The organism is Paenibacillus albicereus, from assembly GCF_012676905.1.
Taxonomy (GTDB): domain Bacteria; phylum Bacillota; class Bacilli; order Paenibacillales; family Paenibacillaceae; genus Paenibacillus_O; species Paenibacillus_O albicereus.
Genome location: NZ_CP051428.1, coordinates 5,079,491 through 5,136,746 on the forward strand (window position 1 = coordinate 5,079,491; position 57,256 = coordinate 5,136,746).

Annotated in this window: 45 protein-coding genes and 2 pseudogenes (1 of these 47 only partly in view); 24 read left to right on the plus strand and 23 right to left on the minus strand. The window is 64.6% G+C overall.

All coding sequences use genetic code 11. The annotated features are described in order from the left end of the window. Window positions 1–684 precede the first annotated feature (684 nt). Together HGI30_RS22590 and HGI30_RS22595 are read right to left on the minus strand one after the other, a co-directional pair. The gene (locus HGI30_RS22590) at window positions 685–1,377 is read right to left on the minus strand and encodes a response regulator (protein ID WP_168909563.1); all 693 of its coding nucleotides are present in this window, start codon (window positions 1,375–1,377) and stop codon (window positions 685–687) included. Beyond that, entirely contained in the window at window positions 1,374–2,960 is a 1,587-nt protein-coding gene (locus HGI30_RS22595) for an ATP-binding protein (protein WP_168909564.1), read from the minus strand. The genes HGI30_RS22590 and HGI30_RS22595 overlap by 4 nt, the downstream gene beginning before the upstream one ends. Window positions 2,961–3,142: 182 nt before the next feature. Here HGI30_RS22595 and HGI30_RS22600 point away from each other — a divergent pair, with 182 nt between their 5' ends. The 7 genes and pseudogenes from HGI30_RS22600 to HGI30_RS22630 all read left to right on the plus strand — a co-directional run bounded on the left by HGI30_RS22600 (window position 3,143) and on the right by HGI30_RS22630 (window position 10,606). Next, entirely contained in the window at window positions 3,143–4,168 is a 1,026-nt protein-coding gene (locus tag HGI30_RS22600) for a tripartite tricarboxylate transporter substrate binding protein (protein ID WP_168909565.1), read from the plus strand. A 53-nt stretch (window positions 4,169–4,221) separates the two neighbouring features. After that, window positions 4,222–4,692, plus strand: a complete 471-nt coding sequence (locus tag HGI30_RS22605) for a tripartite tricarboxylate transporter TctB family protein (protein WP_168909566.1) — start codon at window positions 4,222–4,224, stop codon at window positions 4,690–4,692. A gap of 15 nt (window positions 4,693–4,707) precedes the next feature. After that, complete coding sequence (locus tag HGI30_RS22610) at window positions 4,708–6,234, plus strand: tripartite tricarboxylate transporter permease (RefSeq protein WP_168909567.1); 1,527 nt, start codon at window positions 4,708–4,710, stop codon at window positions 6,232–6,234. A 61-nt stretch (window positions 6,235–6,295) separates the two neighbouring features. Further along, entirely contained in the window at window positions 6,296–7,702 is a 1,407-nt protein-coding gene (locus HGI30_RS22615; RefSeq protein WP_168909568.1) for an NAD-dependent malic enzyme, read from the plus strand. 9 nt (window positions 7,703–7,711) lie between these two features. Then, window positions 7,712–8,638: an AEC family transporter gene (locus tag HGI30_RS22620; RefSeq protein ID WP_168909569.1), complete on the plus strand. Its 927-nt coding sequence runs from the start codon at window positions 7,712–7,714 to the stop codon at window positions 8,636–8,638. A 53-nt stretch (window positions 8,639–8,691) separates the two neighbouring features. After that, window positions 8,692–8,934: an HPr family phosphocarrier protein gene (locus tag HGI30_RS22625; protein WP_168909570.1), complete on the plus strand. Its 243-nt coding sequence runs from the start codon at window positions 8,692–8,694 to the stop codon at window positions 8,932–8,934. A gap of 423 nt (window positions 8,935–9,357) precedes the next feature. Continuing rightward, a pseudogene (locus tag HGI30_RS22630) lies at window positions 9,358–10,606 on the plus strand (MFS transporter). 207 nt (window positions 10,607–10,813) lie between these two features. Here the strand turns inward: HGI30_RS22630 and HGI30_RS22635 are convergent. The 4 genes from HGI30_RS22635 to HGI30_RS22650 form a co-directional block, all read right to left on the minus strand. Continuing rightward, entirely contained in the window at window positions 10,814–11,716 is a 903-nt protein-coding gene (locus HGI30_RS22635) for a GIY-YIG nuclease family protein (protein WP_168909571.1), read from the minus strand. Between the two features lie 93 nt (window positions 11,717–11,809). Continuing rightward, window positions 11,810–12,799, minus strand: coding sequence for a Gfo/Idh/MocA family protein (locus HGI30_RS22640; RefSeq protein ID WP_235680258.1), 990 nt, complete (start codon window positions 12,797–12,799; stop codon window positions 11,810–11,812). A gap of 316 nt (window positions 12,800–13,115) precedes the next feature. Further along, window positions 13,116–13,604 carry a pyridoxamine 5'-phosphate oxidase family protein gene (locus HGI30_RS22645; RefSeq protein WP_168909572.1) on the minus strand — a complete coding sequence of 163 codons (489 nt, stop codon included), beginning with the start codon at window positions 13,602–13,604 and terminating at the stop codon, window positions 13,116–13,118. A 125-nt stretch (window positions 13,605–13,729) separates the two neighbouring features. Beyond that, window positions 13,730–15,532, minus strand: a complete 1,803-nt coding sequence (locus tag HGI30_RS22650) for a stalk domain-containing protein (RefSeq protein WP_168909573.1) — start codon at window positions 15,530–15,532, stop codon at window positions 13,730–13,732. Between the two features lie 203 nt (window positions 15,533–15,735). On the opposite strand from HGI30_RS22650, the gene HGI30_RS22655 reads away from it, so the two are divergent. After that, window positions 15,736–16,125, plus strand: a complete 390-nt coding sequence (locus tag HGI30_RS22655) for a BlaI/MecI/CopY family transcriptional regulator (protein ID WP_168909574.1) — start codon at window positions 15,736–15,738, stop codon at window positions 16,123–16,125. Continuing rightward, window positions 16,122–18,443: a M56 family metallopeptidase gene (locus HGI30_RS22660; protein ID WP_168909575.1), complete on the plus strand. Its 2,322-nt coding sequence runs from the start codon at window positions 16,122–16,124 to the stop codon at window positions 18,441–18,443. Before HGI30_RS22655 ends, HGI30_RS22660 begins: the two co-directional genes overlap by 4 nt. 58 nt (window positions 18,444–18,501) lie before the next feature. Here HGI30_RS22660 and HGI30_RS22665 read toward each other — a convergent pair whose 3' ends face one another. Both HGI30_RS22665 and HGI30_RS22670 read right to left on the minus strand, forming a co-directional pair. Next, window positions 18,502–19,638 (minus strand): SGNH/GDSL hydrolase family protein, encoded by a 1,137-nt coding sequence (locus tag HGI30_RS22665; protein ID WP_206109976.1) that lies wholly within the window; start codon window positions 19,636–19,638, stop codon window positions 18,502–18,504. Between the two features lie 140 nt (window positions 19,639–19,778). After that, on the minus strand, window positions 19,779–21,035 hold the full coding sequence (locus HGI30_RS22670; protein WP_168909576.1) for a helix-turn-helix domain-containing protein: 1,257 nt from the start codon (window positions 21,033–21,035) through the stop codon (window positions 19,779–19,781). A gap of 146 nt (window positions 21,036–21,181) precedes the next feature. On the opposite strand from HGI30_RS22670, the gene HGI30_RS22675 reads away from it, so the two are divergent. After that, on the plus strand, window positions 21,182–21,937 hold the full coding sequence (locus tag HGI30_RS22675) for an SDR family NAD(P)-dependent oxidoreductase (protein ID WP_168909577.1): 756 nt from the start codon (window positions 21,182–21,184) through the stop codon (window positions 21,935–21,937). 1,066 nt (window positions 21,938–23,003) lie between these two features. On the opposite strand, the gene HGI30_RS22680 is transcribed toward HGI30_RS22675, so the two are convergent. Both HGI30_RS22680 and HGI30_RS22685 read right to left on the minus strand, forming a co-directional pair. Continuing rightward, window positions 23,004–23,864: an NAD-dependent epimerase/dehydratase family protein gene (locus tag HGI30_RS22680; protein ID WP_168909578.1), complete on the minus strand. Its 861-nt coding sequence runs from the start codon at window positions 23,862–23,864 to the stop codon at window positions 23,004–23,006. A 221-nt stretch (window positions 23,865–24,085) separates the two neighbouring features. Beyond that, complete coding sequence (locus HGI30_RS22685) at window positions 24,086–24,976, minus strand: DMT family transporter (RefSeq protein WP_168909579.1); 891 nt, start codon at window positions 24,974–24,976, stop codon at window positions 24,086–24,088. 189 nt (window positions 24,977–25,165) lie between these two features. On the opposite strand from HGI30_RS22685, the gene HGI30_RS22690 reads away from it, so the two are divergent. The 8 genes from HGI30_RS22690 (at window position 25,166) to HGI30_RS22725 (ending at window position 31,779) form a co-directional block, all read left to right on the plus strand. Further along, window positions 25,166–25,765: a TetR/AcrR family transcriptional regulator gene (locus HGI30_RS22690; RefSeq protein ID WP_168909580.1), complete on the plus strand. Its 600-nt coding sequence runs from the start codon at window positions 25,166–25,168 to the stop codon at window positions 25,763–25,765. A gap of 75 nt (window positions 25,766–25,840) precedes the next feature. Beyond that, window positions 25,841–27,061, plus strand: coding sequence for an MFS transporter (locus HGI30_RS22695; RefSeq protein WP_168909581.1), 1,221 nt, complete (start codon window positions 25,841–25,843; stop codon window positions 27,059–27,061). Window positions 27,062–27,172: 111 nt separating this feature from the next. Beyond that, window positions 27,173–28,153: a nucleoside hydrolase gene (locus HGI30_RS22700; RefSeq protein ID WP_168909582.1), complete on the plus strand. Its 981-nt coding sequence runs from the start codon at window positions 27,173–27,175 to the stop codon at window positions 28,151–28,153. Between the two features lie 61 nt (window positions 28,154–28,214). Further along, the gene (locus tag HGI30_RS23495) at window positions 28,215–28,346 is read left to right on the plus strand and encodes a hypothetical protein (RefSeq protein WP_268957820.1); all 132 of its coding nucleotides are present in this window, start codon (window positions 28,215–28,217) and stop codon (window positions 28,344–28,346) included. 34 nt (window positions 28,347–28,380) lie between these two features. Next, window positions 28,381–29,076: a response regulator transcription factor gene (locus HGI30_RS22710; protein WP_168909583.1), complete on the plus strand. Its 696-nt coding sequence runs from the start codon at window positions 28,381–28,383 to the stop codon at window positions 29,074–29,076. 92 nt (window positions 29,077–29,168) lie between these two features. After that, on the plus strand, window positions 29,169–30,092 hold the full coding sequence (locus tag HGI30_RS22715) for an ATP-binding cassette domain-containing protein (RefSeq protein ID WP_168909584.1): 924 nt from the start codon (window positions 29,169–29,171) through the stop codon (window positions 30,090–30,092). Beyond that, entirely contained in the window at window positions 30,085–30,855 is a 771-nt protein-coding gene (locus HGI30_RS22720; protein WP_168909585.1) for an ABC transporter permease, read from the plus strand. The genes HGI30_RS22715 and HGI30_RS22720 overlap by 8 nt, the downstream gene beginning before the upstream one ends. 24 nt (window positions 30,856–30,879) lie before the next feature. Next, window positions 30,880–31,779, plus strand: coding sequence for a sensor histidine kinase (locus HGI30_RS22725; protein WP_168909586.1), 900 nt, complete (start codon window positions 30,880–30,882; stop codon window positions 31,777–31,779). A 90-nt stretch (window positions 31,780–31,869) separates the two neighbouring features. Here the strand turns inward: HGI30_RS22725 and HGI30_RS22730 are convergent, their stop codons facing one another. Continuing rightward, the gene (locus HGI30_RS22730) at window positions 31,870–33,075 is read right to left on the minus strand and encodes a phosphoenolpyruvate hydrolase family protein (protein ID WP_168909587.1); all 1,206 of its coding nucleotides are present in this window, start codon (window positions 33,073–33,075) and stop codon (window positions 31,870–31,872) included. Window positions 33,076–33,235: 160 nt separating this feature from the next. Next, the gene (locus tag HGI30_RS22735) at window positions 33,236–34,069 is read right to left on the minus strand and encodes a phosphoenolpyruvate hydrolase family protein (RefSeq protein WP_168909588.1); all 834 of its coding nucleotides are present in this window, start codon (window positions 34,067–34,069) and stop codon (window positions 33,236–33,238) included. A 265-nt stretch (window positions 34,070–34,334) separates the two neighbouring features. On the opposite strand from HGI30_RS22735, the gene HGI30_RS22740 reads away from it, so the two are divergent. Together HGI30_RS22740 and HGI30_RS22745 are read left to right on the plus strand one after the other, a co-directional pair. Continuing rightward, window positions 34,335–35,558, plus strand: a complete 1,224-nt coding sequence (locus HGI30_RS22740; protein WP_168909589.1) for a Tm-1-like ATP-binding domain-containing protein — start codon at window positions 34,335–34,337, stop codon at window positions 35,556–35,558. A gap of 23 nt (window positions 35,559–35,581) precedes the next feature. Next, the gene (locus HGI30_RS22745) at window positions 35,582–35,995 is read left to right on the plus strand and encodes a cupin domain-containing protein (protein ID WP_168909590.1); all 414 of its coding nucleotides are present in this window, start codon (window positions 35,582–35,584) and stop codon (window positions 35,993–35,995) included. A gap of 87 nt (window positions 35,996–36,082) precedes the next feature. Here the strand turns inward: HGI30_RS22745 and HGI30_RS23080 are convergent, their stop codons facing one another. Further along, window positions 36,083–37,546, minus strand: coding sequence for a collagen-like domain-containing protein (locus HGI30_RS23080; protein ID WP_206109977.1), 1,464 nt, complete (start codon window positions 37,544–37,546; stop codon window positions 36,083–36,085). A gap of 30 nt (window positions 37,547–37,576) precedes the next feature. Next, window positions 37,577–40,027: an invasin domain 3-containing protein gene (locus tag HGI30_RS22755; protein WP_168909591.1), complete on the minus strand. Its 2,451-nt coding sequence runs from the start codon at window positions 40,025–40,027 to the stop codon at window positions 37,577–37,579. Window positions 40,028–40,397: 370 nt separating this feature from the next. Here HGI30_RS22755 and HGI30_RS22760 point away from each other — a divergent pair, with 370 nt between their 5' ends. Further along, complete coding sequence (locus HGI30_RS22760) at window positions 40,398–41,759, plus strand: DUF1214 domain-containing protein (protein ID WP_235680259.1); 1,362 nt, start codon at window positions 40,398–40,400, stop codon at window positions 41,757–41,759. A 66-nt stretch (window positions 41,760–41,825) separates the two neighbouring features. On the opposite strand, the gene HGI30_RS22765 is transcribed toward HGI30_RS22760, so the two are convergent. From HGI30_RS22765 to HGI30_RS22775, 3 genes and pseudogenes are all read right to left on the minus strand, one after another. Continuing rightward, window positions 41,826–42,182 (minus strand): nucleotide excision repair endonuclease, encoded by a 357-nt coding sequence (locus HGI30_RS22765; RefSeq protein WP_168909593.1) that lies wholly within the window; start codon window positions 42,180–42,182, stop codon window positions 41,826–41,828. A gap of 330 nt (window positions 42,183–42,512) precedes the next feature. Further along, window positions 42,513–42,842, minus strand: coding sequence for a hypothetical protein (locus HGI30_RS22770; protein WP_168909594.1), 330 nt, complete (start codon window positions 42,840–42,842; stop codon window positions 42,513–42,515). A 131-nt stretch (window positions 42,843–42,973) separates the two neighbouring features. Further along, window positions 42,974–43,600 (minus strand): annotated as a pseudogene (locus HGI30_RS22775) (protein adenylyltransferase SelO family protein); the annotation flags it as partial. Window positions 43,601–43,957: 357 nt separating this feature from the next. Here HGI30_RS22775 and HGI30_RS22780 point away from each other — a divergent pair. Continuing rightward, a complete protein-coding gene (locus tag HGI30_RS22780) occupies window positions 43,958–44,815 on the plus strand; it encodes a class II fructose-bisphosphate aldolase (RefSeq protein WP_168909596.1) in 858 nt (285 codons plus the stop codon). 97 nt (window positions 44,816–44,912) lie between these two features. Here HGI30_RS22780 and HGI30_RS22785 read toward each other — a convergent pair whose 3' ends face one another. Beyond that, window positions 44,913–45,143 carry a hypothetical protein gene (locus tag HGI30_RS22785; RefSeq protein WP_168909597.1) on the minus strand — a complete coding sequence of 77 codons (231 nt, stop codon included), beginning with the start codon at window positions 45,141–45,143 and terminating at the stop codon, window positions 44,913–44,915. A gap of 336 nt (window positions 45,144–45,479) precedes the next feature. Here HGI30_RS22785 and HGI30_RS22790 point away from each other — a divergent pair, with 336 nt between their 5' ends. Next, on the plus strand, window positions 45,480–50,402 hold the full coding sequence (locus HGI30_RS22790; protein ID WP_168909598.1) for a DUF7507 domain-containing protein: 4,923 nt from the start codon (window positions 45,480–45,482) through the stop codon (window positions 50,400–50,402). Window positions 50,403–50,973: 571 nt separating this feature from the next. Here the strand turns inward: HGI30_RS22790 and HGI30_RS22795 are convergent. Next, window positions 50,974–51,141 (minus strand): CxxH/CxxC protein, encoded by a 168-nt coding sequence (locus tag HGI30_RS22795; protein WP_084136798.1) that lies wholly within the window; start codon window positions 51,139–51,141, stop codon window positions 50,974–50,976. Between the two features lie 101 nt (window positions 51,142–51,242). After that, on the minus strand, window positions 51,243–52,577 hold the full coding sequence (locus tag HGI30_RS22800; protein ID WP_168909599.1) for a S1C family serine protease: 1,335 nt from the start codon (window positions 52,575–52,577) through the stop codon (window positions 51,243–51,245). 265 nt (window positions 52,578–52,842) lie between these two features. Here HGI30_RS22800 and HGI30_RS22805 point away from each other — a divergent pair, with 265 nt between their 5' ends. Next, window positions 52,843–53,094, plus strand: a complete 252-nt coding sequence (locus HGI30_RS22805) for a hypothetical protein (protein WP_101807392.1) — start codon at window positions 52,843–52,845, stop codon at window positions 53,092–53,094. Here the strand turns inward: HGI30_RS22805 and HGI30_RS22810 are convergent. The 3 genes from HGI30_RS22810 to HGI30_RS22820 form a co-directional block, all read right to left on the minus strand. Further along, window positions 53,057–53,869, minus strand: a complete 813-nt coding sequence (locus HGI30_RS22810; RefSeq protein WP_168909600.1) for an MBL fold metallo-hydrolase — start codon at window positions 53,867–53,869, stop codon at window positions 53,057–53,059. The genes HGI30_RS22805 and HGI30_RS22810 overlap by 38 nt on opposite strands. Before the next feature lie 1,065 nt (window positions 53,870–54,934). Then, window positions 54,935–55,810 carry a two-component system regulatory protein YycI gene (yycI, locus tag HGI30_RS22815; RefSeq protein WP_168909601.1) on the minus strand — a complete coding sequence of 292 codons (876 nt, stop codon included), beginning with the start codon at window positions 55,808–55,810 and terminating at the stop codon, window positions 54,935–54,937. Next, a protein-coding gene (locus HGI30_RS22820; RefSeq protein WP_168909602.1) for a YycH family regulatory protein crosses the window boundary here: on the minus strand, window positions 55,797–57,256 show its 3' portion. The gene runs 61 nt beyond the window's last position; only the last 1,460 of its 1,521 coding nucleotides appear in the window; the start codon falls outside the window, past its right edge; the stop codon is at window positions 55,797–55,799. Before HGI30_RS22820 ends, yycI begins: the two co-directional genes overlap by 14 nt.

The window sequence follows — 57,256 nt, forward strand, 5'->3', positions numbered from 1 at the left end:
CGGGACAGCCCTCTTTGCTGCGCGGTTTTTGCGTGGGCAGAGGTTTGCCTTTGGCGCTTGGAGCGCTCGCTACGCGCGAATTTCCCGTGCGTAGTCAGCCTTTTTCGGCGCGGGCCTTAGGTTCGTCGACCCGTGACTGCATGAGCGGGTCCGGACTGCCTTCAGGCGTCGTGCCGGCCCTCCAATCGCGCGATGAGCGGGTCCGGACTGCCTTCGGGCATCGCGCCCACCCAGCAATCGCGCGATGAGCGGGTCGGGACTGCCTTCGGGCGTCGTGCCGACCCAGCAATCACGCGATGAGCGAGTCCGGACTGCCTTCAGTCATCGCGCCGACCCAGCAATCGCGCGATGAGCGAGTTCGGACTGCCTTCAGGCGTCGTGCCCACCCCGCAATCGCGCGATGAGCGGGTCCGGACTGCCTTCAGGCGTCGTGCCGACCCAGCAAGCGCGCGATGAGCGGGTCGGGACTGCCTTCGGGTACCGAGCCGACCCAGCAATCGCGCGATGAGCGGGTCGGGACTGCCTTCGGGTACCGAGCCGACCCAGCAATCGTGCGATGAGCGGGTCCGGACTGCCTTCGGCCTTCCCAGCGCCGCCGGGTTCGGACAGCGGACGAACCCGGCGGCATGGCTTCGCGGACGGCAGGCCCTCGCCCTCCCGTCCGCGAAGCCATGCCGCCGCGGGCTACGCCTTGCGCCGGTACACCCGCTCCGGGCGGCCGACGCTGCCGTAGGCCAGATCGGCCTGCAAGCGGCCCGCGCTGACGAGGTACTCGAGATAGCGGCGCGCCGTCGAGCGGCTGATGCCGAGCCGCGCGCTGAGGAGCGGAGCGGTCAGCGGCCCCTCCTCCTCGGCGAGCAGCCCGCTCACCTTGTCGAGCGTGAGCTGGTCGATGCCCTTTGGATACGCCGATTGCCGGCCCCGCTCCGCGACCGGCTCGCGCAGCCGCAGCAGCGCGTCGATCTCGGGCTGGCCGAGCGCTCCGGCCGCCTCGAGGGTCGCCATCCGCTCGCGGTAGGAGCGGAAGCCGAGCAGCGCCTCCTGCAGCCGATCGAAAATGACCGGCTTGAGCAGATAATCGTAGACGCCGCCCTCGATCGCCTCGCGCACCCGGTGCAGCTCCTTGGCCGCCGTCACCATGATGACGCCGGCGCGAGGATGCTCGGCGCGGATGCGGCGCAGCAGCTCCAGCCCGTCCACATGCGGCAGGAACAGATCGAGCAGCACGAGATCCGGCTGCAGGATGTCGAGCAGCTCCAGCGCCTGGCGGCCGTCGGTCGCGACGCCGGCCGCCTCGAAGCCTTCCACCTTGCCGACGAACCGGCGGTGGATCTCGGCGTTGCGCACGTCGTCCTCGACGATGAGCACTTGAATCATGGCGAATCGCTCCTTTTCTTAGGAATGGCGACGGTGAAGCGCGTGCCCCCGTCCTCGCCCGGCTGGAACTCGAGCCAGCCGCCGAGCTGGCGGACGGAGCCATGGACGAGCGCCAGGCCGTAGCCTCTTCTTTCCTTGCTTTTGGTCGAATAGCCGACCTCGAAGATGCGCTCGGCCGCCTCCTCCGGAATGCCGCAGCCGTTGTCCTCCACCTCCAGCACGAGGTCCGGTCCGAGATCGGTCAGCAGCACGGCGACCTTCCCCTCTCCGTCGTGGCTGACCGCCTCCAGCGCATTGTCGATCAGATTGCCGAGGATCGTCACGAGCTGCGAACGGTCCAGCTCCGGCGGCACGTCGCGGAACGTGCTGTCCCCGTCCACCTCCAGCTCCACCCGCAGCTCCTGGGCGCGGTTGATCTTGCCGAGCAGCAGCCCGCCGATGACGGGATCGGGAATTTCCTTGAGGATCGTGCCGATGCGGCTGTTGTGGCTGTCCGACTCCCGGGCGATGAACGCCACCGCCTCGCGGTGCTGGTCCAGCTGGAGAAGCCCCGAGATCGTATGCAGCTTGTTGGAAAACTCATGCGTCTGCGCCCGCAGGCCGTCGGCGTACTGCTGCATCTGCGACAGCTGCTGCGTGAGCAGGTACAGCTCCGACTGGTCGCGGAAGCTCGACACGGCGCCGACGACGCGGCCGCCGGCATCCTTGACGGGCACGCGGCTGACGATGACCGCGCGCGTGCCGACGATCGCTTCCTCGCCGTATGCGGCAGCCTCGGCCTCGCCCGCGCGCGGGAAGGCGGCATCGGGCAGCACTCCCCGCGCCGGGCGGCCCAGCAGCTGCGAGCGGTCCTCGAGGCCCAGCATGTGCATCGCCTGCTGGTTGAGCAGCGTGACCTCGCCCCGGTTGTTGACGGCGACGATGCCCTCGCGCACCGACTCCAGCACCGCCTCCTGCTCGCGGTACAGCCGTCCGATGTCCTCCGGCTCGAGGCCGTGGATGGCTCGCTTCACATGCCGCGCGATAAGCGCGGCGCCGAGCGCGCTCAAGGCGAGCGCGGCCAGGGCGAGCGCGGCGATCGGCAGCAGGAAGCTGCGGGACTCGCGCTCGATGTCCTCCAGCAGGATGCCGACCGAGACGACGCCGATGATGCTTCCGTCCCCGCCGTATACGGGCGTCTTGCCGCGCAGCGACTGGCCGAGCGTGCCTGTCGCCTCCGAGACGATCGACTGGCCGGCGAACACCGGTCCGTTGTCGCCGCCGACCATCGGCAGGCCGATCAGCTCCGGATTGGGATGGGCATAGCGGATGCCTTGGGCGTTGCCGACGACGATGAATTCGGCATCGGTGCGCCGGCGGATCTCCTCGATCATCGGCTGGAGGATGGCGGGCGGATCGTCCTCGGCGAAAGCATTCCGGACATCGGGAATCGCCGCGACCATCTGGGCCAGGTTGAGCGCTTTGGAGCCCTCCTGGCTCTTGTACGTATCGAGCAGCATATCCCGGAAGGCGAGCGACAGCAGCAGCAGGATGATGGAGGTCAGCGCGCAGAGGAGGAGCGTCAGCTTCGTTTGCAGGCGCATCGGTTGTCCGCCCTTTCCGTGACGTTTATGAGCAAAATGGCTGAAATGCGGCAAATGCAAGGTATGCGCGCAATGTAGCCGCCTCGCGGACGTTCATGATACAGTCACAATTGTAAACGCTATCATAAAAGGTCCGGTGCTTGATCGGAACACTCGTACTATACCATAAGGGGGAAGCTTCAATGAAGTTCAATTCCTGGAAGTGGAAACCAATCGTCGCCGCTCTGGCGGCCGTAACGGCGATGTCCGCGCTGTCCGCATGCGGCGAAGGAGGAAACTCCGGCGGCTCGGGCTCGTATCCGTCCAAGCCGATCGTCGTCGTCGCTCCGTCCGGAGCCGGCGGCGGCTGGGACAAGACCGCCCGCGCGCTGACAAAGGTGCTCGGCGAGGCCAAGCTCGTCGACAAGACGATGACCGTCGAGAACAAGCCCGGCGGCGGCGGCGCCGTGTTCATGGCCGAATACGCGACGCAGGACAAGAAAAATCCGTATCGCCTGTTCGTCAGCTCGCCGCCGATCCTCATCAACAACCTCAAGAAGGAAGGCAACAGCCCTTACGGCTACAAGGACACGACCCCGCTCGCCCAGCTGACCAAGGACTACGGCGCGATCGTCGTGCGGGCCGACTCCAGGCACGCCGACATCCAGTCGCTGATGGCCGAGCTGAAAGCAGACCCGTCCAAAGTGACGGTCGCCGGCGGCTCCGCGCCAGGCTCGATGGACCATCTGATCACGGTGCTGCCCGCCTACAAGGCCGGCATCGATCCGAAGGCGGTCAAGTACGTCTCCTACGACGGCGGCGGCGAGGCGATCGCGGCCCTGCTCGGCGGCAACGCCGACGCGATCGGCACCGACATCTCCAGCGCGTCGGAGTATCTCAAGGCCGGCAAGGTGCGCGTGCTCGGCATCACCTCGCCAGAGCGGCTCGCGGGCGACTTCAAGGACGTGCCGACGCTCAAGGAATCCGGCATCGACGCCGAGTTCACGATCTGGCGCGGGGTGTTCGGACCGAAAGAAATGACGGACGACCAGAAAGCGTACTGGGCGGAGAAGCTGAAGGCGCTCAGCGACTCGGACGCTTGGAAGAAAGAGCTCGCGGCCAACGCCTGGGAGCCGGAGTTCAAAGGAGCGGATGACTTCGCCTCCTTCCTCGGCGAGCAGGAGAAGATGATCCAAGAGCTGCTGACTGCTCTCGGCATGGCGAAGTAACCGTTCGGATTTCCGATTCAAAAGACGATTCCATTTTTGCGAGGTGAGGCATCATGAACCGCATCTTCGACCGGTACGCCGGCGTCGCGTTCCTGCTGGTCGGCGCGGCCTTCGTCTGGGAGAGCCGCAAGATCGGCGAGAGCTCCTACGGCAGCAACGTCGGTCCGGACATCTTTCCGATGGGGCTCGGCATCCTGCTCATCCTGCTGAGCTCGCGACTTCTCTACGAGACGTTCCGCGGACGGGCAAAGGACGACGCCCAGGAAGGCAAGGAGAAGCTGGATTACAAGCGCTTCGCCATCATCGTCGGAGCCGCCATCCTCTATGCGTATTTTCTCGAGGACATCGGGTATGTATTCGGCACCTTCCTCTTCCTGCTGCTCGGCTTCCAGGTCATCGAGCGGGGCCGTTGGCTCGTCTCGCTGCTCGTATCCGCGCTGTTCTCAGTCGGCGTCTATTATGTATTCGTTCAAGTCCTGGAGGGCACCCTGCCCGGCTTCCCCTCCTGGATGAATCTCGGGTAGAAGGAGGCTGTCCCCATGGAAACGCTGCAATTCCTTGCCGACGGCTTCGCTTCGGCCCTGCAATGGCAGAACCTGCTGTTCGCCTTCGTCGGCGTGCTCATCGGCACGGCCGTCGGCGTCCTGCCGGGCATCGGCCCGATGAGCGGCGTCGCGCTGCTCATCCCGGTGACGGCGACGCTGACGAGCGGACAGGATCCGGCGTCCGCCGCGACGAGCGCGATCATCCTGCTCGCCGGCGTTTATTACGGCGCCATGTACGGCGGCTCGACGACGTCGATCCTGCTCAACACGCCCGGAGAGTCCTCGTCCGTCGTGACGACGCTCGACGGCTACCAGATGGCCCGCCAGGGCAGAGCAGGCGCGGCGCTGTCGATCGCGGCGATCGGCTCGTTCGTCGCCGGCATCGTCTCGCTCGTCGCGCTCGTGCTGCTGGCGCAGCCGCTGTCCGAGGTGGCGATCCGGTTCGGTCCGGCGGAGTATTTCTCGCTCATGCTGCTCGGTCTCGCCGCGGTCAGCGGCCTGGCCGGCAAGTCGATGACCAAGGCGCTCCTCATGACCGTATTCGGCCTGCTGCTCGCGACGATCGGCATGGACAACGTCTCCGGCGTCGCGCGCTTCACCTATGACGTTCCGGTGCTGTACTCCGGACTGGAGTTCCTCACCGTCGCGGTCGGGCTGTTCGCCCTCGGCGAGGTGTTCAAGACGATCCTCCACCGCGACTACGGCGGAGGCGACGTGGCCAAGGTCGGGCGCGTGACGCCGACGCGGCAGGACCTGAAGCAAAGCGCCGCCCCGATCGCGCGCGGCTCGCTGCTCGGCTTCTTCATCGGCGTGCTTCCAGGCGCCGGAGCGACGCTCGCCTCCTTTTTCAGCTATATCATGGAAAAGAAGCTCAGCCGCAGCCCGGAACGGTTCGGCAAGGGCGCCATCGAAGGCGTCGCCGGCCCGGAATCGGCCAACAACGCCGCCTCCGGCGGCGCGATGATTCCGCTGCTCACGCTCGGCATCCCCGGCTCGGGCACGACCGCGATCCTCATGGGCGCGCTCATCATGTACAACGTGCAGCCGGGCCCGCTCCTGTTCGAGGACAATCCGGGCGTCGCCTGGGGTCTGATCGCGAGCATGTTCATCGGCAACCTGATGCTGCTCGTGCTCAACATGCCGCTCGTCAAAGTATTCGCCAAGATCATCGAGACGCCGCCGAAGTACCTGCTGCCGATCATCGTCGCCATCTCGGTGTTCGGCGTCTATGCGGTGCAGTACACGACGTTCGACCTGCTGCTGCTCATCGGCTGCGGCATCGCCGGCTACTTCCTGGCGCAGAACGACTATCCGCTCGCTCCGCTCGTGCTCGGCCTCGTGCTCGGCCCGATGATCGAGAACAACATGCGGCGCGCGCTGACGGCGTCGAACGGCGACTTCAGCATCTTCCTGACGAAGCCGATCTCGCTCGCCTTCCTCGTCGTCGCCGCCCTGTGGCTGCTCGTGCCGCTGCTGCTCAAGATGCGCGGCAAGAAAGTGCTCATCAACGAAGAAGCGTAAAGAAGGGGAGCGGCGACGCTCCCTTTCCTCATCCCCGTTCTACTGGAAAGGAAGATCCGCCATGGCATCCAGCTCGACGATCATCATCCGCCTGGAAATCCGCAAGTCCGCCATCTCCTTCGGCGAGGTGGCGGTGACGATCGGCGCCTGCGGCGGCGACATCGTCGCCACCGACGTCATCCGCTCGTCGCCGGAGACGGCGGTCCGCGACATCACCGTCCAGGTGCCGGACACGCGCCGGGAGGCGCTGGTGTCTCATCTGTCCTCGCTCCAGGGACTCAAGGTGGTCAACGTCTCCGACCGCACGTTCCTCGTCCATCTCGGCGGCAAGATCGAGGTGACGCCGCGCATGCCGGTCAAGAACCGGGAGGAGCTGTCCCATGTGTACACGCCGGGCGTCGCCAAGGTGTGCCGGGCGATCCACGAGGACGAGTCCAAGGCGTTCTCCCTGACGATCAAGCGCAATACGGTCGCCATCGTCAGCGACGGCACCGCCGTGCTCGGTCTCGGCGACATCGGCCCGTACGGCGCGATGCCGGTCATGGAGGGCAAGGCGATGCTGTTCAAGCAGTTCGCCGGCGTGGACGGGTTCCCGATCTGCCTCGCGACGACCGACACCGAGGACATCATCCGCACGATCAAGAACATCGCGCCGGGCTTCGGCGGCATCAACCTGGAGGACATCAGCTCGCCGCGCTGCTTCGAGATCGAGGAGCGGCTCAAGGAGGAGCTCGACATCCCCGTGTTCCACGACGACCAGCACGGCACCGCCGTCGTCATGCTCGCCGGCATGCTCAACTCGCTCAAGATCGTCGGCAAGCGGCGCGAGGACGTCAAGCTGGTCATCGTCGGCATCGGCGCAGCCGGCGTCGCCTGCGCCAAGATGCTGATCGCCGCAGGCTTCCGCAACGTCATCTGCGTCGATCGGCATGGCGCCATCGCCGCCGGCGAGGCTTACGCCAATCCGATGTGGAGCTGGCTCGCCGAGCACAGCAACCCGCATGGCGAGCGCGGCGGGCTGGACGAGGTCATCGCCGGAGCCGACATCTTCCTCGGCGTATCGGGGCCGGGCGTACTCAAGACGGAGCATCTGCAGCGGATGGCGAAAGACCCGATCGTGTTCGCCATGGCCAACCCGGAGCCGGAGATCGATCCCGAGGCGGCCGAGCCGTACGTGCGTGTCATGGCGACCGGACGGAGCGACTACCCGAACCAGATCAACAACGTGCTCTGCTTCCCCGGCATCTTCCGCGGGGCGCTGGAGTGCCGGGCGCGCTCCATCAACGAGCCGATGAAGCTGGCTGCGGCCGAAGCGATCGCAAGCTCCGTCAGCGAGGACGAGCTCAGCGAATCCTACATCATCCCGAGCGTATTCAACGAAGAAGTCGTGCAGCGCGTCCGCACGGCCGTCATCCAGGCGGCGATCGACACCGGCGTCGCCCGCCGCATCCCGCGCGACTTCCGCTGACGGACGGTCATGGGCGTCTTCCTGCTCATCCTGCTCCAAGTGATTTTTCCGGTGTTCGCGCTGCTGGGACTGGGCGCGCTGCTCCACCGGCGGCTGCGCTTCGACCCGCGCACGCTGTCGCGGCTGACGGGCAGCGTGCTGCTGCCGGCGCTCGTGTTCGCCAATCTGTACGAGGCGCGGTTCGAAGCCGCGCTCGTGCTGCAGGTCGCGCTGTTCCTGCTGCTGCAGAACGGCCTGCTGATGATTGCCGTGGAAGCGGCAGCGCGCTGGCTGCGGCTGGAGGCGCGGACAGCCTCGACGTTCCGCAACAGCATCGTGCTGTTCAATTCGGGCAACTTCGGCCTGCCGGTCAGCCAGCTCGTCTTCGCGGCGCAGCCGGTCGGGATGTCGATCCAGATCATCGTCACGCTGTTCCAGACGCTCGTCACGAACACATACGGCCTGTTCAACGCGATGCGCGTGGAAGCGCCGGGCTGGCGGGCGCTGCGCGGACTCTTCTTCAACCCGATCGTGCTCGCGATGCTGGCCGGCATCGCGTTTCAGGCGACGGGGGTGCGGCTGCCGGACTTCGTCTGGCGTCCGATCGACACCGTGGCGTCCGCCTTTCTGGCGGTGGCGCTGTTCACGCTCGGCGCTCAGATCGCCGGACTGCGCCTGCGGCGCCCCTCGCTGCCGCTGCTGCTGACGGCGGCCGGGAGGCTGCTCGTCTCCCCGGCGCTGGCGCTGGGGCTCATCCTGGCGCTCGGCCTGCAGGGCGTGACCGCCCAGGCGCTGCTCATCGCAGGGTCGTTCCCCTGCTCGCGCAACATGGCGCAGTTCGCGATGGAGTACGGCAACGATCCCGACTACGCCGCCGAGGCGGTGCTGCTGACGACGCTGCTCAGCTCGCTGACGGTGGCCGCGACCGTGTTCGCCGCCCAGCGGCTGTTCGCTTGAGACCGTCCCCCATCTCATATCCGGCCCGAGAGGCCGATCAGGAGGAATGAAGCATGAGCGGAATCGGAACGAAGGAAATCGTGGACATCAACCGGGCGGCATCTCAATTCGAATCCAGCATCGTCCTGCACGCAGGCGGACGGTGCATCGACGTCAAAAGCATCCTCGGCCTTACCGTCACGCTGGTGCAGGACGAGTGCTACACGTTGGAGATCCACGGCCCGGACGAGGTGGATGCAGCGGTGGCGCTGCTCGACCTCTTTGCCGGCGCAGGGCTGCGCGTGCGGATGAGGTAGCGGGAGGCGCGCCTCGCTAAAGCTTCGATCATCTCCTCCTAGGCTCTGGACGTCGCCGAGCTCTGACGCGGCCCGATCCACTCGGTCTCATAATAGAAGCAGAAAGGAGCCGTCATTTTGACGGCTCCTTTCTTATCTTCTACAGAGTGCCGGCTTGCTCGTGCCGGGCCGACGCTCTTCATGAACCGCTCCCGCGAGCCGCCCTCGTACAGCCCGTATTTTGGACCCGGCGCTGACGATGCGTTGACGCGGCCCGCGCGCCCGAGTTGGCCGTCGTCCAAAGAAATCCGGTACAATTTGGTTAAAGCTGAACTGCCCCTCAAAAGCGGGTTTCCGATGAGGTTATACTGGGAAACGGAGGTTCGCATGGATTCGGCAAGCTGCCAGCCTCTTCCCATTCTTAGCCATGAAGGGGCTGATTTCATGACTCCATCCACGGACTCGGCTTCGCCGAGCCTGTTCCGCAACCGGTTCCTGCAGACGATTCTCCTCTCCAGCCATGATGCTGCAGATCGGCATCTGGGTGCGCAACTTCGCCATCCTGCTCTACGTCGCCGAAAGAACGAACGACGATCCCATCGCCATCTCGCTCATCAGCGTGGCCGAGTTCGCCCCGATCTTCATCTTCTCTTTCATCGGAGGCACGTTCGCCGACCGTTGGCGGCCCAAGCGGACGATGGTGTGGTGCGACCTGCTCTCGGCCGTATCCGTCTTCGCGGTGCTGCTCGCCATTCATTTCGGCAGCTGGGAGTCGATCTACCTGGTCGCGTTCATCTCCGCCATCCTGTCCCAGTTCTCCCAGCCGTCCAGCATGCGCCTGTTCAAGCAGCATGTGCCGGAAAGCCAGATGCAGCAAGGCATGGCGCTGTTCCAGTCGCTGCAAGCGACGTTCATGGTGCTCGGCCCGATGCTCGGCACATTCATCTACAGCCGCTTCGGCCTGGAGCCGTCGATCGCCGTCATGGGCATCGCGTTCCTGCTGTCGGCGCTCGTGCTCGTCCGTCTGCCCAAGGATATCGAGCAGCCGCGCGAGGCGGGAGCAAGCGGCCGATTCTGGAGCGAGCTCGCCGAAGGCTTCCGTTATGTCTGGCGCAGCACGGTGCTGCGGACGCTCGGCCTCGCCTTCCTGCTGGCCGGCCTGGCCGTCGGCTTGGCGCAGGCGCTCAATCTGTTCATCGTGACGGAGCGGCTCGGCCAGGACAAGGAGTTCCTCCAGTACCTGCTCGTGGTCAGCGGCGTGGCGATGCTGATCGGCGGCGGGGTCGTCGCCGCGTTCGCCAAGCGCGTTTCTCCGCAGCTGCTGCTGGCGACGGGCATGCTGTTCAGCGCGGTGTGCACGGTCATCGTCGGCTTCTCGACGAGCGTGCCGGTGACGCTCGTCACCCAGTTCATCAACGGCCTCGCCTTCCCTTGCATCCACATCGGCATCAGCACGATGATCCTGACCTGGTCGCAGCCGTCGATCGTCGGGCGGGTGAACGGCGTGCTGAACCCGCTGTTCATCGGCATGATGGTCGTGTCGATGTCGCTGGCCGGCGTGCTCAAGAGCGCGTTCCCGCTCGTCGCCATCTACAGCGGCTCGGGCCTGCTGTTCCTGCTCGGCGCGCTGGCGATGCTGCCGATCGCCAGGCACAAGGCTCCGGAGCAGGCTCAGATCCAAGCCCAGGCTTAGGCGTTCTTGCGCTGCTCCTTTTCAAGTCAAATAACCGCTCCCCGACGGGAGCGGCTACGCTGCCCGGGCGATTCGAGCGGTTTTTTATGGTTGCATTGCTGGTTATGCTCAGGCCGCCGTTTAAATTTTAGCTGCTCCTTGAGTCACTTCCAGTCGAGTATAATACACGGGGCAAGAGAAATAATGAGGTAAGGCAGTTTCCGACTCCTAATCTTTCACCTCACTTGCCTCGACCTCTTTGAGAGTTTTCCCATCTTCCTTTTTCCACTCGACATTACCATTTGTTGAAGCACCAAGAACAAAAGCCGATGCTCCAGATGGCGTCTTAAAGAGGATGTCCTTTGTTAAGAGTCCATTTACTTCTATATAATTTTTATTATCTTCCCGCGCCAATTTAGCAAAGTGTGGACAGCTGGGTAATATATCTTTACGAATTATACTGCCCGACAGGACTACAAGCCCTTCGTTCGTCAACCGTGCGGTTGCGTTCGCTCCGCTCCTCTTAATAAAGAAAACTTGCTCCGGTTTGGCTAAAGCTACATCGCTATCCTCGGAGGATAGAGCCGTTACTTGCTTTACAAGAGATTCAAAAACTTTATAACCAAGGGCTCCCATAATAATTTTAGCGTACTCAATGAATTCCTCCAATTCACTTTCTTTTTCCTCTGTGACGTTTCCAAGCGTCGGTTCGTTGCTGTTTTTAATTAAATATCGATTTGCCGAATTCGCCAAATTAGTAAAGCGGTTCTCAAGATAGCTTATTTCTGTGGGGCCGAATGAGTTGTTTGACGTGGTAAACACAACTGCTTCCGTCCAGTAATCCTTTTCTGCATCCCTTTTGTGTTCCTGTAAGCGATAAAGAATGCCTTTACGATTTTTGCGAACTCCAGCTTGTCCAATATATGCGACATTCTCTCCGGTCTGGTCAGAAATGCCGAACAGAAAATAAACCCCACTTTGTAGAAGATCCTCTCTGCCCTCGCACTTCTCCAGCTCGGTACGAGGAAGTTTGTAGGCGACTCCCGTCCAGTTTGCAAGGGTGCTTTTAATGCGACCACTTGGGTCACCATCCATTAGGAACAGATTAATGCTTTTTCCTCTTGCGGTCATGAACGTTCCCCCCTCTAGTTAAAGCAAAAGCTGCTTCAACTCTATTTTGCACCGTTGAGCTGCTATCGTGACTTGCTGAAATAATAATATGCCTTAGCCCAGATCCTTCCCGTCCCGATAAGCCGGGTCATGCAGCGCCTCCAGCACAGCCTGGGCTTTGACCCCGTCGGCGAAGTCGTAGACGATCGCCTCTTCGCCGCGGATGCGGCGAAGCACCTGGCGCAGCAGCGGCAGCGGGCCTTCGTCCTCGATCACGTCGACCGGCTCGAGCGAGGCCTCGTCCCGTCCGGCGAGCAGCCGACGCCAATTTTCCAGCGCGACGACGCCTTCGCTGCCTCGGACCACCATCGACACCCGCTCCTCTGCCACCCCATGCGTACGCCCGGTCAGGCGGATGTGCTTGCCGTCCGCCAGCGTCAGCTCCGCCTCGGCCTCGGTCTCGCTCGACTCCGCTCCATCGCCGTAGGCGACCTGGCTGCGCACGCGCACGATGTCCCCGAACAGCTGCTGGATCATATGGATCCAGTGGATGCCGACCTCGAGCAGGAAGCCGCCTTCCGCGCGCGTCGTGATCCAGTCGTTCTGCTGCCAGGCGCGCGGCCACTGCGGGAACTCCAGGATGAGCTCCATGCTCTCGATCTCCCCGACGCGCCGCTCCTCCAGCAGCAGGCGCCGCATCTCCCGCACCGCCGGGTCCAGCGGAAACGAGAAGTGCACGGCGCTCACGACGCCGGCCGCCTCGGCCGCCGCGCGCATCTGCTCCGCCTCCTCGAGACGGCTCGCCAGCGGCTTCTCGCAGAAGACGTGGATGCCCTTGGCCATCGCGGCCTCGGCCGTCTCCCGATGCAGCGATGGCGGGACTGCGATGTAGAGGAGGTCCAGCTCCTCCCGCTCCAGCATGTCCCGATAATCCTCGTACAGCGCCACTCCCGGCCGCTGCTCCCCGATCTCCCGCAGCGTCTCCGCACGCGGCTCGCATACGGCGATCAGCTCGCATTCCTCTGCGAACCTCGGCTGCGTGCGCAGCGACATGCCCTTGCCCATATTGCCCAAGCCGATGACGGCCATCCGAACTTTGCCCATGGTCAGCTCCCCCTGATGCCTTGATGTAATTCCACCCGGTAAGGGTTCGACCCGTCGATTCGGTGTTCCTTCCCTGGGGCGAAAAGGGAATCGGCTCCTGCCGATCTCCCTAGCGGATTCCCTTTGGCGGACCGCCCGCCGGACAGCCGAAAAAGCCGCTCTCCAGACATGCTTGGAGAGCGGCTTCATGATGCGGACGCAGGGCGGGAAGAACGGCTTGATTCTTCGATACGAGACGAAGAGGCTCTGGACCTCCGGCTGGAAGAGCCGGCTTCGTGCAAAAGCTCGTCCAGCGGCAGAAGCCGCTCCCGCCCTCTTACAGCTCGACCGTCTCGTTCAGCTTGCTGTCGCCCGAGCCGGCGCCGGTGAGCCGGTGCAGCATGAGCTTGGCCGCCTCGAACTTGTTCGCGGTGTCCCAATACTCCGCCGCCTCGGCGTTCACCTTGACCAGCACGACGTTGGGATCGTCGTAGGAGGCATGCAGCAGCTTCTCGTACGCCTTGTTCCAGAACGCCTTCTTCTTCTCCAAGTCCTCGACGAACTCCGCCTTGCCGCGGATCGAGACGAACGACTTGCCCGCGTAGGCGACGTTGACCCGCGGATCGCGCCGCAGCTCGCCGTACTTCGCCGTATCCTTCATCGTGACGAACCACAGGTCGCCGTCGAACTCGATTTCCTGGGTCTTCATCGGCCGGGAAACGAGGCCTTCCTCCGCGATCGTCGTCAGCATCGCGGTCTCGATGCCCTCGATCAGCTCCCGCACCTTCTCCACCGCTTGTTCATGGGTCGTTTGTCGTTCCGACATGATGCATCACCTCTTCCGCTTTTGTATTCCCTTTTTACACGGAATCGATAAGCGCCAATCGTCCGCCGCACGCGAAAAGAGGGCAGGCCCTCCCGCAAAGGAAGCCTGCCCCGGCGAAACCGACGTCAGCTGCCGGATGCGAACACGCCGCTCTTGTACGTCAGCGTATAGACGATGCCGCTGTCCGTCAGCAGCGTGGAAGCGACGTTGTCGCGGACGATCGCCATGCTTTTGCCGTCGGCACCGACCTTGTACAGCCCGGGCTCATAGCCGTTGGAGACGTAATAGACGCCTTTCGGCCCGACCTCGTACGAAAGGGCCGGCTGGTCGCTCAGCTTGGTCTCGCGCCCAGCCGCCAGGTCGTAGCGGTACAGGTCGCCGGCCTGAGCATACCCGTCGCGCGCGTCGGTCCCTGTCGGCAGGACGCGGTAATACAGGCTGCCGCCGTGCATCCGGACGTCGAAGACGGGACGGTCGACGAGGATGCGGACCGCGCCGCCGCTGAGTCCGGCCTGGCCGAGCTTGCCGGTCGCGCGATCCACGTAGTAGACGGAGGCGCCTTCCAGCCAGAAGTCGGAGGCTGGCGGCGTCAGCTTCGTCTGGGCGCCGCCGGCTAGCGGGATGCGGTAGACGGCGCTCGTCGCCGTCTGGTCCGCTTCTTCATAGCCGAGCGAGTAGGCGCTGCCGTCCTTCACAACCAGCTTGGCGTTGCTGGCGTAGCTGACGCCGCCGCCTTCCGACAGGGTGCGATTAATGCCATAAGTGAAGGCCGCGTCCCCGATCGAGGACACTTTGCCGGTCTTCAGGTCGACCTGCTTGAGGTTGCCCGGCTGCATGGACATGAAGCGGAAGTCGGTATACAGCAGCCGGTCGCCGGCGCGGGCATAGGCCATCAGGCTCTTGCCGCCCACGACCTTCTGGAGCGTACCGCCATCCAGCCGGTAGAGCGTTTCGGAGCCCATCGTGTTGTCGCCGGAATGCAGGTTGACGAACAGCTGGCCCTCCAGCTTGAACACCGCCTCCAGCCAGCCGTCGCTCGGCTTCCAATCCGACACCGAGGCGGCTTTGGCCGCCTTGCCCGTCACCGGATCGAGCGCATGCAGCTCCGGCTTGCCGCCCACGACCGTCGGGAAATAAATCTTGCCGTCCGCGACTTTCGCCTGGCTGAGGACAGGCTGCCCCGCAAGCTCGATCCGCACCGGCTTGCCGCCGTCCTTTTGCCGATACAGCATCTCGGATGTCGACGAAGCGGTATAGAACGCTCGATAGTAGTACGAAGTATTACCCGACCTTGCCAGCAATCCGGTCGAGCTCTCCACCTCGGCGCGAGTCCGCTTGTCCGCCAACTGCCGCTTGATCGGTTCGATCAGGGAGCGCGTATCGGCCAGCTTCGGATCGATCTTGTCGTCGCCGATGAGGATGAGCCCGTCGAGCCACTGGATCTCCTTGTCCAGCGCGTCCGAGGCGCTGCGCAGCGGCAGCAGGATCGTGCCGTTCACCTTGTACGGGGCGACGTCGATCGAGACGGCTTTGCCGTTCACGTCCATCGACCGGCTGCCGACGGCGAACCGGATCGTCTTCTTGAGGGCGGCGTTCGTCAGCACGACCTCATTCGGCCGCTTGGCGTCCCATTTCGTTTCCCAAGTGCCCCCGGAACGGTTCACCTCGCCCGCGAGATAGCCGAGCAGGCGGATCGGGACGAACACGCGGCTGTCGCGCTGCACGAGCTTGTAGTCGAGGTACAGGTCCGTCTTCGAGCCGCGGATGAACACCTTCTGCTGAAAATCGTAGGGCAGGATGACGGTCCGGTCGAAGGCTTGCTTGAGCGAGGTCGAGGCAGGCGCCTTGCTGTCCGCCGCTGAGGCGGGAGCAAGCGCGGTCCCGGCCCAGAGGGCGGCCGCGAGAACGGCGAGCGCAGTCTTTTTCATGGTCAGGTCTCCTTTTCAAGGTCTGTCTTCACGAATAGACGGAACTCGGCGGAAGAATGTTCCTGTCGCATATGTACCCGAAAAGCCTCATGGCCGACTAAAAAAGAGGCAGAGAAAGGTTGGGTTGACACAAGTTGATTACACATGTAATCTATACCCATCGTTTACATGTGTAGATGTTAAAGGAAAAGGAGGGATCCCTCATGAACGCCCCTATCCGCATCAGCGAATCGGAGAGCGAGGTGATGAAGCTGCTGTGGGAGCAGGAGCCGCTCACGGCAGGAGAGATCATCGTACGCCTGCAGCGGGAGATGGACTGGTCGGATCAGACGATCAAGACGTTCCTGAACCGTCTGCTCAACAAGGAAGCGATCCGCTTCGAGAAGTCCGGCCGCACGTACCGGTATTATCCGCTCGTCACGCGAGACGAGTACTTGAGATCCGAGAACCGCTCGTTCCTGAACCGCGTCTATGACGGAGCGATCGGCTTGATGTGCGCCAAGTTTCTGGAAGAGGAGAAGCTGTCGGATCAAGACATCGAGCAGCTGCAGCGGCTGCTGGACAAGCAGAAGAAAGGCGGCGACGAAGCATGAGGATGCTGGAGACGATCGTTCTGCTGCTGCTCCAGGCATCCATCGGCTCGTCGGCGCTCATCGCGCTCGTGCTGCTGGTCCGCCGCTGGCGCGAGGGGCCCATGCTGCCCCGGATGCTGCCGCTGCTCTGGCTGCTCGTGCTCGTCAAGCTGCTCGTCCCGGCCTTGCCGGCAACGCCGCTTCAGCTGATGCCGCATGTCGCCGGCCTGTCCGGACCGTCCAGTCCTGCGCTCCAGGAACCATCCTCTGCCGGGGCGGTCACCGCTTCGGCGGAGCAGGCCGCACCTGGATTGCCGGAGGGAGCGGGCCTCGCCAGCGCAGACTTCTCGGACTCAGCCTCGCCAGCAGGAGCGGGCCTCCACCCGGCAACGCCGATGCAGCAGGCCTCCGGCGAGGCCGCTGCCGGCGGCGCTTGGCTGCGCATCGCTGCGTTTGCCTGGCTGGCAGGCCTGATCGCCCTTTCCAGCATCGGCCTTTTCGCCGCGCTCCGTTTCCGACACCGCCTCAAGCAAGCGATTCCGGTCACGGAATCCGCCGTGCTTCGCCAGCTGGACGCCTTGAGCGGGCAGCTTGGCCTGCGGCGGCGCGTCCGCCTCTACGAGCATGCCGACCGCTCCGGTCCGTGCGTATACGGCCTGATGCGTCCAGCCATCTACCTGCCGGCAGGCTTCGCGGTCGAAGCCGATCCGCGTCAGCTGTCCCATGTGCTGCTGCATGAGCTGACTCACGTCAAGCGCAACGATCTGCCGCTCGGAGCACTATGGTCGCTCGCGGCGGCGATCTACTGGTTCAACCCCTTGGTCTGGCTCGCGCTGCGAAGCGTGAAGGCCGACCGGGAAGTCGCTTGCGACGCCGGTGTACTCGATCTGCTGGGCATGCAAGAGCGGACCGCGTATGGCACGACGCTGCTCCAGCTCGCCCGCCGTCCCGGCCCGCGCCCGCATTTTGCCCTTCCGTTCGCGAGATTTCCACGCAAGCGCGGCAAGCGCAAGCTCGATGAGCTCAAGCGCCGCATCGGCATGATCGCCTCTTTTCGGGAAGCCTCTTCGTACCGGCTCTCCTACCCCGCGCTAGCCCTTGCCGTCGCCGCCGGTCTTGCGCTGATCCTCACGATCTCCGTCCCGCTGCGCAGCTCCGCCGCAACGGAAGCGCCTCCGACTTCCGAAGCCGGGAGAGGGTCGGAATCGCTCGGAATCACGCGCATCATGGACGACTTCAAATGGTTCTCCAGCTTGGACCGCTTGCGCGTCCATGCGAGCTTCGACTTCAAGGTGCCGGACGCGCTTCCGGAAGGGTATAAGCTCAGCTACCTCAATTTGCAGCAAGCGTGGCAGATCAATCCGGAGCTCTCCACTATCACCTACGAATCAGGGAAGACAAGCGACACCTATAGACGCGAGTTCGTGCTCAAGGTTTCCAAAGAGGATCTCCGAAACGAATACAAGGAAAAGCCCGGCTCCGAACTTCGTACGTCTGCTCCGGCCATGTGGGGAGAGGCGGCCCCGATCACCTTCCGTCATGAGCCGGCTACATTCGCGGGTATTCCAGGCACACTCGTCACGCAAATCCAGACGTATGCCTGGCATTTGCCCGAGCATGCCAAGACGTTCGTGTGGGAGGATGGCGGCATCTGGTATGCCTTGGAATACTTCAGCGAGAACCACAGCCGCGAGGAAGGCCTGCCCCAGCACTGGAAAAACCTCAGTGACGCCCAGCGCGACCAGGTGCTCCGCTCGTTCGTCTGGCCGGATCAGCTGCAGCGGACCGACTATAGCGGCGAAGGTCAGTCTTTCCCGCTGTACGACACCGATGATCTTGCCGACGCAAGACGCAGCCTCGGCTTCGAGCCCGCCCTCCCGCGCGCGCTCCTCAAGGATCGACTCCGGATTCGGGATGCGAGAATGATGTTCAGGGATGATCAATACGCCGATGATCCATTTCACATTTTAAGCGATGCGCTTCGGACCACCTATCGCGCGCCGAGTGAAAAGCCGATCGGGGATCTGAATGCGGAAGTCGTGTTCTATCAGAGCCGCGGGCCATTGGCGGATGAAGAAAAGCTTTTGTCCTCCAGCCGAATCTGGATTCAAGGGCTGGAAGTCACATCCGTAATGGATCCGACTTCTAATTTCAACCCTTATGGAATCGACAAGGGATTCCAGGACCTTGGCTACTCTCATCGCTATTATTTCTGGGAACACGAAGGGCTCCATTACTTGGCCTTTTTCCGCGACCTGGATGAAGTCCAGCCCGAACTGCTGCGCGAGCTCGTCATCAAGACGTTGGAGCCGGCGGCCAGCCAGCCTGGGCCGGAATGAATCAAAAGCCCCGCTCGACTTCCCTGCAAGGGAATCGATCGGGGCTTTGTTCATAATTTCAGCGTTCCGCTCGGGGCATTCCCAGCAGCCCGCGCAGATGCTCCGCCAGCGCCTCCGCCGCCTGCCGGTGCGCCTCGGTGCCGGGATGCTGGCGGGCGCCCTGCGTACGGGCCGTCATCGCCGGCAGCTGGAACACGGCGACGCGGCGGTCGCCGGTGCGCTTCGCATGGGCGTCGACGGCCCGGCAGATGCTCGGCATCATCTCGAGGCCGAGCATGCCGTACGCCCAGACGATCCACGCCTGCGGATTGCACGCGCGCACCCGGCCGAGGAAGCGCTCGGCCGCCGCCTCGAACGCCCCCAGGTCGTCCGCGTGAAAGCTGCCGTCATCTGCCAGCCGCTGCTTGAACCGATCGCCCGTCTCCCTGCAGATCCACTCCGGCGAACGGAACGCGCCGCCGTCGTTCGTGCCGAGGTTGACGACGACGGCATCCGGCTGCCAGGAGCCGAAGTCATGCGTTTCGCGCGCGCCAAGCGCTTCGTTGCGCTCTCCGCCGAGCAGCCCGCAGGCCTGCTCGTATACGGCCGGCATTCGCGAGCGCGGGTCGTTGTCCCAGCCGCTGAGCACGCCCCAGCCGCTTTGCGACAGGATGCGGCAGTCCGCGTCCAGCGCCTCGGCCGTCAGCCAAGCATAATTGTCCCGTGCGCTGAACCACATCGGGATCCAGTCCTCCTCCGATCGCGCCCCGATCGCTCCTTCGCCGGAGGTGATGCTGTCGCCGACAAACTCGATCCGGCGCGCCCGCTCCGGCACCGGCAGCAGCTCCCCGTCCGTGCGGAGCCCGTGCAGCAGCAGCGCGCAATCAGGATCAGAGCTCATCGCCTGCGACTCCTTGACGAAACGCACGCGCTTGGCGGTGTGCGGGTTCATCCCGCGGAACACCGGCACCCAGCGGCGGCCCTCCTGCGCCATCTGGCGGCTGACCGGAGCGCCGTTCACCAGCATGCTGAACCACGGCTCGTACCGTCCCAACGAAGCCTCGACCTCCAGCCACAGCTCCGCTCCCGTCACGACCAGCTCGATGCCGCTGCCTGTCCAGAACAGCGCGAGCGGCGAGCGCGACGTCCCCGTCCTTCCATGCGTCCGAACAAGCGGCGCATCCTCCAGCGCCATCGTTCGCAACCTTCCTTCCATCCTTCGCATCCCCTTTGTCGGCGCGCGCTCCATGCGGGCGTCCGCCTCCGAGCTGAACCGGTCCGCCCGCCGAAATCACCTTGCCTAACCGTTAGGCCGCACCTGTCTTCCTCTTATCGTTCCACCGGGCCGGAGGCTCGTCAAGCCTGCGGCAGCCTCCGCGCCGGGCGCCGCTCCGCGCGCCGGTAGGCCCGGGGCGTCTGGCCCTCCCATTTTTTGAACACCTTGATGAAGTAGCTCTGATCGTGAAAGCTCAGCCACGCCGCGATGTCCGCCACCGGGTAGTCGGTGAGCGACAGCAACTTCTTGGCCTCCTCGATCCGCTCGCGCTGGATGTAGGCCGAGATCGTCAGCCCGACCTCTTGTCGGAACAGTCCGGACAGATAGTTGGGGCTCAGATGCGCCCGCTCGGCGAGCCTGGGCAGCGTCAGCTCTCCGTAGAGCCCGCTGGCGATCTCATGGAGGCAGTCCTGGACGGCGGGGGAAAAACGGCCGCGGCGCTCCTGCGCCACCCGGTCGACAAAGTCGAACAGCGCCTTGGACATGACCGCGCCGACCTCCTGCAGCGACGGCTGGTCCTCCAGCAGCTGGATGTAGTAGTCGCTCAGCGTGAACGCCGTTTCCTCCTGCAGGCCGCCCTCGATCGCCGCCCGGCAGATGAGCGCGATGCCGGTAATCATCAGATTCTTCTCGCTGCGCAGGCGGCTGCGGCGCGCGAGTACGCCGAACTCCTCCTCGCCGACGATGAACTCCATGACGAACGCGCGCATCCGCTCCTTCTCCCCCGTGCGGACGTAGTGCAGCAGCACGCGCTCATGCGGCAGGTTGGCATGCTGCAGCCCGCTGCGCCGGCTGCGCGACAGCTCCGCCTCCGCGCCTCGGCTCCCGGCCGAAGCCGGCTCCTGCAGCGGAGCCTCGGCCAGCAGGCTGGCCGACGGATCGACCGGCTTGCGGCGCACCGCATAGTGGACCATGAGGCCGATCGCAGCGGCCCGCTCGGGGGACAGCAGCGGCACCGCCTCATACAGGTCCAGCAGCTGCCGGCGGTTGCCGGCATGTAGCGCAGCCAATCCTTCGTCCATCCCGCCGCCCGCGTCCCGTTCCTGCGTGAACGGTCCGAGCACGAGCGTGCCGGCGAGCCGCCCGTCGTCCAGTGCGTTGACGAACAGGTACTCCAGACGCGAGCGCGTGAAGCGGACCGGCTGATCGGCCGCCACGAGCGCGTACTCGGCGCCGGCGACCTGGTCGCGGACAGCCGCGAAGAACGGGTTGGCCCGGAGCGCGGCGGGGGCGTGCTCCGCTTCGATTTTCCTCCCCGGATGGACGAGGAAGACCGGCACTTGCAGGGCATCATATAGAAGCCTTCCGAATTCGGCCAGCTCCTCCAGCTTGTTCATGTCCGTCCTCCCTTCGGCTGCCGGCCGATCTCAAGATGTGAAAAAAGTACTACAAATCGGAGAAAAGAACAAGGAACGCCGATGTAAGCGCTCTACAATGGAAGGGCAGAACCTCATCTCACTCTTCTCCGAAAGGATGGTTCCATATGCTTCACGATAAAATCGCGCTCGTCACCGGCGGAGGCAGCGGCATCGGCCGCGCCACGAGCCTGAAAATGGCCGGTTACGGAGCCAAGCTCGTCATCGTCGACTTCAACGAGGCCGGAGGCCAGGAAACGGTCCGGCTGATCCAGGAGCAAGGCGGCGAGGCGATCTTCGTCCAAGCCGACGTCTCCAAGACCGAGGACGTGCAGCGCTACGTGCAGGCCGCCGTCGACGCCTACGGCCGGATCGACGTTTTCTTCAACAACGCCGGCATCGTGCAGAAGTTCAACCGGCTCGCCGACATCGAAGAGAACGAGTTCGACCGCATCATGAGCGTCAACGTGCGCGGCGTCTTCCTCGGCATGAAGTACGTGCTGAAGGTGATGGAGCAGCAAGGCAGCGGCTCGATCGTCAACACGGCTTCCACGGCTGGCGTGAAGAGCGAGCACAGCGCGTCGGCTTATTCCGCGAGCAAGCACGCGGTCGTCGGCCTGACGAAGGGCGCGGCGATTGAGTATGTGAAAAAAGGCATCCGCGTCAACGCCATCTGCCCGGGCGGCGTCGAGACGGCGCTGACGAAGGGCGTCGAAGCGGCGTTCCTGTCCGGCGGCTACGTGCCGGAGGAAGTCGGCAACATGCGCATGGGCCGCTACGCCCAGCCGGACGAGCTGGCAGAGGTCGCCTGCTTCCTGGCCTCTGATCGCGCCAGCTATATGACCGGCTCGATCGTGCTGGCCGACGGCGGACTGACGCTGTAAGCTTGGACGGATCGGTATAATCGCGAAAAAGGGACGCAGCCGAGCATCGGCTGCGTCCCTTTTTGCGGCTGGTGGCGGGGGTCGGAAAGGCATGCAGACGAAGCCAAGGCACAGGTCGGCCTTGGATTTGCCGGCTCCGGGCCGCCGGAGCGAGTCCAAGGCACTTTTCTGCCTTGGATTCGCCGGCTCCGGGCCGTTGAGCCCGATTCAAGGCTTATTTCTGCCTTGGAGTCCCGGCTCCGGGCCGTTGAGCCCAATTCAAAGCCTATTTCTGCCTTGGATTTTCGGACGCGAGCACGCGAGGATGGTTGCAATGGGCAGGTGGACTGCGAGGAAAGGGTGGAAACGTCCTTCGTTCATCACGCTCCGCTCGACGAAGGGGTCCAGACTTCCTTCCTGCATCGCGCTCGCCGAACAACCACTCGAGGAAGGGGTCCAGACTTCCTTCCTGCATCGCGCTCGCCGGACAACCGCCCGATGAAGGGGTCCAAACTTCCTTCCTGCATCGCGCTAGGCGGATAACCGCTCGACGAAGGGGTCCAGACTTCCTTCCTGCATCGCGCTCGCCGGACAACCGTCCGAGGAAGGGGTCCAGACTTCCTTCCTGCATCGCGCTCGGCAGACAACCGCTCGAGGAAGGAGTCCAGACTTCCTTCCTGCATCGCGCTCGGCAGACAACCGCTCGAGGAAGGGGTCCAGACTTCCTTCATTCATCGCGCTCGGCAGACAACCGCTCGATGAAGGGGTCCAAACTTCCTTCCTGCATCGCGCTCGCCGAACAACCGCTCGAGGAAGGGGTTCAGACTTCCTTCCTGCATCGCGCTCGCCGAACAACCGCTCGAGGAAGGGGTTCAGACTTCCTTCCTGCATCGCGCTCGCCGGACAACCGCCCGATGAAGGAGCCCAGACTTCCTTCGCGCGCTGCGCTAGGCTTCCTCCGCCTCGCCACTGCCGCTTGGCCCCGCTTGGCCCCTCTCGTCCTGCCGCCGTGCTATGACTCGCCAGCCGTCCGGGCCTGATCGCCCCGCCGTCCTTCCGCCCTGCTCCGCCTCGACGGCCCGCTCGCCTAGCGGCCGAGCTGCTCCCGCCACCGATGCTTCGGCTGCCAGCCGAGCAGGCGCATCGCCTTTTCGCTGCTCAGCAGCGCCTCATGCCCCTCCAGCGGAGCGCGATAATCCTCCACCTCCGGATAGCGAGCGGCCATCAGCTCGCGGCTCGGCACCGCCATGCTCGTCTCGTCGGAGGCCAGGTTCAGCGCCACCGATCCGAGTCCGTCCGCCTCGACGGCGAGCCGGCACGCCTCCGCCGCATCGCGCGTGTCGATGTAGCTCCACAGGATGCGCTCGCGCTCCTCGGGCTTGTCGATCCAGGACGGGAACCGCTCGTACCACTCCGGCGGGATGACGTTGCCGAGGCGCAGCGAGACGACCTGCATGCCCGTCCGCCGATGGAACATGTCGGCCGTCAGCTCGCCGACGACCTTGGACAGGCCGTAGCTGTCCTGCGGCAGCTGAGGATGCGCCTCGTCCATCGGCACGTACTGCGGGCCGAACGGATGCACGGCGAAGCAGATGCCGTAGCTCGACTCGCTCGAGGCGACGACCGCCTTGCGGATGCCGAGGCCTGCCGCGGCCTCCAGCACGTTGTAGGTGGACATGACGTTGTTGCGGAACGTCGTCTCCGGCGGCACCATGCCCGCTCTCGGAATCGCCGCCAGATGCACGACCGCGTCGGCGCCGGCGAGCGCGCCGTAGGTCTGGCCGAGGTCCTGCAGATCGACGATGAGCGTCGGACAGAGCGGCTCCTCCGGATGGCGGGTATCGACATTGGTCACTTCATAGCCCTGCTCGAGAAAATGCTGGACGACCCAGCGGCCCAGCATGCCGCTTCCTCCGGTCACGACGACTTTTTTGCCTGCAGATGACATATCGGATCTGCCTCCTCTTGATGGTTTCCAAGGCGATGCTTCGCTCGCATGCCCGCTGCTTAGGCAGCTTCCCTTAGCTTAAACTTTGTTTAGAAGATAAACCATCTATTTCTGGACTGGGCCGACATTGGAAAAAGGAGTATGGTCTACCGATCCGAAAAGCTTACCGAAGGGAGAGGTCCGATAGAGCGCTCGCCAATCCGGCCTCCCGCGCCAGCCCATCAAGCCCCCGCCGAGGCCGGCTTGGAGGGCCTCCTCAAGAGCGGCAGCTGCAGCCACAGGATGCCGGCGATGAATACGGCCGAGCCGAGGCCGACATAGATCGTCATCGGCTCGTCGAAGAACAGCACCGACCAGAGCATCGTGAACAGCGCCTGCACGTTGCCGAGCAGCGCGGCCGCGGCGAGCGGCACGCGCTTCAGCCCTTCCGCGAACCAGACGAAGCTGAGCCCGGTGATGAGGCCGAGCGCGAGCACCGCCGCCCATGCGGCAAGCGACATGTCGCCGACGAAGCCCCAGCCGGGCTGCAGCGGCGGGAGCGGCGCCAGCAGCAGCGCGCTGACTGCGAACGCCGACAGGTTCATGCTGCCGGAATCCAGCTCGCCGACGAGGCGGCGCTGGCTGATGACATGCAGGCCCGCTCCGGTGCCTCCGAGCACGAGCAGCAGCATCGTCAGCCCGCCCGAGCCGAGCTCCTCCAGCGGCATGCCGTTCCATCCGATGAGGGCGACCCCGAGCATGCACAGCGCGGCGGCCGTCCAGCCGCGGCCGGATACGCGCTCGCGCAGCAGCCAGGCGGAGAACAGCAGGATCGCCGTCGTCTGCACCGGCGGAATCAGGATGTTGGAGTAGGAGTAGCCGAGCGTGATCGCGGCGTTCTCGAACAGATAGTTGGCGGCCTTGGCCGCGCCGCCGATCCAGATCCATTTGAGCGCCAGATGAAGCCGCAGCCCGCGTCCGCGCGCGAGCATGTAGATGCCCAGGAACAGCACGCCGAAGAAAAAGCGTCCGAACGAGATCGCGAAGCTGTCCAGCATCGGCGCCGCGGTCTTGACCAGAACGCCGACGAAGCTCCAGGCCAGCGTGGCCAGAAGCACGAGCCCATACCCCATTGCCGTTCCCCCTCTGATGCATGAAGTATAGGCGCGTACGGGACAATAGGCAAGAGAAGACGCATCGGGCGACGGCTTCGTTTCCAGCCGATTCCCTGGCGGAATCGGTTGTGAAAGGCGCTTTTCCCCGCTATAATACTGAATATACGTTCAGGATGTAAAAAGGCTAGGAAACCGGGGTGAGGCCTGTTGAACAAGAAGCAGCAGCAGACGGAGCAGACGAGGAAACGGATCGCCGACGCCGCGCGGGCGCTGTTCGTGCAGAAGGGCTACAAGGCGACGTCGATCGACGAGATCGTCAAGGCGACCGGCTCCAGCGCCGGCAACATCTACTACCATTTCAAGAGCAAGGAAGGGCTCATCCTCCATCTGCTCGACGAGTGGAACCGCGAGTGGGAGGACCACTGGCTCGCCGAGGAAGTCCGCTACGAGACGGCGGCCGGCAAGCTGTACGGCATGGCCGAGCATCTCGCGCTCGACCAGTGGAGCCATCCGCTCTCCAAGGCGGTCGACGAATTTTTCAATCTGTCCGACAAGACGACGGACGTCGAGGAGCGGATGCAAGGCATCGTGGAAGGCTACCTGGCCTTCAACCGCCAGCTGCTGCAAAAGGGCGTCGACAGCGGCGAATTCGCGATCCGGGACGTGGAGACGGCGGCGCTCCTGCTCGACAGCCTGCTGTACGGCCTCAGCCAGCATGCCAAGCGCATGACGCGAGACGAGGCTCTCGCCGCCTATCGCGCCGGGATGGACGCGTTTTTGTACGGAATCGCCGGAGCGGCCCGCTGACGGCCGCGTTTTTTTCAGCCCTTTTCTAGAACGATTATTCAGGATGTTCGCAATCCACCAGGAGGTACCTTCATCATGACGCTTTTACTGCGCAACCGCGGAGCATTCCTGCTCCTCATGCTCAATCTGTTCCTCGTCTTCACCGGCATCGGCCTCGTCATCCCGATCATGCCCAAATTCATGGAGCTGCTCGGCATCTCCGGCAGCCTCGTCGGCCTGCTCGTGGCCTCCTTCTCGCTGACGCAGCTGCTGTTCTCGCCGCTGGCGGGACGGCTCTCCGACCGGTTCGGCCGCAAGCGGCTGATCGTGCTCGGCATGACGGTGTTCGCCGTGTCCGAGGCGCTGTTCGGCTTCGCCGAGCAGCCGTGGCTGCTGTTCGCCTCGCGCCTGCTCGGCGGCGTCAGCGCCGCGCTCATCATGCCCGCCGTCATGGCCTACGCCGCGGACATCACGACGCAGGAAGAGCGCGCCGCCGGGATGGGCTACATCAACGCCGCGATTACGACCGGCTTCATCATCGGCCCCGGCATCGGCGGCTACATCGCGGAGTTCGGCCTGCGCGTGCCGTTCTACGCGGCCGGCGTCGCGGGGCTGATCGCCGCTGCGCTCACGCTGTTCGTGCTGCGCGAATCGAATCCGGCGCAGGCAGGCGCGGCCGCAGCGGACCCTACGGCGCAGCCGTCCGCAGCATCCGGCGGCCGCCGGAGCAGCCTGATCGGCCAGCTGTTGACGTCCCACCGCGAGCCGTACTTCTTCAGCCTCATCGTCGTCTTCACGCTGTCGTTCGGCCTCGCCAACTTCGAGACGGTGTTCGGCCTGTTCGTCGACCACCGGTTCGGCTTCGAGCCGAAGGACATCGCCTTCATCATCACGTTCGGCTCCATCGCCGGCGCCGTCGTACAGGTGACCACCTTCGGCTGGATCCTGAACCGGTTCGGCGAGAAGCGCGTCATCTCGATCTGTCTGCTCTTCGCCGGCGCGTTCATCCTGCTGACGCTGTTCGTGCACACGTTCTGGCTCATCTTCGCCGTGACGTTCGTCGTCTTCCTCGCGATCGACATCCTGCGTCCTGCCATCAGCACGCAGATGTCCAAGCTCGCGGGCGCCGACCAGGGCTACGTGGCCGGACTGAACTCGGCCTTCACGAGCCTCGGCAACATCGCCGGACCGATCGTCGCGGGCGTGCTGTTCGACCTCCATATCGGAGCGCCGTACGCGCTGGCAAGCATCGTGCTGCTGCTCTGCTTCGTCCTCTCGACGAGGCTGCGGAGCGGCGAGCCGGGAGCGAGCCGCTAAGGCGAACCGCTGCGGACGAGGCTCCGCGCTGCTTGAACCGCCGCAGCCGAAGTCCTTATACTGGGAATCAACAACACGCTCCTTCACCAACAAGCAAAGGGTGGTCTCTCTATGAATCCGAATCTGCGGCTGATCGTCGATACCGACACCGCGGGCGACGACGTCACGTCGCTCCTGATGGGCCTGCTCTGGCCCGGCGTGCGCATCGAAGCGATCACCACCGTCATGGGCAATATTCCGGTCGAGCAGTGCACGGCCAACGCGCTGACGACGGTCGAGGCGGCGGGACGCGGCGAGGTGCCGGTCTACCAAGGCTGCGACCGCCCGCTGCTGCGGCCGCTCGTGCAGGCGGCCTACGTCCACGGCGCGGACGGCATGGGCGAGTCGAACTTCCCGCCGCCCGAGCGTCGCGCCGAGGCCGAGCATGCCGCCAATGCGATCGTCCGGCTGCTGAACGCCCATCCGGGCGAGCTGGAGCTCGTCGCGCACGGCCCGCTCACGAATCTCGCCGTCGCGTACATGCTCGATCCGTCCATCGTCCATAAGGTCAAGAAAGTATGGGTCATGGGCGGCAGCTGCCATTTCCGGGGCAACATCACGGCGACGGCCGAGTTCAACTTCTACGTCGATCCCGAGGCGGCCCGGATCGTGTTCCAGGCCGGATTCCCGATCGTCATGATCGGCTGGGACATCTGCTGCCGCAACGCGCTCGTCGGCGGCGAGGATCTGGAGCGCCTGCAGGCGATCGACACGCCGACAGCGCGCTTCTACCGCCAGGTCAACCGCAAGGCGCTCGCCTTCAACCAAGCGAACGGCCTCGACGGCGTCACGCATCCCGACTCCATCACGATGGCGATGGCGATCCTCCCGGAGCTGCTGCTGCGCTCGCAGCGCTGCCATGTGGACATCGAGTGCCAGAGCGAGGCGAACCGCGGCTTCAGCGCCGTCGATACCCGGCCCGCGCCGGAGAATACGCCGGCCTGGACCGGCAGCGAGCGGACAAGCGCCGAGGTGTGCCTGGAGGCCGACTACCGCCTGTTCTACCGGATGCTGACGGCGGTGCTGAGCGGCGATTTCCGCGAGTTCGCCTGAGGCAGGGGCGGCCCGGGAGTCCGCCGTCCTGTTCCGCACGAAGGGCTGCAGCGGAGCTTCGATGTCCGACATCATCGAGCGATGCGGCATCCGCAAGGGCGGTATGGAGCAAGCTGTAGGAGGACAGCGCCTATATCCGACGCTGCGCGAATGCGGTACCCAGAACATGGAGGACCGGCTGCTGGCCCATTGAGCCTAGCCGGGCCCAAGGATGAGGAGGAACTCCGATGATCGACAAGCTGCCCGTCCTCGTCGTCGAGGACGACGACGACATCAGCCGCCTGCTGTGCGGCGTGCTGCGCAAGGACGGGCATGAGCCCCAGCCGGCCTACTCCGGCACGGAGGCGCAGCTCTACCTCGAGCAGCGGCCGTGGGCGCTCGTGCTGCTCGACCTGATGCTGCCGGGCAAGCCGGGCGAGGAGCTGCTGGAGACGATCAGCGCGCGGCACGGCTGCCCCGTCATCGTCATCTCCGCGCGGGACGGGCGCGAGCCCAAGATTTCCGCGCTGCGGACCGGCGCGGACGACTACATCACCAAGCCGTTCGACCTCGAGGAGGTGTCGGCCCGCATCGAGTCGGTGCTCCGGCGCCATCGCCGCCTGCCGCAGCAGCCGGGACCGCAGCCGCTGCGGCACAAGGACCTGGAGCTCGATCCCGAAGCCCGGACGCTGACGGCGGGAGGGACCGAGCTTGCGCTGACGGCCCGCGAGTTCGACATCATCGCGCTGCTGATGGCTTCTCCGAAGAAGCTTTTCACCAAGGCGAACCTGTTCGAAAGCGTCTGGGGCGAGGAGTTCCTCGGCGGAGGGGACAACGTCGTCGGCGTGCATATCAGCCATCTGCGGAGCAAGCTGGCCAAGGCCAATGCGGAGGAAGAGTACATCGAGACGATCTGGGGAATGGGCTATCGGCTCAAAAGTTAAGCCTTTCTTATGGATTGGCTTTACGATTGCTTACGAAACAGCCTCTACACTTGAGCCATGACCCGAACAGGGAACAGGAGGCTGAGGCAATCATGCAGGAATACGTCCTGAGGACGCATCAACTAACCAAGCAGTACGGCAAGCAGGTCGCGCTCGACCATGCGGACATGACGGTCCGCAAAGGCGCGATCTACGGCTTCATCGGGCAGAACGGAGCCGGCAAGTCGACGCTCATGAAGCTAGTGACGGGACTGGCGTTCCCGACATCCGGATCGGTCGAGCTGTTCGGAGCCGCGAGCGGCCCCGAGCTCGTGCAGGCGCGCCGGCGCATGGGGGTGTCCATCGAGAGCCCCGCGCTCTACCCGCAGCTCACCGCAGCCGAGAATCTGGAGGCGCATCGGCTGCAGCAAGGCATCCCCGGCCGCGAAAGCGTCCGCCGCACCCTCGAGCTGGTCGGCCTGTCCGGCACCGGACGCAAAAAGGCGCGGGCGTTCTCGCTCGGCATGAAGCAGCGGCTGGCGCTCGGCGTCGCCCTGCTCGGCCAGCCGGAGCTGCTCGTCCTCGACGAGCCGACCAACGGACTCGATCCGATGGGCGTCGTCGAGATGCGCGAGCTGCTCACCCGGCTGAACCGGGAGAACGGAATCACGATCCTCATCTCCAGCCACATCCTGAGCGAGCTCCATCTGCTGGCCACGCACTACGGCATCATCCACCAGGGCCGGCTGCTGGAGCAGCTGACGAGCCGGGAACTGCAGAAGCGCTGCCGCCAGTTCATCCATATCAAGGTGAATCTGCCGGAGCGCGCGGCCGTCGTGCTCGAGCGCGAGCTCGCGACCCGGGAGTTCGAGGTGGCGGCGGACGGCAGCATCCGGCTGTACGCGCATCTGGACCGGCCGGCCGCCGTCGCCTCGGCGCTCGTCGCCGGCGGGCTGGAGCTCGAGCAGCTCATGCCGATGGGCGAGGATCTCGAAAGCTACTTCGCATCGCGGATCGGAGGCGGCGTCCATGCTTAACCTGCTGCGCTCCGAAAGCTACAAGCTGTTCCGCAACCGCTCGCTCTGGCTGCTCGCGGCGGTGCTGGCCGCCTCGGCCATCGCCTACGTCCTGATGGCATATTTCGACGATCCGGGTGACGGCGGGACGCTGAGCGCGACGAGCGGACTCGACCTGCTGGCCATCGCGATGAGTGGCAACACCTACATCATCAAGATCGGGCTGTGCGTGCTGGCCGGGTTTTTCATCTCCAGCGAATACAGCGCCGGCACGATCAAGCGCGGCGCCGCTTCCGGCTACGGCCGCAGCCGCTTCATCGCCGCCAAGCTGCTCGTCTTCATCGGCGGCTCGGTGCTCGTCGCGCTGATCTTCCCGGCGGTCATCTTCGCGCTCGGCTCCGCGCTGATGGGCGTCGGCGAGATGCCGGGCGGCGCATCCGCAGCGGACTACGTCTGGCGCTCGCTGCTCGTGACGATCACGCTGTCCGCGGCATTCGCCGCCGTGACCGGCGCGGTCGCGACCGTGCTGACCGACAGCGGCAAGACGATCGGCGTCCTGTTCGTCTTCTATTTCTTCGCGGACGGCCTGTACGTCTTCATCGGCAAGTTCATTCCGTTCGTCGAAACGATGTACCGGCACTCCATCTTCAGCCTGATCAGCCGCTACGCCGATCCCGCGATGAGCTCCGCGCAGCTCGCGCAGTCGATCTATATCCCGCTGCTCGTCGCCGCTGCCTTCATCGGCATCGGCATCGCCGTCTTCGAGCGCAAGGAAATCCGCTAGCTCGTAAAAAGGAGGAGGCAGCGAATGGCCGTCCTGTTGATCCTGTCCCTAGGCCTGGCCGCGCTCTGCCTGCTCCGGCTGCTGCGGATGCGCAAGGAAGTCCGCTCGCTCGCCCGCCATCTGCGCCGCTACAACGACGGGGAGGTGTCCGGCCAAGCCGTCATCGGCGGACCGGACCGCGCCCTGGAGGCGCTGGCCGCGGAGATCAACCGCCACACCGGCCTCATCGTCCAGGCGCATGCCGAGCGGCGGCGCACGGAGGATGAGCTCCGCCAGGCCGTCGCCAACATCTCGCATGACCTGCGCACGCCGCTGACGTCCATATCCGGCTACATCCAGCTGCTGGAGGGGGAGGACCTGCGCGAGGACGAGCGCCGGGATGCCGTCGCCGTCATCCGCAAGCGCGCCGTGCGGCTGAAGTCGCTGCTCGATGACTTCTACGAGCTGTCGAGAATCGACTCCCCCGACTACGCGCTGAAGCCGGAGCGGCTGCGCCTCGACAAGCTCGTCCCCGAGATTCTGATGGGCTTCTACGACGCGATGGAGGAAAAAGGACTGGAGCCCGCCTTCGAGCTGTCCGAGCGTCCGCTCGTCATCCGCGCGGACGAGTCCGCGGTGCGCCGCGTCGTGGAGAACCTGACGCTGAACATGATCCGGCACGCCTCGGGAAGGGTCGAGATCGCCCTGGCGGCCGAGGACGGGCGAGCGGAGCTGCGGCTCCGCAACCGCGCGCCGCAGCTGCTCGGCACCGATCCGGAGCTGCTGTTCAACCGATTCTATATGGCGGACGCTTCCCGCTCCGGATCGAGCTCCGGCCTCGGCCTGTCCATCGCCCGCGGGCTGATGGTCAAGATGGGCGGCAGCCTGAGCGCCGAGCTGGAGGGCGACGCGCTGGAGCTGACCTGCGAGTGGCCGGTGGCCTAGCGGCCACTCGCGCCGCTCGGGGCTGCGCCAGGCTCCTCGCCTCCTGGCCGCGCGGCCGGCTCCTTTGCGTAGGGCCGGATTGCACACCGTCTAGCTTCGTTCCTGCCGCTCCTTCCACTCGCTAGGCGTCAGGCCGGTCTCCTTTTTGAACACCCGGCTGAAATAGGAGGCGTCGGCATAGCCGACCCGCGCGGCCGCGCCGTGAATCGTCCCCTCCTCGCTCCGCAGCCATTCCTTGGCGGTCTGGATGCGATGCCGGATCAGCCACCGCGAGAAGCTCATCCCCATCTTGCGGGTGAACAGCTGGCTCAGGTAGTTGCGGTTCAGATGCAGCTTCTTGGCGAGCGCGTCGAACGATACCGGCTCCTGCAGGTGAAGCGAAACGTACGAAGTGACGTACCGGACGTAGTCCGCCTGCTCGATCGCGGCTTGCAGGTCCAGCTGCTGCCGGAGCCGCTTGTTCTCGGACTTCACTTCCTCGTACCTCTTGAACAGCTCCGTCACGCGCACGATGCTCGTCTCGGTCGGGATGCGCTCGAAGCTCGAGCCGCCGATGCAGCCCATCGCGTCCGTCCCCCGATAGATGCGGTCGGCGTCCTCGGGCGAGCTGACCGGGCCTCCGTAGACGAGCTTGAACGCATCGGGGCTGGCCTCGGCCGCCGCCCGGAAGATGGATTGGGACAGCGCGATGCCCTCCTCCATGCTCAGCGAGCCCTTGGCGGCCGTCCCGCCTCCTTGGGTGAAGCCCAGATGGGCGCAGATGACATCGGCGCCGGCTGCGGCCATCCGCCGGGCCTGCTCGGGCGAAAAGACGAAGGCAACCGCGAACAGGCCCTTGCGGACCGCCTGCGCCACGGCCTCCACTTCCTTGTCGAACGAAATTCCGGCTTCGTGTAGAGCCTCTCCGTACACACCGTCGATCAGGCCGACGGTCGGAAAATTCGTCATGCCGGCGAAGCCGGCTTCCTTGATCTCGTCCAGATACGAGTCGAGCTCGATCTCCGGGTCGGTCGCGCATAAGCCGAAAAGGCATGGCGTATGGCGGACCTGTCTCAGCACCTCTTGGACGCCGATGTCCATCACCATGCGGTTGCTGTTGCCGAAAGGCAGCAGGCTCGCCGTCGAGCCGCAGCCCATCAGGCGGAAGCGCCCGGCGTTGAGCACGAGAATGAGATCCGCGCCGCCCGCCTCCGCGTACCTTGCGAACAGACCGCAGCCGATCGCCGCGCCGACGATCGGCTTTTGGCTTGCCGCGGCTTCCAGGAGCTTCTCGCGGATTTGTGTCGGAGTGTGCATGCTCGCCATCCCTTCCATGCCCATTATCCTATATTCTACCATTTTAGGGACGCGGCGTTCAAAAGGAACGGATTCGGGAGATCGACGAACGCCAAAAGGCTCCGCCTCGAAGGGGCAGAGCCTTTTGGGTTTCGTTCATGCCTGAGCCGAGCCCTGCCGATCACCGCTCGCGGCGCAGCCTCGCGAACCGCTCCGTCTGCTCGCGGATCGCCCGCTCGGTCGGCAGCCTTTCCATGGAGCTTGCTCCGTAGAAGCCGTGAATCTCCGGGCAGCGCTCCAGCACATAGGCCGCATCCTCCGGCTCGGCGATCGGGCCGCCGTGGCAGAGGATCAGGATGTCCGAACGGACCTCGAGCGCCGCGCGGGCGATCGAGCGGATCCTCTCCGCCCCTTGATCGAGCGTCAGGGCCGTCCGCGCCCCGATCGTGCCGGACGTCGTCAGGCCGAGATGCGCGACGAGGATGTCCGCGCCCGCGCGTGCCATCTGGACGGCATCGTCCTCGGCGAACACGTACGGGGTCGTCAGCAGGTCCAGCTCGTACGCCATGCGGATCATCTCGACCTCCTTGGCGTAGCCCATTCCCGTTTCTTCCAGGTTCGCGCGAAAATGGCCGTCGATCAGGCCGACGGTCGGGAAGTTCTGCACGCCGGCGAACCCCTCCTCCTCGATCTGGCGCAAGAACCGGCTCATGATCCGCATCGGATCGGTCCCGCATACGCCGGCGAGCACGGGCGTCCGCTTCACGACGGGCAGCACCTCGCTCGCCATGTCCAGCACGATCGCGTTGGCGTCTCCGTACGGCATCAGGCCCGCCAAGGAGCCGTGGCCCGCCATGCGGTACCGGCCCGAGTTGTAGATGACGATCAGATCGATGCCGCCCTCCTCCTCGAACTTCGCGCTGATGCCGGTGCCGGCGCCTCCGCCGATGATGTAGCCGCCCTCCCCGACTTTGTTCCGCAGCTGATTCAGAATTCGCTCTCTGCTCGAAGCCATGCCGTCGCCTCCTCGTTCTCTTGCGGCGATTTCGCCGCCTCCATGCCTCCAGTATGAAGGAAGCATGCGCCGCTCGACAGAGACGATCGTTATGGTTCCTAGCACTTTCATCGTCATTTGGATGGAGAAGAGGCCTTTTCCGGAGAAATGGAGCGAATTGCTTATCATAATCCTACCCTTACCTACCATTCTCTCTTTACGAGCACCCTCCGCTCTGGGAAAGTAAAGGAGTGTAAGCGCAATCATGGGAGGGTAGAAAACGGGTATGGACCGAAGCGTAATTATTATCGGCACCTTGGACACCAAGGGGGCCGAAGCGATGTATCTCCAGGAGCGGATCGAAAGCGCCGGCGTCCCGACGATCGTCATGGATGCCGGCGTATTCGAAGCCTCGGCCGGAGCGGCCGACCTGTCGAACGAGGAGGTCGCCCGCGCGGGAGGCGTTCCGCTGCAGGAGCTGATCGCCAGAAAGGACCGCGGCGAGGCGATGGACGTCATGATGAAAGGAGCGGCGGCGCTGCTGGCCGGCCTGCATCGGGAAGGCCGCGTCGCCGGCGTCATCGGGCTCGGCGGCTCGGCGGGCACGACGATCGCTACCTATGCGATGCAGGTTCTCCCGATCGGCGTTCCCAAGCTGATGGTATCGACCGTCGCATCCGGCAATACTCGGCCCTACGTCGGGGAGAAGGACATCGCGATGATGTATTCCGTCGTCGACGTGTCCGGCATCAACCGCTTGTCGGCGCGCATCCTGTCCAACGCCGCCCATGCCATCGCGGGCATGGCGGCAGGCGCGCCTCCGCAGGTGGAGGACAAGCCGCTCGTGGCGGCGACGATGTTCGGCGTCACGACGCCCTGCGTCACGGCGGCTCGGGAGTATTTGGAGCGCAGCGGCTACGAGGTGCTGGTGTTCCATGCGACCGGCAGCGGAGGGAGGGCGATGGAGGGACTGATCGACAGCGGCTTCATCGCCGGCGTGCTGGACGTGACGACGACCGAATGGTGCGACGAGCTCGTCGGCGGCGAGCTATCCGCGGGACCGCAACGCCTGGAGGCGGCCGCCCGGGCCGGCGTGCCGCAGGTCGTCTCGACGGGGGCGCTGGACATGGTCAACTTCGGTCCGTACGACACCGTGCCGGAGAAGTTCGCGGGGCGCAAGCTTTACCGCCACAACGCGACCATCACGCTGATGCGGACCGACGCGGAGGAGAACCGGCGGCTCGGCGAGATCATCGCGGCCAAGCTGAACCGCAGCGAGGGGCCCTGCGCGATGTTCCTGCCGCTTCAGGGCGTCTCCCTGCTCGACGCCGAAGGCCAGGCGTTCCACGGACCCGAAGAGGACGCCGCGCTCTTCTCCTCGCTCAAGCGGCATCTCGACCCGACGCGCGTCGAGATCATCGAGATGGAGAACAACCTCAACGACGAAGCCTTCGCGCTCGCCATGGCCAAGCGGCTTGTCGAGCTTATGCGGCAGGCCGCCGTCCACTGAAAAGAAAAGGAGCGAGATCATCCATGGATAAACGATATGTGACTCCTGCCGATGTCGACACGCTGGTGCTGCCCTGGGGAGAGATCCAGTGGCTGTCCGAACCGAGCGTGACGGGCTCGGACCGGCTGGCGACCGGCATCGTCAGCGTCGCGCCCGGCCAAGGCCACGAGCGCCACAACCATCCGGGCTGCGAGGAAATCATCTATGTGCTGGAGGGCAAGGGAGAGCAGTTCGTCGAGGACGAGGACGGGCAAGCGGAGAAGCGCATCGTACAGACAGGCGACCTCATCCAGGTGCCTGCCGACCGTTATCACGGCACGGTCAACATCGGCGAGGACACGCTTCGCCTGCTCGTCGTCTACCAGACCGCCGAGCCTGCGCTGCAGCTCCGGAACGCGCCGGACTGCCGGATCGAGTCGGCGAAGAACGGCCGGTAGCGAGTAGGAACATGACTAGAGGCAGCCCCAAGGACCGATAAATCGGACTTGGGGCTGCCTCGTTTACAGGCCCGCTTTTCTGCGCAACTAGAACATATTTTCCGGCGAAGGCACGACCGTTTGAAGGAGATGGCCGCTGCTTCCGTTTTGGGCCGGCAAGGACGTCATCCCTCCGGATCCGCCGTTGCCGCCAGCGGCCCCGCCGCCTCCACCGCTTGTTACGGTAGGGGACGCTCCTGCCGTCGCTCCTCCCGCTCCGCCTTGGATTCGAACCGAGCCCGTGATGGCCGCCGGATTCGTCGAGATCAGGTGCACGATCCCGCCGCCTCCGCCCCCGCCGCCGCCTTCGGAGTTGCCTCCGTTGCCGTCGAATCCGCCGCTTCCGTTGCCGCCGATCGCCTGGACCGTGCCGGCGATCGACAAGGCGCCTTTCGCGCTCAGGACCAGGATGCCGCCGGCGCCCCCGCCGGTTCCCTGAATGCCCGATCCGGCCGTATTCGGATTGATTCCACTGGCACCGTCAGCTTGGATGAAGGCGCCAGCCGTGACGTTCAGGTTTCCTTTCGCCATCAGGACGAGCGCCCCTCCGCCTTGGCCGCCGCTTGCGGAATTGCTTACGATCGCTCCTCCGCTGCCTGCTCCGCCGGCTGCGGCCTCCGGCATCGTGAGGCGAGCCGCGCTGAGGAGAGGGAGCCCTTTGCCCCCGGCGCCGGTCGGACCCGGCGCGGACAAGGAGACGCCAGGATGAGGGCTGTACGGATTGGCGTTGTCAGCCCCGGTCTGCACCCCGATACGGCCTGAAACCGTGATGTTGCCCGTAGCGCGGATCACCATGCCGCTCGGAACGAGCAAAGTTCCCGCAATGGTTACGTTGGTGAACTGCAGATTGCTGGCATAGACGCCGGGCATGTTCACCCAGTCCACCGTCTGGCCTACCGGTACGTTCAGCGCTCCGCTCGAGCCGTCGCCGTAGGCGCCGCTGTCGCCGGCAGGTCCTTGCGGTCCTGTCGGACCTTGAGGGCCCGTCGCCCCGGCCGGACCGACAGCTCCGATCGGACCGATCGGACCCGGCGGTCCGGCGACACCTTGAACGCCTTGCAGACCTTGCGCGCCGGCATCGCCTTTCGGCCCCTGCGGACCCGCCTCGCCGGCGGCCCCCGCCGGCCCCGTATCGCCCGGATCGCCTTTTGCTCCCGGCAAGCCTTGCGGTCCGGCTGCTCCAGCGGCCCCCGTATCGCCCTTCTCGCCCTTCTCGCCCTGCAGCCCTTGCGGACCGGCATCGCCGGTAGGTCCCGCTTCTCCGGCTTCGCCCTTTGCCCCTTGCGCACCTCTCGGACCGACCGGTCCTTGGTCGCCCTTCAGATTGAGCTTATACGCCGTTTGGCCCGAGGCGCAGCTGCTGCCGGGAGCGAGCAGATTCATCTGGCCGGTGCCGCTGACGCAGATCTGGATGGAATCTAGCGGAGCGGAAGTCGCCCACGCCCCCGGAATTTGGGCGACAAGCAGCAACGCGCCCGCCGCCAGAATGACTTTGCTTTTCATCATCTTCATCGGTCCTGTCCCTCTTTCACGTTTAGTCCTTTAAATAAACCGGACGAGCTTCAGCATCCTCTCCAGCATGACGGCCGTTTCCGCACGCGTGGACGGGCTGGCCGGACGGAACTCGCCGCCGTTCCCGACGATGATTCCCGCCTCGGCGGCCTTGACCGCCGAGGCCTGCGCCCAGTCCGCGATCTCGCCTTCATCGGCGAAAACCGCTTTGCGGGCTGACGCATCCGGTCCCTCTCCCGTGTAAGCCATCGCCGCGACGACCATCGTCACGAGCTCCTGGCGCGTCACGGATCGGCCGGGACGGAACGATCCGTCCTCGTATCCGGTGATGAGCCCTGTCCGATAGGCCGTGCTCACCGCCTGCTCGTACCAGCCGCCGGCCGTATCCAAAAACGGACGGCCCGTTTGGGCGTCGGCAAGGCCGAGCGACCGCACGAGCAGCGCCGCGACTTCCGCCCGCGTAATCGGCGCATCCGGCGCGAACACGCCTGGGCCGCGGCCTTCGAAGATCAGCTTGGAAGCAAGCCGCTCCATCGACGCCTGGCCCCAGTGGCCCTGCGTGTCGCGGAAGGAGGCCGGGCGGTCGATGACCGCGAAGACTCCGCCACCCTGACGGATCATGACCGCGGTCCAACGGCCGTCCTGCTGCTCGAACCGCGTCGGCACGAAAGCGAGCCGGTTCGACGCCGCGTCCCAAACGACCCCCGTGGCCGTGGTCGGAACAGCGCCTGCCGACAGCGGGACCGTATAGGTCGCGTAGCGGTTGAACACGCTTAGGAACGCGCTCCTGCCGTTGCCGCCCGTGACTTGAATGTCGATCGATGCCGCCTGGGAAAGCTTCCGCGCCCCCGCTCGGTCCGCCGCCTGCTCGACCGCCGCTTCAACGGCTTCATCCGGAGTGCGCGCCTTGAAATGAAAGTGGACGGCCTCCTCTCCTACGCCGAACTTCTCGCCATACGGCTTGGCCGAAAGCTCGGCAATCGGAACCGACAGCGCGGCTCCGCCGGCTTGACGGAGGAGCAGCGCCGCCTGCGGGTTCAGCCGCGCGATCTCCCGCAGCACGGCTCCGGACAGCCGGATCTCTCCGCCGGCTGACGGAAAGTCGAGCAGCACGACGCCTTGCCGGATCGCCTCGAGCGAGATTGCCGCTGATTCGGCCGTTCCGTTGGCCGATACGATGTCGGCCCGCAGCGCCGCATCCGGCTCCGCCGGCGGAGCCGATGGTCCCGGCACGGAAGGCAGGGGCGGAAGCACGACCGGAGGCGCGCTCGGCTCCGGCTGGCCCGGCGTGGCGGTCGGCTCCGGCGTGACCGGCCGCTCCGGCTCGGCGACGACTATTTCGACGCTCGCCGCCGAGCCTTCGTACTCCGCCGTCAGGATGGTCCGCCCAGGCTTCAGCCCTCGCACGGCACCCTTTTCATCCACCGCGGCGATCGAGCCGTCCTCCATCCGATACGAGGCCAGCGCCGTCGCGCGGGTGGCCGACCGGTCGCTCCAGACCGCGCTTACCTCCACCTGCTGTTGCCCGCCGACTTCCATCGCATAAGAGGATCGGCCGAACTGAAGCGATACGAGCTCGAGCGGGGAAGCCTGGTGCGAAAAGGCGACATACACGCTCGACGCCACCGTCGCGCCATTCAAGGAGACGGTGACCTCCGCTCCGCCTTCCGTGCTCGGCGCCGTCAATTCCGCCTCATAGGCGCCGTAGCTCTCGTAGGCGAACGAGAGCGACACCGGCAGCGGCTCTTCGTTCGGCGTTCCCTCCGGAATCGCGCCACTCTCCCAATCCTGGCTCAGCTCAAGAGGCGCGTCAGCGGCGCTCGTCAGGCTGCCGATCCGTCCGAATGCCGCAGAGACGAGGTTGGCCGCATAACGGCCATAGGCGACGTGCGTCACGGTGCCAAGCTCGCCGCCCGTAGCGGACAAGCGCACCGATTCTGCCGGATCGGCGATGTCGTTGCCGTATCGGTCCTTGAGCCGCAGCGTCAGCAGCGTGCGGCTGCGTCCGTCGGCCGGCAGGCTCGTACGGCTGGCCGTCAGCACCGAGCGCTCAGGCGAAGGCGGTCCCGGCTTGAAGTGTACCCTCGCCAGATCCGTCACCGTCGCTCCTGCCGCCTCGGCGCTTATGTAGCTGATGCCGGCCGTCGTCGGCGCGGTCAGCTCCGCGATATAGGTGCCGTCCCCTTGGGCCGTCGGCGGCCCTGCCCATGTGCCGAGCGTAGCCTGCAGCCGGATCCGGTCAGGCGGCAGCTCGACGGCGTCGCCGCTGCCGTCCCTCAGCACGAGAGTTACCGTCGCGCGGCTCGTTCCGTCTGCGGGCAGGCCCGCCTCATCCGCATGAAGCGTTCCTTGAAGGCCGGCACCGGATGACGCATTGGCCTGCCAGGAAGGCTGAAGCAGGCTGACGATGAGCAGCAGCGCCATCAGATTTCCCATGCGCCTGCGGCGCACTCCGCCCTGCCGGCATGGCTGTATGTCCATACTCTTTCTCCCCCTTCTATTTCGCTATAAAGCGCTGAAAGGTTCATCGGCAAACCGCATGGCAGTTGTGAGAGAAAACCGCGCAGCCGCGCCGAGTTTCGGCCAGCTTCACGTTCTTTCATTGAAAAGCCTTTTGACACGGGTCTATCGATGAGGTGCCGCGCCATTCGTCTCGCTCCGCGCTCCATAACTTATTATACAGGTAAGATTAATATGGATTATGGAGTGCAGCTATGCTAAGCTAGCCCTACCACCTTGACCGACTGGAAAACCAGAGGCAAGCGGAACGAGCCCTTCCGGGGCTCGGCCTGCTTGCCTCTTTTTCGCTTCCTACTAGCCGAGAAATGGGGAATGAATGATGTCGAACCACTTGAACCGCCTAGCAAGCAAGCCCAAGGGGCCGAAGCCGCTGCGCAGGCTCGGCCTCGGGCTGCTGGCCGCCGCTCTGCTGGCCGCCGCCGCTCCTCCTGCCCGAGCGGACGCGTCCGCGCTCGCCACCGAGGACCAGAAGAAGCTGGATGAACGAAGCATCCGCATCAACCGCTTCCATACTTTCCCGCTGCTGAAGGCTCAGGCCAAAGCCGCCTACAAGCTCGCCTACGGCGGCACGCCGAGCGCCGAGGCGGACAGCCGCCTGGACGGCGCCATCGACGAGCTGGCGTTCAGCGCCATCCAGAAAGCCGTCAACAACGATCCCTTTTATCCCAAGGTGTACTGGCTCAATGCGCCGCCTCGCGATTGGTTCGGGCTCAAGGTGCCGGGAGGCCGCTATTCGTACGACAATCCCGACAACATCTACCGCACGATCCCGATCGACGGGTCGTCCAAGTACGTCCTGCGGGGCAAGCGGACCGGACCGGGACCGACGGACGTCACCTTCTCCCTCATCCGCAACCCCAACTCCCAGCAGACCGTGTCGATCCTGTCCGGCAAGGATCTGGTCGTCGGCGCGGACGGCAGCTACGCCATCACGATCGACCGCGATCCTGCAGGCGGGCGTGTGAACCATATTCAGTCCAGCGGGGAAGCGGTGCAGCTGTTCGTCCGCAACAACCTCGGCGACTGGAACGCGGAAACGCCGGATGCACTGACCATCGAGCGGCTGCCGGACGGAAACACGCCGCAGCCCAAGAGCGACCTCGTCATCGCGGCCGAGGCTTGGACCAACCTGCAGGAGTCCATCGTCGCCTACGGCGTCGGCGCTCTCGGCATCAAGACGCATACGAATCCGGTCAACACGCTCTCCAGCCCGTCCCTGTCATCCACGCTCGGCACGCTGGTCACGCAAGCCAGCTCCTTCGGCCACTTCAAGCTCGCCGATGACGAAGCGCTGGTCGCCACCGTGCAGACCGGCGGCGCGGGCTACTTCGTCTTTCCGGTCACCGATCCGTGGATGGTCACGGTCGATCCGATCCGCCGCCAGTCCAGCCTCAACAACCGCCAAGCCGCTCCCAACGCCGACGGCAGCTATACGTTCGTCGTGTCGGTCCAGGACCCCGGCGTCGCCAACTGGATCGATCCGGCCGGACTGCATGAGGGAACGATCATGCTCAGGTGGCAGGACCTTCCGCTGGCCGCGTCGGCGGCAGGCGGACCGTCGGTGAAGACGCAGGTCGTCCAGCTGTCGGGTCTCGGCGCCGCGCTGCCGGCCGGCACGCGCTACGTCACCGCCGAGCAGCGCCGCCGGCAGCTGGACGATCGCACGGCCGGCTATGCGCTTCGCCTGCGCTGACCATTTCCGCAGCAGCGCAGCAAAAAGAGGAAGGCGCCCCCACAGGGGCGCCTTCCTCTTCGCTCGTTATTTATAGAATACCTTCTCGATGTTGTACTTGGCCTTGAGCTGGTTGATGATGTACGTCTCGTAAATTTCGCGGTCCACGGGCTCACCGATCAGGCACACCTCGATCTTGGCGACCTCGCTCCGATGGTTCTTCATGACGGACGACGCATCCTCGAAATGCTTCTTGATGCGGGGCCGCAGCTTCCGCGCCTTGCCGACGAACAGCAGCTCATCCTTGTCGTTGTAGAACAGGAAGATTCCGCCTTCTTCCCTCGTAATCCGATGGAAGTCCGTGAACCCGTACGTATGGCTGGACTGGGGGTCTTTCTCCTTGTATAACGTCACGTCTGGCTTGGGAATGGTGATTTGAATCAAGCGCGTTCTCTCCTTCTTTGCTGGACCTGCTTGCTTGCCCTTCTCTCAGTATACCCGCTTCTGCCTCTTATGTCCCGCTTCGGCATCGTTCATGGAGTTGAGCTGCCGACCATCTCGTCGCCCGGAGAGATGGTCACGGTTCCGCAGGGCGTCCTGCACCGGACCTGGTCCAAGGAGAGAACGGTCAATCTATGCGTGGAGAAGACGGCTACCGTTACGAGCGGCTCGGATACGCAGCAGGAGTAGGGCCATCCTCTGAAGGATGGCCCCATGCCTGTACCGAACCTCTTTATCGATCGAACGCTTATCGCAGCTGAATGACGCCGCCCGCTACAGTCCGCTGTTGCCGCTCACCCGGACCAACGATTCCGGCTCCCCTTGCAGCCGGTACGTCTCGACCACGCCGCCGGCGGACAGGAAGCGGAACACGCCGAGGCCGTCGTCATACTGCAGCGCATCGTTGGGCCCTGCCTGCAGCGCATCTCTTATGCTTGTCCAGAGGAGCCGTCCGTCCTGCTCCTTGAAGACGTAGATTTGGTTTTGCTTGCGCGTAGCGACGATCGCTTCTTCCTTGCCGTCACCGTCCCAATCGCGTTCATAGGACGAGGCGTCAAGCTGCATAAAAGAGGCGACTTGCCCGTGCTCGATCCTGCGCAGCATCGAGGCGTCTTTCTTGGGCAAATCCGTGATAATGAGCGTTGAGCAGCAGGGATCCCTATGGAATCCCCTTCTGAAGTTCAGCATGACGCGCCTGTTCGGCCAGGAGGCGCTCAAGATCGAACAGACGGTCTGTCGGCGAGCTGCCGCAGCTCGTCCTCCGAGCCCCATTGGGCGGCGAACTGGAACGTGCCGACGCGCAGATGGCTTGCCGCGACGCGCGTCAGGATCGCGCCGGTCTCCAGCGACTCGCGCACGATCCGCTCGCCGGTCGTCACGACGGCGAGGCTGCGCGTCGTCGGGATGCCGAGGCCGTGCATCGCCTCGCTGATGATGTACTCGCGCAGCATCGGACCGAGCGCGGCCCGTCCATCGCCCCCGCGCGAATACGGCGTGCGCCCGGAGCCCTTGAGCTGGATGTCGCGCAGCTGGCCGCCTGGCGTCCGCTGCTCGCCGAGCAGGACCGCGCGCCCGTCGCCGAGCCGGTTGAAATACCCGAACTGATGTCCCGCATAAGCCTGGGCCAGCGGATCGGCGCCCTCAGGCAGCCGGTTGCCGGCGAACGCCTCCGCTCCGTCCGCGCCCGCCAGCGCTTCCGAATCCAGCCCCAGCTCCGCCGCCAGCGGCCGGTTCAGCACGGCCAGCATGGGCGCGCGGACCGGGATCGGGTTCTGGCGGGTGAACAGCGTCTCAGGCAGCCGGGCATAACTGCTCTCCAGCTTCCAGCCTGACGATGCGGCGCTTGCCTTCGTTTCGCTCATAGGTTCGATGGACCTCCTTGGCCTAGCCAACGTTTCCTTCAGTATACCCCTTGCCGGACGGCTCGAGCGAATCCCGTTTTCCGGCGTGTCCCTCGGGACCGCCATGCCGCCAGCCGAGTTCATCCGGAAGGTTGTTCCACATCGCGCATATTTGCCCCGTTTTAGCGGAATTTTAAGCCGGATGCCTTCTTTTCGTAACGAAATGCACGCGGATCCTGTCTGAAATTGCAGGTTCAAAGCTCTTCATTTATGTTAAAATAACGAAAGACAAGCACGGGCCGAGGCCCTACTTTGCCATTCTCATGCCCGCATGAGGAGAAACCAGCTGCAGAAACCAGACATTTAGGAGGAGTTACAATGGCACTCGTTTCCATGAAGGACATGCTCAACAAAGCGCTCGAGGAGCACTACGCGGTCGGCCAGTTCAACATCAACAACCTGGAGTGGACGCAAGCGATCCTCGCGGCTGCCGAAGAAGAGAAGTCCCCGGTCATCCTGGGCGTCTCCGAAGGCGCTGCCCGCTACATGGGCGGCTTCAAGGTCGTGACGAACATCGTCTCCGCGCTGATCGAAGAGATGAAGATCACCGTACCGGTCGCGATCCACCTCGACCACGGCTCCAGCTTCGAGAAGTGCAAGGCCGCCATCGACGCGGGCTTCACGTCCGTCATGATCGACGCTTCGCATCATCCGTTCGAAGAGAACGTGGCGACGACCAAGCAAGTGGTCGAGTACGCGCATAGCAAAGGCGTGTCCGTCGAAGCCGAGCTCGGCACCGTCGGCGGCCAAGAAGACGATGTCATCGCAGACGGCGTCATCTACGCCGATCCGAAGGAATGCTTCGAGCTCGTGCAGCGCACCGGCATCGACTGCCTGGCTCCGGCCCTCGGCTCCGTGCACGGCCCGTACAAAGGCGAGCCGAACCTCGGCTTCAAAGAGATGGAAGAAATCTGCCAGATGATCAAGCTGCCGCTCGTCCTGCACGGCGGCACGGGCATCCCGACCGACCACATCAAGCGCTCCATCGGCCTCGGCACGGCGAAGATCAACGTCAACACCGAGAACCAGATCGAGTTCACCAAAAAAGTCCGCGAAATCGTGACGAAGGACCTCGAAGTGTACGATCCGCGCAAATTCCTCGCCCCAGGCCGCGACGCCATCAAAGCGACGGTTCAAGGCAAGATGCGCGAGTTCGGTTCTTCCGGCAAAGCGTAAGGTTTTCAACGAAAACGAAAAAAAGCCCCTGCTTCCGCTCCAGCGGCGCAGGGGCTTTCTGCATGTCGGACCGCGCTTCGGAACGTGGCGGCGCGGATCATGACTTGATCTTTTTGAAAATAAAGAAGCCCAAGCCGATGGCGAGCAAGACGGTCATCGCGCCTAGCAGATAAAGGAGAATCTCCATGTTCCGATTCGCTTCTTCGAGCGAATAGGCTATGGAAGTGAGCGACATATCCATCATTTGCAGCTTTCCTGCTGTCGTCTGGTCCGCACTAGCAGACTTGGAGAGCTCTTCCACGACTCGCTGCATATCTTCCTCGTTCATGATCGTAGCACCTCCCAATTAAATCCATTTTAACAAATTCGTTCATGATAGAGAAATAGGCCCGTCCTCCTCTTTTACCCGCTTCTTTCTCTCCGTTTCTCCTCTATCCTAAGTAACACTTTGAGATACCAAGTAATACAATCGCCTTCCTCACCCCCGCAGCAGCTCTAACGAGCGGCAGGAGACGGGATACGCTCCGCTGCCTCAGCGGCAGCCGGGAAGAAGGTACGCAAGCATCCCATCGCCGACGACGCGGAAGCTCCTGTCCGGCATGCCGCTGCAGCAGGCCGCATAAGCTGAACGGATGGTTACCTTTTGCAAAGGCAGGTGGCGCCCATGCCCGGACCGGAGTCTACGGTCTTGTTCATCGCCAACTCGCAAGGCAACGACGTCTCCGTCGTCTCGGTGTTTGCCCGGACGGAGATCGCGCGCTTTTTTGTCGGACAGACGCCGCGCTATGTAACGGCGAGCGAGGATTTAAGGCGCGTCTTCGTAACGCTGGAAGGGGAGAACTCGGTCGCCTTCATCGAGGCGGAAGGCCTATTTGTCTTCTACAATGCCCCGGTCGGAACCGCCCCGATCGGCCTGGACATCACGCCGGACAGCCAGCTGCTGTACGTCGCCAACTCCGGCAGCGCCAATGTGACGGTGCTGAACGCAATCAGCGGCAACCTCGTCACGACGATTCCGATCGATCCGACGCTAGGCGCGCCGCAAAAGGTGGCCGCGGCGAACAGCGGCCAGCGCGTCTACGTGACGACGACAGGGGGATACGTCGTCGTCATCGACGTGCCGACGCAATCCGTGCTGACGACGATCGACTTGGGCGACCCGGCCGGCGGCTACGCCGTCGCCGTCGATTACGGCAGCAGCCGCGTCTATGCAGGCAGCGCCGAGGGCATCCGCGTCATAGACGCGCTGTCCAATGCGATTATCGACACGATATCCGTCCCCGAATTCGTGAACAACCTGGCGACGCAGCCCTACGCCACCCGGCTGTATGCGACCGGGGCGAGCGGGACCGTCTACGGCATCGATTCTACGGGTACGATCATCGGCTCGACGGCATTCGGCAGCAGCTCGGTCCCTCAGGGCATCGTCTCGTCGTCCTACGGCGAGGTGTATGCGACGCTGCAGGGGTTCGACGCAGCGACTTTCCTCGAGATCAACGCCCAGTTCGAGTTTGCCCGTGTCCCCGTAGGTCTTGCGCCCGAGGGCATCGCCATCTTGGAGAACTTCAATGCGACCGGGGCTGTCGAGCTGTTCAAGCGCGACGAGTTCGGCAATCCGCTGGCGGGAGCCGGCATCCGGGTGGTCGGCTTGACCGTTCCGTTCGACTCCTTCAACCTGACCGACTTCACCGGCCGCATCTTCCTCGGCAACCTGCCGCTCGGCGAGTATGAGATCAGAGAGGTCATCGCGCCCCCCGGCTATCAGCCGATCTATTATCCGCTGCGGTTCACCATCCTAAAGCCGGGCGAGTACCAGGTCATCGAAATCTTGAACTTCCGTGTCATCGTCGATTTCCTCCTACGCAAGCTTGATGCCGAGACCGGGGCGCCGATCGCGGGAGCCGAATTCCGATTCTCAGGCCCCGATGTGATCTACGTCGTGACCGACGCGAACGGGCAAGCGTTCGTCCCGCTGCAGACGGGCGTCTATTTCGTCGAGGAGATCGTAGTTCCCGAGGGCTACGAGCCAGTCGAGCCGTTTACCATCGATACGAACTACGAGACTTACCGCGAAGTGCTGAATCAGCGCCGCCTCGAGCCCCAAATAACGATTATCAAGAGCACCGGAGGGGTTCTCGAAGCGCGTCCCGGCGATCTGATACCCTACACGATCGAGGTCGTCAACGCCGGCAACACCGTGCTCCGCAACCTCGTCATCTCCGATCCGATGCTCGGCTTCGAGGAGCGCGTCGAACAGCTGAATCTGGGCGAGAGCCTGTTCTTCTCCATCCCCTATCTGGTTCAGCCCGGCACTCCGGCCGGCCCGCTGGTCAACGTGGCGACGGCGACGAGCGACGAGGCATCCGCCGAGACCTCGGCGATCGTCGAGATCGTCGCGGTGCCGCAGCTGCTGCTGGCGAAGCGGGCCGACCGGCCGGCTGTCGTCGAAGGCGGAGAAGTCATCTATACGATCGAGCTGACCAATGCCGGCAACGTGACGCTGACGAACGTGCGCTTGTCCGACTCGCTGCTGCCGGTCCCCGGCGGCCCGTTCACGCTCGCCATCGGCGAGACACGCGAAACGACCATCACGATTTCCGCCCGTCCGCCCTATATCATCGATGGCCGCATTACCAACGTCGTCACCGCGACGAGCGACCAGACGCCGGCGGTGCAGGACTCCGCCGTCGTGCTCGTCCTGGCCGGACCGGAGAGCCTGCGGCTCGTCAAGAGCGTCTCGCCCTCTACGATCCGCCTCGGCGAGACGGCCGTATTCGAGTTCGAGCTGACGAATACCGGCAGCGTGATGCTGACGAATGTGGTGCTGAACGATGCCGTGCTCGGTCTGGTCGTCCGGTTCGGGCAAATCCAGCCCGGCGAGTCTCTGCTCTACCAGCAGCCCTACACGCCGGATGCCGTGCCGCCCGGCGGCGTGCTGACCAACCTCGCGGTCGCGGTCTCGTCCGGTCCGGAGGGCGAGGTGAGCAGCAATGAGGCGAGCGCCTCGCTCCGCATCGTGGCGGTGCCGGAGCTCGCTCTGACCAAGACGGCGGATCGTTCCGAGGTCATCCAGGGCGACACGGTCACCTACACGATTCGGGTCGTCAACATCGGCGACGTGACGCTGACGAACGTACGCATCACCGATGTGCAGCTAAGCCTCAACGAGACGCTTCTCTCGCTTTCGCCCGGCCAGGAGGCGACGTTTATACGGACCGTCACGGTGCCGCTCTCCGTGCCGCCCGGCACGCTGATCGTCAACACGGCTTCGGCGATTACAACCCAGACCGGGCTTCAGGAGGATACGGCCGAGGTGCTCGTGCTGCCGTTCTATCGGCTGGAGCTGGAGAAGCTTGCCGACCGTACGGTCGCGCTGCCCGGCGAGACGGTTCAGTACCGGATCGTCGTGACCAATGCAGGCGGAGCCGATCTGACCGCCATATCCGTCCAGGACCCGTTCCTCGGCCTTTTCAGGACGATCGATCGGCTCGTGCCGGGCGAGCAAGCCGTCTTCGCCGGCGAGACGACCGTGCCTCCGTTCACGCCTGAGGGCACCGTCATCGTCAATGTGGCGACGGCGGCATCGGACCAGACGCCCTTGCAGAGCGCGGACGCCACGGTTACGGTGGGCCCCCTGCCGGCGCTCGCCCTGCAGAAGACGGCCAGCGTCGCGACCGCGTTGCCAGGCGATGAGATTCTCTATACGTTCACGCTGCTCAACATCGGCAACGTCCTGCTCACGAACGTGCGCGTCACCGATCCGCTCGCCGGGCTCGACAGCATCGTGCCGACGCTTGCGCCCGGAGGGGAGATCAGCTTGACGGCGACGTTCGTCGTGCCGGCCGACGCACCTGCCCAGACCGTGCTGGTCAATACGGCGATTGCCGCCTCCGATCAGACGGCACCGGTCGAAGCCTCCGCGCGCGTCGCCATCTCGCCGGCGTCGGCGCTCACGATCGTCAAGACAGCCGACCGCACGGAAGCGGCGCCTATGGAGACGATCACCTACACGATCGTCGTCACCAACGTCGGACCGGTCCGCGTGGCGAACGTGCTCATCGAAGACGGCGAGGCCGGCATCCTGCTGCGCGTGCCGCTGCTTGAGCCGGGCGAGACGGTGACCGTGCCGGCGGTGCGCATCGTCCCTCCGGGGACGCTTGCCGGCACCGTGCTCGCCAACACCGCCTACGCCCAGTCCGACCAGACGGCAACCGTATCCGCGACGGCTGCGGTGACGGTTGCCGCGGCTCCGCAGCTGGTCTTATTCAAAGCGGTCAGCGTCCCGGCCGCATTCCCCGGAGAGACCGTCGTCTACTCGGCGACCGTGCTCAACGCCGGCAACACGACGCTGACGGACATCGTACTGACCGATTCCCGCATCGGACTCGAAGCCCGCCTGACCGCGCTCGAGCCAGGGGCGACGGAGTCGTTCCGCCAGCCTTACGTTATTCCCGAAGACGCGATGGCCGGCTCGCTCCTCGTCAATACGGCAACTGCCGTGTCCGCCCAGACGGCGCCGGTCACGTCCAACGCCTCGCTGACTGTCCGCTCGGGCTTCAGCCTGTCGCTTGAAAAATCCGTTCAGCCGGAATCCGCCCTGCCCGGCGAAACGGTACGCTACACGATTGCGCTGCGCAACGACTCCAATGCGCCGGTGACGAATATCCGGCTCGTCGACCAGCGGATCGGCTTCTCCCAGCTCATCACGGAAATTCCGGCCGGACGAAACGTCGTGCTGTTCGCGGACTACAGCGTGCCCGCCTCGGCTCCCGGCGGCTCCACGATCGTCAACGTGACGACGGCATTCAGCGACCAGACGCCGCTCATCCAGGATCGCGCCAGCCTGTTCGTGCTCCCGCTGCCGCGGCTGCTGCTCGCCAAAGCCGCGTTCCCGACGCAGGCGCGCCCCGGGCAGACGATCGCGTTCCAACTCCGGCTGCGCAATACCGGCAACGTGCCGCTCAGCCCGCTGCGCGTCACCGACCCGCTGCTCGGCATCGATACGGTCGTCTCGGTCTTTTCCAGCGGCTCTCCGACCTCGCTCATCGGCGCCGGGGGCACGGTCAGCGTGCCGTACACGATTCCCGAGACGGCGGCGCCCGGCTCCACGATCGTCAACGTCGTGCGCGCGGACTCGCCGCAGACCGATCCCCAATCCGCGGAGGCGGGCGTGCTCGTGCTGCCGTCGCTGCTGCAGGTGCGCAAAAGCGCCGACCGGCAGACGACCATGCCCGGCGACATCGTGCGCTTCCAGATCGAGGCGCGCAACGTCAGCGACCGGCCGCTGTCCGACCTCGCGCTGTTCGACCGGCTGCAGTCGGGGCTGCAGCTCGTGCCCGGCAGCCTTCGCGTCGGCGGCGTGCAGGCGCCGCGCCAGACGCTCGAAGGCGCGACGCTCGGCGGTCTCGCTCCCGGAGCGTCGGTGGAAGCTTCCTTCCAGGCGCGCGTGCCTGCTTCCTTGCAGGCGGACCGCATCGCCAACTTTGCTTCGGTCCGCTACTCCTTCGTCAGCGAATCCGGCAGCGTGGAGCGAGCGTCGGCACGCTCCAATACGGTCGAGCTGACCGTGACGGAAGAAGAGGAATAAGCATCGACGCCAAAAAGGCTGTGTCCGGTCCGCCGAAGCGGATGTCGGACACAGCCTTTTTCATGGCATGCGGCAGGGAAGGGTCGAGCTGTCCTTGTGGCAGCTTCGGGCGAATGGACGAGGGCGCTCGGCGGCTCCGGGGAGCAGCCGCCGACCTCTTGTCCGTTCAGCCCAACCCGGCGCTTGCCTGCGCGGGCATTGGAGCGAGCTGCGCCCGCCGGCCTCCTCTTCGTTCAGCCCAGCCCGGCGCTCCGCCTGCCACGGCTCGTTCAGGGCTTCCAGGAATGCGGTTACTTCGGGATTCATACGATCTCTCCTTTGGGAATTGGATGAAGGCATGGTGCGTTCAATTCGTTCGGCTGCCCGTTCAGGCATCAGGTCGGTCGGATTTTTTTATCCCCATGTGGATATTCTTCGTCCGTCGCCGAATATCCGCTTTTCCACAGCCCGCCGTGGATACGCCGCCCGCTGTCCACAGGCCGTTCCCTTGCCCTCGCGCATGGCGCAAGCAAGCGTAAAAAAAAGCCTTTCCCTTTCGGGAAAGACTTTTCGCTCGAAACGTTTGCTGGGCTCATACGATGAGGAATTCCGCCTTCTCCTCGCACAAGTCACATTTTACCGGCGGGTCCCAGTTCGCGAAATGCGTCTCGTTCAGATCCACCATGTCCGGCGCATCCTCGTACTCATCCACGAACTTGTCCAATGCCAGCTCAATATGTCCCTTGCACACGCAATACATTCGATGACCTACCCCTATTCTGTATTCCTGAAATGATGTCGATTACCGCCATTATACCACAAAAGCGGGCCCGGCATGCCGCCGGCGTCCCGCTTCCGCGCCTATTCTTCCTCTTCGCTCTTGTCCTCCAGCTTGAAGGTCACCGCGTCCGGCTTGCCGTCGCGATAGAACGTCACTTTGATCTTGTCGCCGATGCGCTTTTTGCCGTACAGGTACTTGCGCAGCTCCATCGTGCTTCCGATCGGCTGATCGTCGAGCTTGGTGATGACGTCGTTGAACTCCAGGCCGGCCTCGCTGGCCGGTCCGACCGCCTCCAGCACGATGACGCCCCCGGTCACCTCGACCGGCAGCTTCGGTCCCCCGGAAGAAGGCGCCTCCGCCGCAGCATCGCCGTCCTCCGCGTCCGGCACCCCGCCTCCCAGTCCTTGCTGGGCGTAGTAGGATGCCAGATCGAGCGTGTACACGCCGAGGTACGGACGAGGCACGGCGCCGGTCTTCATCAGCTGATCGACGATCGGCATGACGTTGTTGACCGGAATCGCGAAGCCGACGCCCTCGACGCCGATGTCGGAAATCTTCATGCTGTTGATGCCGATGACCCGGCCCTGCATGTCGATCAGCGGCCCGCCGCTGTTGCCCTGATTGATCGAGGCGTCGGTCTGGATGACCTCCTGCTCCCAGTCGTAGTTGCCGTCCTGGCTGAGCGAGACCGGGATGATCTGCTTGGTCTTGCTGACGATGCCCATCGACAGGGAGTCCCCGAGGCCGAGCGGATTGCCGATCGCCATGACCATCTCGCCGGATTGCAGCTTGGCGGAATCGCCCATCTCCGCGATCGAGTCGATGCCCTCGCCGTCGATCTCCAGCACGGCCAGATCGGTGATGTAGTCGCCTCCGACCAGCTGGGCCGGACGTGTCTGGCCGTCGATCAGGACGACCTTGAGCCCGGCCGCTCCCTCGATGACGTGGTTGTTCGTAATCAGGTAGGCCTTGCCGTCCTTCTTGGCGAAAATGACGCCGCTGCCGACGCTTGCCGGCTGCAGCCCGGCGGAATCCTGCGGCGCGTCGGAGCCGTCCTCGGCTCCTTCCTCCGCTTGCGGCAGGAAGGCCGCCTGCTCGTTGACGACGCTCACGACGGCCGGCCGCACCTTGGACGAGGCGGCGACGGTCTGCTGAATCGCGTCGCCGGGAGCGACGAGGCCGCTCGCCGCCTGCGTTCCCGCCGTCTCGACCGCGGCCTCCGGACTGCCGCCTCCGAGGGTGAGCGTCAGCACGAGCACGATCGCGGCTCCCGATGCTCCGGACAGGAGGGCCAGCCTGCCGACTCCCCAATCCTTGCGGCTTCGCAGCGGGAAGCCCGACATCTGCTTGCGGCTGGTCTTGCTGGCGCGCCGGGAGATCCGCGTCGAATAGAACTCATCCTCGAACAAACCCATGTTACCCGCTCCTCCCGTGGTTTGCGCACGCGTTCGATTGCTCTATTTTCTAAGCATACGTGGCTGCTTGTGGTTCGACTACAGGATGTTTTTTCTCTTCTTGGAATGATTTCGGAAGATGCGTCTAGAATAATAATAGGGCAAGCCCTATCCTCCCCTTCTAGACGGGAGGGGGAGCTCAAATGTTGCAGCACGGAGCCGATAAATCCTTTATGCAGCGCTGCCTGCCCGCTCATCATCCGATATCGGGAAAGGAAGAAAGCCGATGGATATAAAGCTCATTACCACTCCGGACGCCGCCCCAAGCGCCTGGGACCAGGTCGCAGTCATGGGCAAGCTCGGAGATTTGAGCGATACGCAGTACCGGACGCTGCTGGCGCTCAGCGCCATGCTCGAGCTGCTTGTCGACAAGGGCATCCTCACCCGCGAGGAGCTCGAGCGCAAGTCCGCCCAGCTCGAGGCCGGCGACAGCGAGCCGCTCAGAGCGCTTTCCGCTTTATTTGATCCCATGGAGTAGGCTCGTACGGATGCGTGTCCCTCAGCGGATGCTCGTCCTTGCGGAAGAAGTGCCCGCGGTCCTCCAGCACGCCGTTGACCGTCAGCCTCGCCAGATCCATCATATTGTGGTTGAGGCTCAGATGCGCGAGATACACCCGCCGCGTGCGGTCGGTCATCAGCTCGCACAGCGCCTCCCCGGCCGCCTCGTTGGACAGGTGGCCGACGTCGCTGAGGATGCGGCGCTTGATGTTCCACGGGTAGCGGCCCATGCGCAGCATCTCGGGGTCGTGGTTGGACTCCAGCACGAGCACGTCGGAGTCGATGATGCTGCGCCGCACCAGATCGCTGACATAGCCGAGGTCCGTCGCCAGGCTCAGCTTGTAGCCGTCCTCCGTGAACGTATAGCCGACCGGCTCCGCCGCGTCGTGCGAGATCGGATACGAGCGGACCGCCATGCTTCCGAAGCGCACCTCCTCGCCCGTGCCCATGACGACCCGCCGCTCCGGCGGTACGTGTGTGGCATGGCGTTCGAGAGCGGCCCATGTCGCCTCGTTGGCGTACACCGGCAGCTCGTATTTGCGCGCGAGCGCGTTGAGCCCCTTGATATGATCGGAATGCTCATGCGTAATGAGCACGGCGTCGATGTCATGGCCGGCGATGCCTTGGCTCCCCATCAGCTCCTCGAGCTTCTTGAGGCTGTGCCCCGCATCGACGAGCACCGTCTTGTCCCCGCTCTGCACGACCGTCGCGTTGCCGGTCGAGCCGCTGGCCAGCACGGTAAATCTGAATTCCATTATCCTTGCCTTCCCTTCCATGGCCCGCAAGGCCAATCCAAGCCCTTAAAGACCCATTGTACCATTGTCCGTCCGGCGTCTCTACATGCCGCTGGAAATTTAGCTAGAAAAAAGGAACCGTCCTGAGGTCCGATTCGCGGGCCTCAGGACGGTTCCTTTTCTTGTTCGGGCGGCTGCGGAACCCGCCTTTCGGCGGGAGAAGAGGCAGCGGAGCGGAGCCATCTCCACTCCGCCTAATGGCAGTAGTCCGGACCCCTTCAACGTTCACCCGGGTGCTTCGTTCGTCGCACGACGGTAGTTCGGACCCCTTCAGCGCTTCTCCGAACGTCCTGCTCCCGGCACGAAGGTAGTCCGGACCCCTCCAACGTTCATCCAGGTGCTTCGTTCGCTGCACGACGGTAGTTTGAACCCCTTCAGCGCTTCTCCGAACGTCCCGCTCCCGGCACGAAGGTAGTCCGAACCCCTTCAACGTTCACCCGGGTGCTTCGTTCGTCGCACGACGGTAGTTCGGACCCCTTCAGCGCTTCTCCGAACGTCCCGCTCCCGGCACGAAGGTAGTCCGGACCCGTTGGTTTTTCCGCGTATGATGGGCCCGTCACGACGATCGTAGCAGCTACGCACGGATTGAAGCGAATGCGCACCGTTAGCTTGGCAAGAGAAGGCGACTCAGGTTCTCCATCGCGCCGTATAGCGGGGAATTTGCAAGCACAGCACTCCTTCGTCTCGGGTGACGCAGGAGAGCGGAGGGGACGGAAACCTCTTGGAGAAGCGCCAGCGGTTCCCTTGAAGGCCGGATTCCTTCCGTTTCAGAAAAGGAGATCAGGGAATCTGGGCTTCAGCGGAATCGAAAAGAGGTTCCGTCACCGCAGCGGGCTTCGCGCTACGCGTCCGAGGTTCCGTCACCGCAGCTCGTCTCTCGCTACGCGTCCGAGGTTCCGTCACCGCAGCGGGCTTCGCGCTACGCGTCCTAGATTCCGTCACCTCAGCTCGCCCCCCGTTACGCGCCTAGAGGTTCCGTCACCGCGCAACACGTTCGAAGTTCCGTCGCCGCAGCTCGCGAGGGTGCTACTCCCCCGCCGGCGAAGGCTCCGGCTTGTCGATCAGCACTTCCCCGCTGGACGCCTGCAGATAGATCGAGCTGCCGTCCTCCATCAGGATGCGCCAGGACGGCGTCGACACCTGGGTCTCCGAATCGAACCGCTGCCCTTCCTTGTAGCCGAGGCGGATCTCCCTGATCGCGCCGCCATCGGCCATGTACTTCTCGACGACCTCCGGCCGGATCGCCCGCGACGCCGGCAGCACCGGCTGCGGCCGCTGGCCCTCGTCCGCCGGCACCAGCTCGATCCGGTCCTGGCGGTAGCCGGTGATGCGCTGGTCGCTGTAGTACAGCTCCAGACGCACGTTGAACATCGGCCGGCCCCCCTCCATCCGGTACAGGACGAACTTGCGGTCGTCCAGCCCGAGCGTGTCCAGCTCGTACCGATCGAGCTCGGGAATGATGCCGCCGAGCGCCTTGAGCAGCTCTTCCCGCTGGAAGACGACCCGGCTGTCCACCGGCGCCTTCAGCGGCGTGATTCCTTCGCCATCGTCCGACCCCGCCGCGCCGCCGTCCGGCCGAGTTCCGCCGCCGTCCAGGCCTGCGCCGCTGCCGCCATCCTTCTCTGCCTCTCCCCCAGCCGCCTCCGAGTTCTCCGCCGGCACTCCCGCCCGCCCGACATAGCGATACGTCAGGTCATGCAGCACCGGCGTCTCCTTCGGGATCACGCCCGAGAACGCGACGCGCTTCGCCTTCAGCGCCGCCAGCGTCTCCGGCGACAGCTCGGCCGAGTTGCTGCTCGGCTGCACGCGCTCCCGCACGTCGCCCCACAGCTGATAGCCGAGCAGCAGGTTGAGGAGCAGGAACGCCAGGATCAGTACGCTCTTCGCCCTACCCCAATCCACGGGCCGTTCCTCCTTCCTCTTCGCGCGAAGCTCCGTCGCCTGGCGGCGGCGTCGGGGAAGGCGTCGCACCGGCTTCGCCGACGCCCGCGCCGAGCGCGGATAAATTGTCTCGAGGCACGACGGAGCCGTCGAAGCCTTCGTCCAGCGGCCCCGCCAGAGCTTCCTCCGTGCCGTCCGCGAGGCGCACCGCCCAGACCGGCAGGAAGCGCAGCTGGCCGTCCTCGGCCGGCTCCGCCTTGACCGCCGGATAGAGCGCCTCGATCTCCGAGCGCCTGGAGTAGGCGGCCAGAGCCTGGTCGAGGCGCTGCCCGCCCGGCAGCCAGCGAGCCGACTTTTGGGCCGGCGACGGACCGAGCGTGATGAGCGAGCGCTCGTAGGTCGTCACGGAGCCCTGCAGCACCGTCAGCCGAATGAAGCCGAAGCGGAAGTCCGAGGAAGGGACGACGGGCAGCACGCGATTTTCGCCGAAGCGGAAATATTGGCGGAACAGCAGCTCATGCTGCTCCTCCGAAGTCCCCCGCCCGGGACGCGGCGTCGGCCCGGACGATCCGCCCGCCGCGTCCGAGCCGCCGAGCGAGACGAGACGATGGAGGCCGTCCCAGCCATGCTGGTTGACGAACTGCATCGCGCTGCTCATGCTGCCGGCCGGATTGCTGCGCGCCTGCTCGCTGCCGCTCAGCGGAGCGGCCGGGTCGGTGTAGCTGATCCATTGGCCGTTCTGCTCGATCTGGAGCGCCCGTTTGCCGTCCGTATATACCTGCGAGCCGTCCCGATCCTTGATCATGCGCGTCGTGCCGGGGTCGAAGAACAGGCTGCGCTGCAGCAGATCGGCCGAGTACGACTGGTAGCCGATGCGGGCCTGCGCCGCCTCGACCGGCTGCCGGGGCACATACAGCCCGTAGGCGTCCGGCTCGTACGGCGTCCAATATTCGCCGAGGCCGACATCGTCCTCGACGTCGCGCACGGTCAGGTCGGCCTGCGTCGCCTCGTAGACGACGCCGCCGCCCGCGCTGAAGAAGAAGGTGCGCACCTCCTCCGTGCTGCTGCTGCGGAAAATCCAGATGCGGTCCACCGTATCGGCGAGGAATTCCTCGTCGCCGCTGTCGAGCTGCAGCATCCGCGACAGCAGCGTCACCGGCAGGCCGCTGCCGAGCCGCAGCTCCAGGCCGAGGTTGTTGTCGCGAATCTCGCTCCAGCGCACGACCGTATCGGCCATCCGCTGGAAGCCGCGGAACTCCCGTCCCTTGAGCTTGCTCAGGATAAGGTTGTAGAACGGAAGGTCGCCGGGATTGAGCACCGTATGGCTGCCGTTGCCGAAATGCAGGATGAGCTGCTCGGGGAACAGCGTCTCCTCGGTTTTGATCTCCGGCCCCATCGGATCGGTGCTGACGTAATTTTGCGCGGTGCGCACGGCCGCGCCCGGCGTGCTGTAGGCGACCATGTAGC

Bases quoted from the DNA above. Each gene is read 5' to 3' on its own strand.
- HGI30_RS22745 (WP_168909590.1), top strand. From the start codon at position 35,582: ATGGATAAACGATATGTGACTCCTGCCGATGTCGACACGCTGGTGCTG.
- HGI30_RS22725 (WP_168909586.1), top strand. From the start codon at position 30,880: ATGGCCGTCCTGTTGATCCTGTCCCTAGGCCTGGCCGCGCTCTGCCTG.
- HGI30_RS22805 (WP_101807392.1), top strand. From the start codon at position 52,843: ATGGATATAAAGCTCATTACCACTCCGGACGCCGCCCCAAGCGCCTGG.
- HGI30_RS22795 (WP_084136798.1), bottom strand. From the start codon at position 51,141: ATGTATTGCGTGTGCAAGGGACATATTGAGCTGGCATTGGACAAGTTC.
- HGI30_RS22670 (WP_168909576.1), bottom strand. From the start codon at position 21,035: ATGAACAAGCTGGAGGAGCTGGCCGAATTCGGAAGGCTTCTATATGAT.
- HGI30_RS22595 (WP_168909564.1), bottom strand. From the start codon at position 2,960: ATGCGCCTGCAAACGAAGCTGACGCTCCTCCTCTGCGCGCTGACCTCC.
- HGI30_RS22695 (WP_168909581.1), top strand. From the start codon at position 25,841: ATGACGCTTTTACTGCGCAACCGCGGAGCATTCCTGCTCCTCATGCTC.
- HGI30_RS22620 (WP_168909569.1), top strand. From the start codon at position 7,712: ATGGGCGTCTTCCTGCTCATCCTGCTCCAAGTGATTTTTCCGGTGTTC.
- HGI30_RS22780 (WP_168909596.1), top strand. From the start codon at position 43,958: ATGGCACTCGTTTCCATGAAGGACATGCTCAACAAAGCGCTCGAGGAG.
- HGI30_RS23495 (WP_268957820.1), top strand. From the start codon at position 28,215: ATGTCCGACATCATCGAGCGATGCGGCATCCGCAAGGGCGGTATGGAG.
- HGI30_RS22660 (WP_168909575.1), top strand. From the start codon at position 16,122: ATGAGGATGCTGGAGACGATCGTTCTGCTGCTGCTCCAGGCATCCATC.
- HGI30_RS22600 (WP_168909565.1), top strand. From the start codon at position 3,143: ATGAAGTTCAATTCCTGGAAGTGGAAACCAATCGTCGCCGCTCTGGCG.
- HGI30_RS22755 (WP_168909591.1), bottom strand. From the start codon at position 40,027: ATGGACATACAGCCATGCCGGCAGGGCGGAGTGCGCCGCAGGCGCATG.
- HGI30_RS22610 (WP_168909567.1), top strand. From the start codon at position 4,708: ATGGAAACGCTGCAATTCCTTGCCGACGGCTTCGCTTCGGCCCTGCAA.
- HGI30_RS23080 (WP_206109977.1), bottom strand. From the start codon at position 37,546: ATGAAGATGATGAAAAGCAAAGTCATTCTGGCGGCGGGCGCGTTGCTG.
- HGI30_RS22605 (WP_168909566.1), top strand. From the start codon at position 4,222: ATGAACCGCATCTTCGACCGGTACGCCGGCGTCGCGTTCCTGCTGGTC.
- HGI30_RS22800 (WP_168909599.1), bottom strand. From the start codon at position 52,577: ATGGGTTTGTTCGAGGATGAGTTCTATTCGACGCGGATCTCCCGGCGC.
- HGI30_RS22715 (WP_168909584.1), top strand. From the start codon at position 29,169: ATGCAGGAATACGTCCTGAGGACGCATCAACTAACCAAGCAGTACGGC.
- HGI30_RS22740 (WP_168909589.1), top strand. From the start codon at position 34,335: ATGGACCGAAGCGTAATTATTATCGGCACCTTGGACACCAAGGGGGCC.
- HGI30_RS22785 (WP_168909597.1), bottom strand. From the start codon at position 45,143: ATGAACGAGGAAGATATGCAGCGAGTCGTGGAAGAGCTCTCCAAGTCT.
- HGI30_RS22625 (WP_168909570.1), top strand. From the start codon at position 8,692: ATGAGCGGAATCGGAACGAAGGAAATCGTGGACATCAACCGGGCGGCA.
- HGI30_RS22770 (WP_168909594.1), bottom strand. From the start codon at position 42,842: ATGCTGCGCAGGATCGAGCACGGGCAAGTCGCCTCTTTTATGCAGCTT.
- HGI30_RS22700 (WP_168909582.1), top strand. From the start codon at position 27,173: ATGAATCCGAATCTGCGGCTGATCGTCGATACCGACACCGCGGGCGAC.
- HGI30_RS22720 (WP_168909585.1), top strand. From the start codon at position 30,085: ATGCTTAACCTGCTGCGCTCCGAAAGCTACAAGCTGTTCCGCAACCGC.
- HGI30_RS22615 (WP_168909568.1), top strand. From the start codon at position 6,296: ATGGCATCCAGCTCGACGATCATCATCCGCCTGGAAATCCGCAAGTCC.
- HGI30_RS22645 (WP_168909572.1), bottom strand. From the start codon at position 13,604: ATGTCGGAACGACAAACGACCCATGAACAAGCGGTGGAGAAGGTGCGG.
- HGI30_RS22650 (WP_168909573.1), bottom strand. From the start codon at position 15,532: ATGAAAAAGACTGCGCTCGCCGTTCTCGCGGCCGCCCTCTGGGCCGGG.
- HGI30_RS22590 (WP_168909563.1), bottom strand. From the start codon at position 1,377: ATGATTCAAGTGCTCATCGTCGAGGACGACGTGCGCAACGCCGAGATC.
- HGI30_RS22680 (WP_168909578.1), bottom strand. From the start codon at position 23,864: ATGTCATCTGCAGGCAAAAAAGTCGTCGTGACCGGAGGAAGCGGCATG.
- HGI30_RS22665 (WP_206109976.1), bottom strand. From the start codon at position 19,638: ATGGAAGGAAGGTTGCGAACGATGGCGCTGGAGGATGCGCCGCTTGTT.
- HGI30_RS22685 (WP_168909579.1), bottom strand. From the start codon at position 24,976: ATGGGGTATGGGCTCGTGCTTCTGGCCACGCTGGCCTGGAGCTTCGTC.
- HGI30_RS22810 (WP_168909600.1), bottom strand. From the start codon at position 53,869: ATGGAATTCAGATTTACCGTGCTGGCCAGCGGCTCGACCGGCAACGCG.
- HGI30_RS22675 (WP_168909577.1), top strand. From the start codon at position 21,182: ATGCTTCACGATAAAATCGCGCTCGTCACCGGCGGAGGCAGCGGCATC.
- HGI30_RS22640 (WP_235680258.1), bottom strand. From the start codon at position 12,799: ATGGGCAAAGTTCGGATGGCCGTCATCGGCTTGGGCAATATGGGCAAG.
- HGI30_RS22735 (WP_168909588.1), bottom strand. From the start codon at position 34,069: ATGGCTTCGAGCAGAGAGCGAATTCTGAATCAGCTGCGGAACAAAGTC.
- HGI30_RS22710 (WP_168909583.1), top strand. From the start codon at position 28,381: ATGATCGACAAGCTGCCCGTCCTCGTCGTCGAGGACGACGACGACATC.
- HGI30_RS22655 (WP_168909574.1), top strand. From the start codon at position 15,736: ATGAACGCCCCTATCCGCATCAGCGAATCGGAGAGCGAGGTGATGAAG.
- HGI30_RS22730 (WP_168909587.1), bottom strand. From the start codon at position 33,075: ATGCACACTCCGACACAAATCCGCGAGAAGCTCCTGGAAGCCGCGGCA.
- HGI30_RS22790 (WP_168909598.1), top strand. From the start codon at position 45,480: ATGCCCGGACCGGAGTCTACGGTCTTGTTCATCGCCAACTCGCAAGGC.
- HGI30_RS22635 (WP_168909571.1), bottom strand. From the start codon at position 11,716: ATGACCGCAAGAGGAAAAAGCATTAATCTGTTCCTAATGGATGGTGAC.